At 45.3% G+C, this 57671-nt stretch carries 51 protein-coding genes and 10 tRNA genes (2 of these 61 running past the window's edge); 6 read left to right on the forward strand and 55 right to left on the reverse strand.

The genetic code is table 11. The features are described from left to right. From trmD to ffh, 4 genes are all read right to left on the reverse strand, one after another. Nucleotides 1-628 carry the 5' portion of a tRNA (guanosine(37)-N1)-methyltransferase TrmD gene (trmD, locus tag L1D55_RS02225; RefSeq protein ID WP_061032468.1) on the reverse strand. 113 nt of this gene lie to the left of the window's left edge, so the window shows 628 of its 741 coding nt (coding positions 1-628); its start codon is at nt 626-628; its stop codon lies off the left edge, out of view. 27 nt (nt 629-655) lie between these two features. Then, nucleotides 656-1210 (reverse strand): ribosome maturation factor RimM, encoded by a 555-nt coding sequence (gene rimM, locus L1D55_RS02230; protein ID WP_032554095.1) that lies wholly within the window; start codon nt 1208-1210, stop codon nt 656-658. A gap of 24 nt (nt 1211-1234) precedes the next feature. Next, a complete protein-coding gene (rpsP, locus tag L1D55_RS02235; RefSeq protein ID WP_004410028.1) occupies nt 1235-1483 on the reverse strand; it encodes a 30S ribosomal protein S16 in 249 nt (82 codons plus the stop codon). A gap of 219 nt (nt 1484-1702) precedes the next feature. Beyond that, nucleotides 1703-3088: a signal recognition particle protein gene (gene ffh / locus L1D55_RS02240; protein WP_239916386.1), complete on the reverse strand. Its 1386-nt coding sequence runs from the start codon at nt 3086-3088 to the stop codon at nt 1703-1705. Between the two features lie 200 nt (nt 3089-3288). Here ffh and L1D55_RS02245 point away from each other — a divergent pair, with 200 nt between their 5' ends. Together L1D55_RS02245 and L1D55_RS02250 are read left to right on the forward strand one after the other, a co-directional pair. Next, a complete protein-coding gene (locus tag L1D55_RS02245; RefSeq protein WP_128162581.1) occupies nt 3289-4083 on the forward strand; it encodes an inner membrane protein YpjD in 795 nt (264 codons plus the stop codon). 127 nt (nt 4084-4210) lie between these two features. After that, complete coding sequence (locus L1D55_RS02250; RefSeq protein WP_239916387.1) at nt 4211-5482, forward strand: CNNM domain-containing protein; 1272 nt, start codon at nt 4211-4213, stop codon at nt 5480-5482. A gap of 109 nt (nt 5483-5591) precedes the next feature. Here L1D55_RS02250 and luxS read toward each other — a convergent pair whose 3' ends face one another. From luxS to L1D55_RS02375, 25 genes are all read right to left on the reverse strand, one after another. Beyond that, nucleotides 5592-6110 (reverse strand): S-ribosylhomocysteine lyase, encoded by a 519-nt coding sequence (luxS, locus tag L1D55_RS02255; protein WP_008221069.1) that lies wholly within the window; start codon nt 6108-6110, stop codon nt 5592-5594. A gap of 24 nt (nt 6111-6134) precedes the next feature. Then, nucleotides 6135-6785 (reverse strand): hypothetical protein, encoded by a 651-nt coding sequence (locus tag L1D55_RS02260; RefSeq protein ID WP_239916388.1) that lies wholly within the window; start codon nt 6783-6785, stop codon nt 6135-6137. A gap of 10 nt (nt 6786-6795) precedes the next feature. Next, nucleotides 6796-8364, reverse strand: a complete 1569-nt coding sequence (gene gshA / locus L1D55_RS02265; protein ID WP_239916389.1) for a glutamate--cysteine ligase — start codon at nt 8362-8364, stop codon at nt 6796-6798. 99 nt (nt 8365-8463) lie between these two features. Then, a complete protein-coding gene (locus L1D55_RS02270) occupies nt 8464-11322 on the reverse strand; it encodes a pitrilysin family protein (RefSeq protein ID WP_239916390.1) in 2859 nt (952 codons plus the stop codon). Between the two features lie 9 nt (nt 11323-11331). After that, nucleotides 11332-11793, reverse strand: a complete 462-nt coding sequence (locus L1D55_RS02275) for a YqaA family protein (protein WP_004741880.1) — start codon at nt 11791-11793, stop codon at nt 11332-11334. Nucleotides 11794-11799: 6 nt separating this feature from the next. Next, entirely contained in the window at nt 11800-12753 is a 954-nt protein-coding gene (locus L1D55_RS02280; protein ID WP_239916391.1) for an NADP-dependent oxidoreductase, read from the reverse strand. Between the two features lie 153 nt (nt 12754-12906). Continuing rightward, nucleotides 12907-14037 carry a sodium ion-translocating decarboxylase subunit beta gene (locus L1D55_RS02285; RefSeq protein WP_004741882.1) on the reverse strand — a complete coding sequence of 377 codons (1131 nt, stop codon included), beginning with the start codon at nt 14035-14037 and terminating at the stop codon, nt 12907-12909. Nucleotides 14038-14046: 9 nt separating this feature from the next. Further along, a complete protein-coding gene (gene oadA / locus L1D55_RS02290) occupies nt 14047-15834 on the reverse strand; it encodes a sodium-extruding oxaloacetate decarboxylase subunit alpha (protein WP_239916392.1) in 1788 nt (595 codons plus the stop codon). 31 nt (nt 15835-15865) lie between these two features. Then, nucleotides 15866-16123: an oxaloacetate decarboxylase subunit gamma gene (locus L1D55_RS02295; protein WP_004741884.1), complete on the reverse strand. Its 258-nt coding sequence runs from the start codon at nt 16121-16123 to the stop codon at nt 15866-15868. Nucleotides 16124-16497: 374 nt separating this feature from the next. Then, a tRNA-Arg gene (locus L1D55_RS02300) sits at nt 16498-16574 on the reverse strand. Nucleotides 16575-16631: 57 nt separating this feature from the next. Continuing rightward, nucleotides 16632-16708 (reverse strand) — tRNA-Arg (locus L1D55_RS02305). Between the two features lie 57 nt (nt 16709-16765). Then, nucleotides 16766-16842: transfer RNA gene (locus L1D55_RS02310), tRNA-Arg, on the reverse strand. 58 nt (nt 16843-16900) lie between these two features. Next, nucleotides 16901-16977: transfer RNA gene (locus L1D55_RS02315), tRNA-Arg, on the reverse strand. A gap of 53 nt (nt 16978-17030) precedes the next feature. Next, nucleotides 17031-17107: transfer RNA gene (locus tag L1D55_RS02320), tRNA-Arg, on the reverse strand. Nucleotides 17108-17186: 79 nt separating this feature from the next. Beyond that, nucleotides 17187-17263: transfer RNA gene (locus L1D55_RS02325), tRNA-Arg, on the reverse strand. 53 nt (nt 17264-17316) lie between these two features. Next, nucleotides 17317-17393, reverse strand: a tRNA-Arg gene (locus L1D55_RS02330). An 89-nt stretch (nt 17394-17482) separates the two neighbouring features. After that, nucleotides 17483-17575, reverse strand: a tRNA-Ser gene (locus L1D55_RS02335). Between the two features lie 44 nt (nt 17576-17619). Next, nucleotides 17620-17696, reverse strand: a tRNA-Arg gene (locus L1D55_RS02340). Nucleotides 17697-17739: 43 nt separating this feature from the next. Beyond that, nucleotides 17740-17832: transfer RNA gene (locus L1D55_RS02345), tRNA-Ser, on the reverse strand. A gap of 475 nt (nt 17833-18307) precedes the next feature. Next, a complete protein-coding gene (gene csrA, locus L1D55_RS02350; RefSeq protein WP_004415691.1) occupies nt 18308-18505 on the reverse strand; it encodes a carbon storage regulator CsrA in 198 nt (65 codons plus the stop codon). 92 nt (nt 18506-18597) lie between these two features. Next, complete coding sequence (locus L1D55_RS02355) at nt 18598-19779, reverse strand: aspartate kinase (protein ID WP_239916440.1); 1182 nt, start codon at nt 19777-19779, stop codon at nt 18598-18600. Nucleotides 19780-19999: 220 nt separating this feature from the next. Beyond that, nucleotides 20000-22582 (reverse strand): alanine--tRNA ligase, encoded by a 2583-nt coding sequence (gene alaS / locus L1D55_RS02360; RefSeq protein WP_128159430.1) that lies wholly within the window; start codon nt 22580-22582, stop codon nt 20000-20002. 194 nt (nt 22583-22776) lie between these two features. Next, nucleotides 22777-23265 carry a hypothetical protein gene (locus L1D55_RS02365; RefSeq protein ID WP_239916393.1) on the reverse strand — a complete coding sequence of 163 codons (489 nt, stop codon included), beginning with the start codon at nt 23263-23265 and terminating at the stop codon, nt 22777-22779. Between the two features lie 183 nt (nt 23266-23448). Then, nucleotides 23449-23955 (reverse strand): thiol peroxidase, encoded by a 507-nt coding sequence (tpx, locus tag L1D55_RS02370; RefSeq protein ID WP_102423635.1) that lies wholly within the window; start codon nt 23953-23955, stop codon nt 23449-23451. Nucleotides 23956-24119: 164 nt separating this feature from the next. After that, the gene (locus tag L1D55_RS02375) at nt 24120-24398 is read right to left on the reverse strand and encodes a hypothetical protein (protein WP_239916394.1); all 279 of its coding nucleotides are present in this window, start codon (nt 24396-24398) and stop codon (nt 24120-24122) included. A gap of 239 nt (nt 24399-24637) precedes the next feature. Between L1D55_RS02375 and L1D55_RS02380 the strand changes: the two genes are divergently transcribed. Next, nucleotides 24638-25516, forward strand: a complete 879-nt coding sequence (locus tag L1D55_RS02380; protein WP_239916395.1) for a winged helix-turn-helix domain-containing protein — start codon at nt 24638-24640, stop codon at nt 25514-25516. Between the two features lie 166 nt (nt 25517-25682). Here the strand turns inward: L1D55_RS02380 and recA are convergent, their stop codons facing one another. Together recA and pncC are read right to left on the reverse strand one after the other, a co-directional pair. Beyond that, on the reverse strand, nt 25683-26723 hold the full coding sequence (recA, locus tag L1D55_RS02385) for a recombinase RecA (RefSeq protein WP_004739060.1): 1041 nt from the start codon (nt 26721-26723) through the stop codon (nt 25683-25685). Between the two features lie 141 nt (nt 26724-26864). After that, complete coding sequence (pncC, locus tag L1D55_RS02390; protein ID WP_239916396.1) at nt 26865-27359, reverse strand: nicotinamide-nucleotide amidase; 495 nt, start codon at nt 27357-27359, stop codon at nt 26865-26867. Nucleotides 27360-27483: 124 nt separating this feature from the next. Between pncC and mutS the strand changes: the two genes are divergently transcribed. After that, entirely contained in the window at nt 27484-30045 is a 2562-nt protein-coding gene (mutS, locus tag L1D55_RS02395; protein ID WP_239916397.1) for a DNA mismatch repair protein MutS, read from the forward strand. An 87-nt stretch (nt 30046-30132) separates the two neighbouring features. Here the strand turns inward: mutS and rpoS are convergent, their stop codons facing one another. The 13 genes from rpoS to rlmD form a co-directional block, all read right to left on the reverse strand. Further along, on the reverse strand, nt 30133-31113 hold the full coding sequence (gene rpoS, locus L1D55_RS02400; protein ID WP_128159418.1) for an RNA polymerase sigma factor RpoS: 981 nt from the start codon (nt 31111-31113) through the stop codon (nt 30133-30135). Between the two features lie 99 nt (nt 31114-31212). Further along, nucleotides 31213-32115, reverse strand: coding sequence for a murein hydrolase activator NlpD (gene nlpD, locus L1D55_RS02405; RefSeq protein ID WP_239916398.1), 903 nt, complete (start codon nt 32113-32115; stop codon nt 31213-31215). A 34-nt stretch (nt 32116-32149) separates the two neighbouring features. Then, on the reverse strand, nt 32150-32776 hold the full coding sequence (locus L1D55_RS02410) for a protein-L-isoaspartate(D-aspartate) O-methyltransferase (RefSeq protein ID WP_105025545.1): 627 nt from the start codon (nt 32774-32776) through the stop codon (nt 32150-32152). After that, entirely contained in the window at nt 32777-33520 is a 744-nt protein-coding gene (gene surE, locus L1D55_RS02415; RefSeq protein ID WP_239916399.1) for a 5'/3'-nucleotidase SurE, read from the reverse strand. A 77-nt stretch (nt 33521-33597) separates the two neighbouring features. Continuing rightward, nucleotides 33598-34644 carry a tRNA pseudouridine(13) synthase TruD gene (gene truD / locus L1D55_RS02420; RefSeq protein ID WP_239916400.1) on the reverse strand — a complete coding sequence of 349 codons (1047 nt, stop codon included), beginning with the start codon at nt 34642-34644 and terminating at the stop codon, nt 33598-33600. Nucleotides 34645-34666: 22 nt separating this feature from the next. After that, nucleotides 34667-35146, reverse strand: coding sequence for a 2-C-methyl-D-erythritol 2,4-cyclodiphosphate synthase (gene ispF, locus L1D55_RS02425; RefSeq protein ID WP_239916441.1), 480 nt, complete (start codon nt 35144-35146; stop codon nt 34667-34669). 2 nt (nt 35147-35148) lie between these two features. Next, on the reverse strand, nt 35149-35850 hold the full coding sequence (ispD, locus tag L1D55_RS02430; RefSeq protein ID WP_239916401.1) for a 2-C-methyl-D-erythritol 4-phosphate cytidylyltransferase: 702 nt from the start codon (nt 35848-35850) through the stop codon (nt 35149-35151). Then, a complete protein-coding gene (ftsB, locus tag L1D55_RS02435) occupies nt 35850-36131 on the reverse strand; it encodes a cell division protein FtsB (protein WP_004739050.1) in 282 nt (93 codons plus the stop codon). Before ftsB ends, ispD begins: the two co-directional genes overlap by 1 nt. A gap of 717 nt (nt 36132-36848) precedes the next feature. Beyond that, nucleotides 36849-38147, reverse strand: a complete 1299-nt coding sequence (gene eno / locus L1D55_RS02440; RefSeq protein ID WP_137408051.1) for a phosphopyruvate hydratase — start codon at nt 38145-38147, stop codon at nt 36849-36851. 80 nt (nt 38148-38227) lie between these two features. Beyond that, nucleotides 38228-39868, reverse strand: coding sequence for a CTP synthase (locus L1D55_RS02445; protein ID WP_063524391.1), 1641 nt, complete (start codon nt 39866-39868; stop codon nt 38228-38230). A gap of 150 nt (nt 39869-40018) precedes the next feature. Further along, nucleotides 40019-40816 (reverse strand): nucleoside triphosphate pyrophosphohydrolase, encoded by a 798-nt coding sequence (gene mazG / locus L1D55_RS02450; RefSeq protein ID WP_239916402.1) that lies wholly within the window; start codon nt 40814-40816, stop codon nt 40019-40021. A gap of 209 nt (nt 40817-41025) precedes the next feature. Further along, nucleotides 41026-43248 carry a GTP diphosphokinase gene (gene relA, locus L1D55_RS02455; protein WP_004739044.1) on the reverse strand — a complete coding sequence of 741 codons (2223 nt, stop codon included), beginning with the start codon at nt 43246-43248 and terminating at the stop codon, nt 41026-41028. 135 nt (nt 43249-43383) lie between these two features. Beyond that, entirely contained in the window at nt 43384-44703 is a 1320-nt protein-coding gene (gene rlmD / locus L1D55_RS02460) for a 23S rRNA (uracil(1939)-C(5))-methyltransferase RlmD (RefSeq protein WP_239916403.1), read from the reverse strand. Nucleotides 44704-44868: 165 nt separating this feature from the next. Here rlmD and barA point away from each other — a divergent pair, with 165 nt between their 5' ends. Continuing rightward, nucleotides 44869-47682, forward strand: a complete 2814-nt coding sequence (barA, locus tag L1D55_RS02465) for a two-component sensor histidine kinase BarA (protein WP_239916404.1) — start codon at nt 44869-44871, stop codon at nt 47680-47682. A 109-nt stretch (nt 47683-47791) separates the two neighbouring features. Here barA and acpS read toward each other — a convergent pair whose 3' ends face one another. The 11 genes from acpS to rpoE form a co-directional block, all read right to left on the reverse strand. Next, nucleotides 47792-48172, reverse strand: coding sequence for a holo-ACP synthase (gene acpS / locus L1D55_RS02470; RefSeq protein WP_128159407.1), 381 nt, complete (start codon nt 48170-48172; stop codon nt 47792-47794). A gap of 57 nt (nt 48173-48229) precedes the next feature. Continuing rightward, nucleotides 48230-48967: a pyridoxine 5'-phosphate synthase gene (gene pdxJ, locus L1D55_RS02475; protein WP_004739038.1), complete on the reverse strand. Its 738-nt coding sequence runs from the start codon at nt 48965-48967 to the stop codon at nt 48230-48232. Continuing rightward, entirely contained in the window at nt 48964-49692 is a 729-nt protein-coding gene (gene recO / locus L1D55_RS02480) for a DNA repair protein RecO (RefSeq protein WP_032498827.1), read from the reverse strand. Before recO ends, pdxJ begins: the two co-directional genes overlap by 4 nt. A 104-nt stretch (nt 49693-49796) precedes the next feature. Further along, nucleotides 49797-50768: a GTPase Era gene (gene era / locus L1D55_RS02485; RefSeq protein WP_239916405.1), complete on the reverse strand. Its 972-nt coding sequence runs from the start codon at nt 50766-50768 to the stop codon at nt 49797-49799. Then, the gene (gene rnc, locus L1D55_RS02490; RefSeq protein ID WP_004739034.1) at nt 50761-51438 is read right to left on the reverse strand and encodes a ribonuclease III; all 678 of its coding nucleotides are present in this window, start codon (nt 51436-51438) and stop codon (nt 50761-50763) included. The genes era and rnc overlap by 8 nt, the downstream gene beginning before the upstream one ends. A gap of 26 nt (nt 51439-51464) precedes the next feature. Then, on the reverse strand, nt 51465-52361 hold the full coding sequence (lepB, locus tag L1D55_RS02495; protein ID WP_239916406.1) for a signal peptidase I: 897 nt from the start codon (nt 52359-52361) through the stop codon (nt 51465-51467). 97 nt (nt 52362-52458) lie between these two features. After that, complete coding sequence (gene lepA, locus L1D55_RS02500) at nt 52459-54252, reverse strand: translation elongation factor 4 (protein ID WP_063524078.1); 1794 nt, start codon at nt 54250-54252, stop codon at nt 52459-52461. 132 nt (nt 54253-54384) lie between these two features. Further along, nucleotides 54385-54855: a SoxR reducing system RseC family protein gene (locus tag L1D55_RS02505; protein ID WP_004739029.1), complete on the reverse strand. Its 471-nt coding sequence runs from the start codon at nt 54853-54855 to the stop codon at nt 54385-54387. Further along, nucleotides 54852-55814 carry a sigma-E factor regulatory protein RseB gene (rseB, locus tag L1D55_RS02510; protein ID WP_061032435.1) on the reverse strand — a complete coding sequence of 321 codons (963 nt, stop codon included), beginning with the start codon at nt 55812-55814 and terminating at the stop codon, nt 54852-54854. The genes L1D55_RS02505 and rseB overlap by 4 nt, the downstream gene beginning before the upstream one ends. Next, nucleotides 55811-56434 (reverse strand): RseA family anti-sigma factor, encoded by a 624-nt coding sequence (locus L1D55_RS02515; RefSeq protein ID WP_239916407.1) that lies wholly within the window; start codon nt 56432-56434, stop codon nt 55811-55813. Before L1D55_RS02515 ends, rseB begins: the two co-directional genes overlap by 4 nt. A 26-nt stretch (nt 56435-56460) precedes the next feature. Continuing rightward, nucleotides 56461-57039, reverse strand: a complete 579-nt coding sequence (rpoE, locus tag L1D55_RS02520) for an RNA polymerase sigma factor RpoE (protein WP_239916408.1) — start codon at nt 57037-57039, stop codon at nt 56461-56463. 389 nt (nt 57040-57428) lie between these two features. Here rpoE and nadB point away from each other — a divergent pair, with 389 nt between their 5' ends. Further along, nucleotides 57429-57671 carry the 5' end (the start) of an L-aspartate oxidase gene (gene nadB / locus L1D55_RS02525; RefSeq protein ID WP_008223964.1) on the forward strand. 1374 nt of this gene lie beyond the right edge of the window, so only the first 243 of its 1617 coding nucleotides appear in the window; it begins with the start codon at nt 57429-57431; its stop codon lies beyond the right edge, outside the window.

A 57671-nucleotide genomic window follows, 5' to 3' on the forward strand; every position in this document is an offset into this window, starting at 1 on the left:
TTAATCGCCAGCGACGAATGTCCTTATGGTTTCCAGACTTGAGTACCGAAGGCACCTCTTTGTCGTCTAGCACCTCTGGGCGCGTATAGTGAGGGCAATCTAGCAAACCATTTGCAAAAGAATCTTCTTCTGCTGAAGCGAAATCTCCAAGTACACCCGGTACAAACCGAGAGACTGAATCAATCAGTGTCATGGCTGGCAGTTCACCACCCGTCATCACAAAATCTCCAATCGACCATTCTTCGTCGACTTCAGATTGAATGATGCGCTCATCTACCCCTTCGTAGCGACCACAAATAAGAAGTAAATTCTCATTTGTTGCCAGCTCTTCAACACCTTTCTGGTCGAGTTTACGACCTTGAGGTGAAAGGTAGATAACTTTCGTCTTTCCCGGTGATGCTTGTTTGGCAGTTTGGATAGCGTCGCGCAAAGGCTGAACCATCATTAACATGCCAGGACCACCACCGTAAGGTCTGTCATCAACAGTGCGATGTTTATCATGAGTGAAATCGCGAGGGTTCCATGTCTCAATAGATAAAAGACCTTTCTTTACCGCTTGACCCGTTACTCCAAAATCAGTAACTGAACGGAACATTTCAGGAAATAGGCTAATTACGCCAACCCACATGTGTTCTCTCGCTCTATGATTCTAAAGTTAGAATCCAGGATCCCAGTCAACTTCGATCCGTTGAGCTTCGCGATCAACTTTCTTGATCACTTGCTCTTCAAGGTACGGTACTAACCGTTCCTTTTGTCCGAAAGCATCCTTAAGATTTGCTTTGATTACTAGAACATCGTTTGAGCCAGTTTCTAGCATGTCGGTAACGACACCTAGATCGTAACCTTTAGTGGTTACAACTTGCATACCAAACAATTCACGCCAGTAGAATTCCTCTTCTGACAATTCAGGTAATGAAGCAGGGTCTATTGCGATTTCAAAGTTAGTCAGTAAATGAGCGTCCTCGCGAACCTCAAAACCTTCCAGCTTACACACCATACCTTTGTTATGGCGCTTCCAGCTTTCTACTTTGAATTCAACCCACTTCCCCTTTTGGTTAACGTACCAAGGAGAGTAATCAAATATGCTTTCAGCGTTGTCTGTGTAGGAAAAAACTTTAAGCCAGCCACGAATGCCATAGGTAGCACCAAACTTGCCCATAACAATTTTTTCGTCTTGCTTGCTCATCGTTTCTTTACCCTTCATCGACATAAGCTATTTCTCTTTAAAAAAGAATTAAGCCGCTTTTTGAGCGTCTTTAACTAGCTTAGCTACACGATCAGATAAAGATGCGCCTTGACCAACCCAGTGGTTAACGCGATCTAGGTCTAGACGTAGACCTTCTTCTTGACCTTGAGCAGTAGGGTTAAAGAAACCTACTTTCTCGATGAAACGGCCAGTTGCAGCGTTACGGCTATCCGCAACTACGATTTGATAGAATGGACGCTTCTTAGCGCCGTGACGTGCCAAACGAATGGTTACCATGTCGTCCTCTTTGCTTTCTTAATAAAATAATTAACCCCAATAACCATTTATCACTAAACAGCTTGGGGTCTCGTGCCAAATTAAAGCCCCGGAATTTTACTCTTATTCCGGGGCAATGCAAGGGGTTTAGCTATTTTTTCACCAACATAGTGCCTGTATTCTTTCTGTGACACAGATAACACTATGAAAAGTAAAGGTGCTGCAGGTTACATTAGGCGATTATCGGCCGAACGGGTTGAAGCCGCCGCCCATACCACCTATGCCACCCATCATACCTTGCATGTTACGCATCATGCCTTTCATCCCACCTTTCTGCATTTTCTTCATCATCTTCTGCATTTGGGTGAACTGCTTAAGCATGCGGTTTACATCTTGTACTTGTGTACCAGAACCTGCGGCAATACGTTTTTTACGCGAGCCTTTAATTAGCTCAGGACGTTGACGCTCTTTCATGGTCATAGAGTTGATGATCGCTTCCATCTGCTTAAACATCTTGTCATCAACTTTATCTTTCACGTTGTCTGGTAGCTGAGACATACCTGGAAGCTTATCCATCATGCCCATCATACCGCCCATGTTTTGCATCTGACCTAGCTGTTCACGGAAGTCTTCAAGATCAAAACCTTTCTTCTCTTTGAACTTCTTAGCCAGTTTCTCTGCTTTCTCGGTATCAACGTTTTTCTGTAGGTCTTCAATAAGCGACAGAACGTCACCCATACCTAAGATTCGAGAAGCAACACGATCAGGGTGGAATGGTTCTAGTGCGTCAGTTTTCTCACCAACACCTAAGAATTTGATTGGCTTACCTGTGATATGACGAACGGACAGCGCTGCACCACCACGCGCATCACCATCAACTTTCGTTAAGATAACACCGGTTAGTGGAAGAGCATCACCAAAGGCTTTTGCCGTATTCGCCGCATCTTGACCTGTCATAGCATCAACAACGAATAGAGTTTCTACTGGGTTGATTGCAGTATGAAGCTCTTGGATCTCGCCCATCATCTCTTCATCAATCGCTAAACGACCTGCGGTATCGACAAGCAACACGTCGTAGAATTTCTTCTTCGCGTGGTCGATTGCAGCGTTAGCAATATCAATCGGCTTCTGGTCAGCCGAAGATGGGAAGAAGTCAACGCCAACATCGCTAGCTAACGTTTCAAGTTGTTTGATCGCCGCAGGACGGTAAACGTCGGCAGACACAACCAATACTTTCTTCTTGTCACGCTCTGTCAGCAACTTAGATAGCTTACCTACCGATGTGGTTTTACCCGCACCTTGTAGACCAGCCATTAAGATAACCGCTGGCGGTTGCGCTGCTAGGTTAAGTGCTTCGTTAGACTCACCCATTACCGCTTCAAGTTCAGCTTGAACGATCTTAATGAATTCTTGGCCAGGCGTTAGAGATTTAGAAACCTCAACACCCACAGCGCCTTCTTTTACGCGCTTAACAAAATCGCGAACAACTGGCAGTGCCACGTCAGCTTCAAGAAGTGCCATACGCACTTCACGTAGCGTATCTTTAATATTGTCTTCGGTCAGACGACCTTTACCGCTGATATTCTTCAGCGTTTTGGATAGACGATCCGTTAAATTATCAAACATAGTTTTCTCTTCGCTCAATCCTGCGACTATTAAGTTGAGTATACATTAGCGTGGATTAGAGTCATACCCGTTGTAGAGCGTTAATCATCCACGCTTGTGACGTGAGACGGTGTTCACTTGGAATTGAGTGAGGTTCACCATAGCCCCAAAGAGCGATGCAAGGTATAATTCGCCAATTAGTAATCATTTTAATGGATACCATGGACAGTCTTATTGCGATCGCAGCAGCCTTTCTTTATACAATGGCGATTTCCACGATCATTCCAGGTCTCGTGCACCAAACAGGAATCCGTGTAAAAACGGTGTTTATCAGCGCATTACTTGCTCTAGCTTTCCATGCTTGGTTGCTTGGCGATTTAATCTTTAATGCCAGTGGTCAAAACCTCAGTATCTTAAACGTTGCTTCACTGATCAGTTTAATCATTTCCCTAGTGATGAGCGGTGCTATGCTCAAAACCCGACTGTGGTTCATTCTTCCTGTCGTTTATAGCTTTGCAGCACTGAATTTGATGGCGGCAACTTTTCTTCCAAGTACCTTCATCAAACATTTAGAGAATGATCCAAAACTGCTGATGCACATCTCTTTGGCACTGTTCTCTTACGCGACGCTCACTATTGGTGCTCTATACGCACTACAGCTTGCGTGGCTAGATCACAAACTTAAAAAGAAGAAAGCACTGGTTATCAACCCTAACCTACCTCCATTAATGATGGTCGAAAGACAACTTTTCAAGATCATCCTAATCGGTAATGGCTTATTAACGGGTACCTTGCTGACTGGCTTCATCTTCGTACAAGACATGTTTGCTCAAGGTAAAGCACACAAAGCCGTGTTGTCTTTTATTGCTTGGATTATCTACTCCATTCTTCTGTGGGGTCATTACCAAAAAGGTTGGCGTGGTCAGAAGGTGACTTGGTTCGCCCTTGCTGGTGCCAGCATGCTCACATTAGCCTACTTCGGTAGTCGCTTCGTTCAGGAAATCATCCTGAGATAACACCCAAATTAAAGGCAAGGTCAGGCATACCTTGCCTTTAAAATATTGAGTCAGATAGATTCAATTGACATCTCGACCATGTTCGGTCATAAATTAATCAAGATACACAAATAGGAAAAGAATAGTTTTGGACGACATATCAACGGGTATCTTATTTGCGCTACTCGCGTGTCTCATTGTAATTTCTGGTTATTTCTCTGGTTCCGAAACGGGCATGATGTCCTTGAACCGCTACCGTTTAAAGCACTTGGCCAACACGGGTCATAAAGGTGCAAAACGTGTAGAAAAACTTCTGAGCCGCCCCGACAGGTTGATAGGCCTCATTCTCATCGGTAACAACCTTGTCAACATTCTCGCTTCTGCGATCGCAACCATTCTTGGTATGCGTATCTACGGGGACATCGGTGTGGCTGTCGCAACCGGTACCCTGACACTCGTGATCCTCGTATTCGCCGAGGTAACACCAAAAACCATCGCCTCTCTGTTTCCTGAACGTGTCTCTTACGCCAGTAGCATCTTACTAATGATTTTGATGAAGGTACTGTCACCACTGGTGATATTAGTGAACTTCATTACCAACGGCTTTATTCGTATTCTGGGTGTCAAAGCCAGCCACGACGCGACCGATCATTTAAGTTCTGAAGAGCTGAGAACTGTAGTTAATGAAGCGGGTAATCTGATACCTCAACGTCACCAAGATATGTTGGTGTCTATTCTAGATTTAGAGCACGTTACCGTGAACGACATCATGGTGCCTCGTAACGAGATTACCGGTATCGACATTAATGATGATTGGAAATCCATCGTCCGCCAACTGACCCACTCCCCTCATGGTCGAGTTGTTCTTTATCGTGACCAAATTGATGAAGTGGTTGGCATGCTGAGGCTTCGCGAAGCGTATCGCTTGATGCTTGAAAAGAACGAGTTCAACAAAGAGACTCTGCTGCGTGCCGCAGACGAAATCTACTTCATCCCTGAAGCAACACCACTCAATATTCAACTACTAAAATTCCAACGCAACAAACAGCGCATCGGTCTAATCGTTGATGAGTACGGTGATATCAATGGCTTGGTTACATTAGAAGATATTCTAGAAGAGATTGTCGGTGAGTTTACTACTTCAATTGCACCAAGTTTATCTGACGAAATCACACCACAGAGCGATGGTAGCTTCCTCATTGAAGGCAGTGCAAACATCCGTGACATCAACAAAGGATTGCAGTGGGCACTCCCAACTGATGGCCCAAGAACGTTGAATGGTTTGATACTAGAACATCTGGAAGACATTCCAGAAAGCCATTTGAGTGTTCAGGTTGCCAACCACCCAATGGAAATAGTGGAACTTGAAGAGAACCGCATCAAGCTAGTACGTGTGTTTCCACAGATCGTAAATGGATAACAGGTTCAGATAGTACTCGCTGTTGACCTGCTTAGTGAGAAAACAGAAAGGCCCGATTCAATGAACCGGGCCTTTTTATATCTTACTCATCGAGAATCAACTCAAATGATTAATCGACTTTAAGCTCTTTAAGCATAGACTCTGGCAGTGCTAGCTCGTCGTTCTTGTTTACTGAGATACCAGCAGCGATGATGGCATTCGCGATCTCTTTCGCTTCGTCTAAAGAGTGCATTGCTGCTGTACCACACTGGTATTCGTTCAGCTCAGGGATCTTATTCTGGCTCTCAACTTTCAGCACGTCTTGCATTGCCGCCAACCAAGCATCAGCAACTTGCTGCTCTGAAGGTGTGCCAATCAGGCTCATGTAGAAACCTGTACGACAGCCCATAGGTGAAATATCGATGATCTCTACATCTGAACCGTTCAGTTGAGCACGCATGAAACCAGCGTATAGATGCTCTAGAGTGTGGATACCTTTCTCAGATAGGATATCTTTGTTTGGTGCCGTAAAACGCAGGTCAAATACCGTGATGGTATCTCCTTTTGGAGTTTGCATTGTTTTCGCAACACGAACTGCTGGTGCGTTCATACGAGTGTGATCTACAGTAAAACTATCTAATAAAGGCATTGCTATTCTCCGTGACGGTTGGCTTTAGAAAAACCAACTTCGATTGTCTTCTAGTTCTTTGCGGCACTGTTTCAGTTGCCAGCCATAATCTTTTGCTTGCTGTTCGACTTTACGAGCCACCTTAATTAAAGATGGTTTGCTGTTATACGATTTACGCTTATAACCACCACGACCTTCATGGTAAGCCAAGTACTGGTTATATGGGTCCCATAGCGAGATACCGAGTTGACGACGCGTTTCACTGGTGTACCAGCCTATAAACATCAGCGCATCATCAAAGTTGGTTCTCGAGCCACCATTGTTGGTCGATTTTTGGAAGTCTTCCCAAGCCGGGTCCTGAGCTTGAGCATAGCCATAAGCGCTGCTTACACGGCCCCAAGGAATAAACCCAAGGATGTAATCTTTTGGCGGGCGCGCATCATGACGGAAGCTACTCTCTTGCTTAACAAAAGCCATAGCTACGTTGATGGGAGTACCCCACTCTTCTTGCATATCTAAGGCATCTTCGTACCATGATGGATGCTCTCTGAAGATGCTACATAGGTTGTCTTGCTGTTTCGGCGGTGGTGTTGCACAACCAACCAAAAGGCTAGAGACAACACCGACAGTGACTACAGGTAACCATTTACTACTCGCACGAGTAGGCTTACCTAATAAGGCTTGCTTCCTTTCCACCAACGTCTCGCTATGCTTTTAAATACGAAAAATAATCCGCTAAGAAGCTGTCAAAATCTTGAGTGCTCGCTTCTTCACTTTGTTGCTGAGCAATCACAGAGCGTTGAACCTCTGCTTCCATCAGCTCAGCTGAATACACTTTATATTGGTGTGCTTTGTGCTGTTGTGCGTACGTTTTACCTAGCGCACAACCAACTTTACCTAAGCCACCTAACTTTTTAGTCTCTTCTAGCAATTGGCCAGAAATAGTTAGCTCTGGGTTATCAATCCAGGCTTCAAGCGTATCGCAGGTTTCTTGATAAGCTTGACTGCCTTGTTCAGCATCCATCATCTCAGCAATTGAGCGTAGATCTTTGAACACGCGCTTCGCCCAATCTTGCAGAGATAAGCGCTCACCGTGACAACCAATTTGCAGTTCTAGACCAACTTGACGACCTTCTAGGATCACCTTGTTCCAGTTATCGCGCCAGCATTCAAGCTCACAGTTATCCATCTCAGCAGAGTCAGTTAACACACTCCACGTTAGGAATAGATCTAAGAAGCGAACTTGTTGCTCAGTGATACCGATTGAGCTGAATGGGTTTACGTCTAGAGAGCGAACCTCGATGTACTCAACACCGCCACGAGCCAGCGCTTCAGATGGTTTCTCACCACTCTTAGCCACACGCTTAGGACGGATAGGTACGTAAAGCTCATTCTCAATTTGTAGTACGTTGCTATTAAGCTGACGATATTCGCCATCAACCTTAACGCCAATTTCAGCAAACTCTTCTGATGGAGTACGAATCGCTTGATTCAAGCCTTCAAGGTACTGCTCTAGGCTGTTAAAGCCAATCTTCAATACGCTTTGCGCACTGTTAGTGTAACCAAGATCACTCAGACGAAGCGCCGTTGCTTTTGGTAGATACAGTGTCTCGCCAACCTTTTCAAAAGGTAGGTTCGTTTCTCTTCCTTTGATGAAAGATGAACACAATGCTGGCGAAGCACCGAAGAAATATGGGATTAACCAACCAAAACGGTAGTAGTTACGGATCAAACCGAAGTAAGTATCTGATTTTGCGTCACTACGCTCTTGTTCTGTTTGTTCACCAAACAAGCTATCCCAGAAGCTTTCAGGGAAAGAAAAGTTAAAGTGAACACCAGAGATAATCTGCATCAAGCTACCGTAACGGCGTTTTAGGCCCTCACGATATAATGTTTTCATTTTACCGTTGTTAGATGTGCCGTATTGCGCAAGCTGAATGTAGTCTTCGCTACCAACATAACAAGGCATAGAGAGCGGCCACAGTTTTTCACCGTCTAACTTAGTTTGTGTGAAATGATGAATATCAGACAACTGATTCAAAAGAGTAGGAACGTCATTTGAAACAGGTGTGATAAATTCCAGTAACGACTCAGAGAAATCAGTTGTTACCCACTCGTTCATCAACGCAGAACCTAAAGCCTTAGGGTGCGGCCCAGTAGCAAGGTGCCCATCTTCCGTGTAGCGTAATGTTTCCCTTTCAACGCCACGACCAAATTGAGAGAAGGTCTTAGGGTTGGTTGCAACTTGCTTTAGTCGCGCAGCAAAATCAGTCAAAATTCAGTTCACTTATCTTATATCGTTCTGATTAGAACTATCATAAATTAGGTTGGAGGAGAAAAGTAGAGTCTCTTCCCTCCCCCTTTAATGTGTACTCTAACGAATGATTTCAAGCTCTTCTATTGGAATATCTAACTTTTCTAATTGCGGGCGAAGCGAAGCCGCATCACCAACCACAATTATTTGATAATCATTCGGGTCGAACCATTTTTTCGATAGTTCATTCAATGTCTCTTTTGAGACCGTCTCAACTATCTGATTACGCTGTTGTAGGTAATCTTCATCAAGGCTCAATGCAACAATATTACTCAACAACCCAGCTTTCTGACTTGGCGTTTCGTATTTGAGTGCATCTTGTTGACCGACGGCAAGGCGCATAAATTTCACCTCTTCGTCAGTTAATCCACTTTGGCTAAACTCATTCAGTTCATTAATAAACTCTTGAATCGATGGCACTGTCGCGTTAGCTCTTACCTGTGCGCTAAACACTACCGCGCCCGTTTCACGAGTGCTGGCAAAGTAACCGCTCGCACCATAAGTGTATGCTTTGTCTTCGCGTAGGTTCTGGTTAATGCGGCTATTAAAGTTACCCGCTAGGTTAAAGTTAGCTAATTGGCTCTTATACAACTCACCCGTAGCATCAAAAGGCAGACCTTTACGAACTAAGCGAACGATACTTTGTGGCGCACCTGGCTTATCAACTAAATATAAACGCTGCTCAGTCAGGTCTTTGACGATCTGCGGGCGTGTCAGCGGTGCCGCCTCGCCTTGCCACTCCTCAAAGAATTGTAGCTGCTTTCCAACCTCTTTCTTCGAGATGTCCCCTACAATAACAATATTAGCTCCCTCCGGAGTATAGTGTTGACTGTAAAACTGTTTTACATCGTCCAGAGTTAACGATTCTAGAGACTCTTTAGTACCATCACTAGCACGAGCAAAAATACTGTCGCCAAACAGCACTTCACGGGTTGCTTGAGAGGCCATCCAGCTTGGTTGTTGATGCTGGTATACCACCCCTTCTAGCATCTGTTTCTTAACGCGTTCGAAGTCTTGCTCATCGAACTTAGGCTCCAGCAAAACTTCTTGCACGATCGCCAAAGTTTGAGGCAGGTTTTTCTCTAGTGTAGAAATTGAAATATCTGTGGTGTAGCTACCAGCACTGATACCCACACTGCTACCCAACTTATCTAGAGTCGCCTGTAGCTCTTCAACCGTTCGCTTAGTGGAGCCTTCTTCCATCATAGCGGCAGTTAGATTTGCTAGGCCCTCTTGTCCTTTACGAACATAACGCTCACCTGCAGGTAGTTGAATTTGCATTTGTACCGTTGGCGTTTCGCTGGTTTCAGTACCAATCAAATCAGTACCATTTGCAAAGTGCATGCGATACAGCTCTGGCATTGTCGCTTCGACACCAAAGGTCACCTCAGGCATCACACTGCGATCAAAGGTGTCCGTTGCTCTTCTGAAGTTCAGTTGGTCTTCCGTTACTTTACTGTATTCAGGCAAAGTTCGTGGTGGCGTGGTAAATGTCGCTTCTCGAACCGCTAAATCAAGCTGCTTTTTCGGAACCACACTCAAAGTCACCTTATGTTTACCTTCGATGAAGTCTTGGTAGGCCTTGCTCACGCTTTCAGGTGTGACGGCACGGATTTGATCCAGCTGGGACTCAATGCGATCTGGCTGACCATAGAAAGTTTGGTTAGATGCCAATTGCGACACTTTACCTTTAACACTTTGCAGTGCAAAAACCGCATCCGCTTCGGCCATTCCGGTTATCTGGTCTAGACGTTCTTGTTGAACACCCTCTTTCGAGAACTTATCTAAAGTATCCATTAACTCTTTGTTGAGAGTCGTTAAGTCACCTTTTTTACCAGAGTTACCCATCGCATAGACGTACATAGTACATGCCAACTCAGCACAATCGTGGAATGAGCCAGCACTCACTGTTTTTTGTGTCTTCACTAAGTTTTGGTAAAGGTAACTGTTAGTACCGGAACCTAAAACGTTAGACAGTGCATTCAGTGACGCTTGGGTCTCTTCACCGCGATAAGTCGTCGGCCAACCAACCAATACCATTGACTGACGAATGTTATCTTCTAGGGTGATGTACTTATCTTCCGTTAGTACCGCAGGTTGTTTCTCAGCAGGCTTAACCTCTGGACCTTTCGGGATGGGACCAAAGTATTTATTAACCCACTCAAGCGTATCGTCAACATCGATATCACCACCGATTGTCAGTACCGCATTATTTGGGCCGTACCAACGCAGGAAGAATGCCTTGAGGTCATTCACATCGACGCGGTCAAGATCTTCGACATAGCCAATTGGTTGCCATGAGTAAGGGTGTCCTTCAGGGTAAAGCGCTTCACCCATTCGCTCCCACATCAGACCGTAAGGGCGGTTTTCATAGCTTTGAGCACGTTCGTTTTTCACCGTGCCTCTTTGTACTTCGAATTTCTTCTGAGAAACCGCATCCAATAAGAAGCCCATTCGGTCTGATTCTAACCACAACATTTTCTCAAGCTGGTTTGAGGGAACCGTCTCAAAGTAGTTCGTGCGATCGCGGTTAGTGGTACCGTTTAAAGAACCACCCGCTTCTGTAATGATCTTGAAGTGCTGTTGATCGCCAACATTCTCAGAGCCTTGGAACATCATATGCTCGAAGAAATGTGCAAAGCCTGACTTGCCTATCTCTTCACGTGCAGAACCGACATGGTAAGTCACATCCACATGCACAAGTGGATCAGAATCATCAGGAGAAAGAATAACGGTTAAGCCATTATCCAATTGATATTTAGTGTAAGGAATCACCACTTTATCTTTAGAGGGTTTAACCTCTTCTAAAAGAGTGACGCCTTCTGGTAATGAGGAAAAGAAGGATGTTGAGCTAGGTACATTGTAAGAACAGCCGGCAATGGCGATAAGAGAAAATGTACCAAGTAAAACCTTTTTCATAGGTTCTCCTTAGAAAAAACCGAAATAGATAGCAGCAAGTAAGCTATAGCGAGCAGCTTTGCCAATCGCAATCAAGATAACGCTAGGGATGAATTTCATTCTCAGCCAACCAGCAGCTAGACACAAAGGATCACCGATAACGGGCAACCAACTGAATAGTAAAGTCCAGTAACCATAACGGCTTAGCCAAGCCATAGCCTTATGACCATGCTTTTCTGATTGAGTTCGATTAGGTAACCACAAACCAATCCAATAGTTAGTAAGACCGCCTAAGGTGTTGCCGAGTGTCGCTATCAAAATGATCGACGATGTTGAGAATTGATCTAAGCTCAATGCCGCGACAAGGCTCGCTTCAGAGCCTCCGGGCAACAAAGTGGCACTCAAGAAGCCACTGATAAATAAGACCCATAGCGCTGAATCAGAGAACCACAGCGCTATATTTTCGAAAAGAGAATTAAAGAACTCTAGCACTGCATATTAACCTTCTTGCATCTTAAGCAGTACCTTGCCTCTGGTGTGTCCGGTTTCTACCTGCAGATGAGCCGACTGTGCCTCTTCCAGCGGGTAAATACCTTGAATTTCTGTTTTTAGTAACCCAACACTCACCATATAAAGCATAGTATCCATTTGCTCTGGGTTAGGTTCCACCAACATACCAGATGCTGTGAAACCTAAAAGTTTTGCCTTCTCGCAGATTAACTCTGCTGATAGGGTCGGAACGGTAACCACTCTTGCGCCATCTTTCAGGCACTTCAACGCATCAAGCGCCGTATCGCCACCTACCAAATCAATCAGCACGTCAACATCCGCCACACGTTCAGACGCCGGAGCAAATTTATAGTTGATAGCATGGGCACCTAGCGTTGCTAGGTAATCTAGGTTTGCTTCACTACAAGTGGTGTAAACCTCAGCTTTTGCTGCAACGGCAATTTGAACGGCAATGTGTCCAACGCCACCCGCACCCGCTAAGATGAGTACGCGATCGCCCTCTTTCACTTCCGCTTTATTGAGCGCTTGTGCCGCCGTTTGGCTAGCTAGAGGGAGAGCCGCTGCCGCTTCTAACGTTACAGAGTTAGGAATAATGCTCAGCGCAGTTTCAGGTACACACACATATTGGCTGTAGCCACCGCCTTGCAATGGGAAGCCGATAAAGCCCGCTACATTATCACCAACAGTAAAACGTTCAGCCTGTTCGCCTAACGTAACCACTTGTCCCGCAATATCGTAGCCTGGTACCCAAGGTAGGTTATCTTTGTTTTGTGCAGCCGCCCAACCTAGTCCTGCACGAGTTTTAACATCTATCGGATTGACGCCGGAAAAAGAGACCTTAACCACTACTTCGCCCGCTTTAGGCTCTGGTATTGCACTGGTTTGAAGTACAAGGTTTTCCACCCCACCAAACTCGGTAATCGCTATCTGTCTATTTTCCATTTAAACACGTCCCTAATTAGTTAAAACCTAACGAATAAAAGAAAGGGATGCACAAGCATCCCTTCGACTATAAACCATTTAATAAGGCTAAGTTAACCGCTCATTCGTAAATTGACGACCAATTAACGTAACGATACATGACCTAGCTATCCATTAGCCGACTAGCGCTAATAGAATACCGGCCGCAACCGCACTACCTAGTACACCTGCTACGTTCGGCCCCATTGCGTGCATCAACAAGAAATTCTGAGGGTTCGCCTCAAGACCAACCTTGTTCACAACACGAGCCGCCATTGGAACCGCTGATACACCAGCAGCGCCAATCAGTGGGTTGATGTCCTCTTTCGAGAAACGGTTTAATAGCTTCGCCATCAACACACCACCTGCAGTACCGATACTGAACGCCACCGCACCTAAACCTAGAATACCTAGCGTTTCTAAGTTCAAGAAGGTATCTGCTTGAAGCTTAGAACCTACGCCCAAGCCAAGGAAGATGGTCACAACGTTGATCAGTTCGTTTTGTGCAGTCTTAGATAGACGGTCAACTACGCCTGCTTCACGCATTAAGTTACCTAAACAGAACATACCAACCAGTGGAGTTGCTGAAGGTAGGAACAAAATCGTCATCAATAATACTGCAAGTGGGAAAAGGATCTTCTCACCTTTGCTTACGTGACGAAGCTGAGCCATCTTAATTTTGCGCTCTTCTGGAGACGTTAACGCCTTCATGATTGGCGGCTGAATAATAGGAACTAAAGCCATGTAGCTGTATGCAGCTACGGCAATCGCACCTAACAGATCAGGAGAGAGCTTACTCGCTAAGAAGATAGCCGTTGGACCATCTGCACCACCAATGATTGCAATTGAAGAAGCATCTGCCATGGTAAATTCCATGCCAGGAATGTAGTTCAGCAAGATCGCACCAAATAGTGTTGCGAAAATACCAAACTGAGCAGCTGCACCTAACCACAAGGTTTTAGGGTTAGCGATCAATGCACCAAAGTCCGTCATCGCGCCCACGCCCATAAAGATCAGCAGTGGGAAAATGCCAGTTTCGATACCAATGTAGTAGACGTAGTACAACAAACCGCCCGGATCAGTAAATCCAGCATTTGGGATATTGGCCAATACAGCACCAAAACCAATAGGCAGCAGCAGTAAAGGTTCAAATCCTTTGCGGATTGCCAAAAACAACAGCAAGCAACCGACCAGCATCATACAGATCTGGCCAAACTCGAAGTTAGCAATCCCTGTTTCAGACCATAAGGTCATCAATCCTTCCATGGTACTCCCTTACGCTAGGCTTAGTAGTGGAGCGCCTACAGTAACTGCATCGCCTTCTTTAACATTCAGTTCTTGAACGATACCACCACGAGCAGCACGAACTTCCGTTTCCATCTTCATCGCTTCAAGAATAAGCAGGACGTCGCCTTCAGCCACTTCAGCGCCAGCCTGAACGTTCACTTTAAAGATGTTACCCGCAAGAGGAGCAGGAACCGCTTCAGCATCAGATGCCGCTACAGGCGCAGCTTGTGCCGCTTGAGCTGGTTTTGCTGATGGTGCTACTGATGTCAGTTCACCTTGTGGGCCAACTTCTACATCATAAACTTGACCATCCACCTTCACGCTGTAGCTCTCGATACCACCAGATACAGGAGCGGGTGCCGCTGCTGCCACAGGAGCCGCAGCTTCTGCCGTTGGTGCTGGTTCAAATGCTTCAGGATTACGACGGTTCTTAAGGAACTTAAGACCCACTTGTGGGAACAGTGCGTAAGTCAGTACATCATCTACCGTGTCTTCCGCTAGAGAGATACCTTCTGCTTTTGCTTTTTCTAGCAAATCAGTCGTTAGCTCATCCATTTCAGACTTCAGCAGATCTGCAGGGCGACAAGTGATCGCTTCCGCACCATCCAATACTTTAGCTTGCAGTTCTGCATCCACTTCAGCTGGAGCTTGACCGTATTCGCCTTTCAATAGACCCGCTGTTTCTTTAGTGATGCTCTTGTAGCGCTCACCCGTTAGTACGTTAATAACCGCTTGAGTACCAACAATTTGAGAAGTTGGCGTTACCAAAGGAATGTAGCCAAGCTCTTTACGTACGCGTGGGATCTCTTCAAGCACCTCATCCATACGATCTGCAGCACCTTGCTCTTTTAACTGGCCTTCCATGTTAGTCAACATGCCGCCAGGAACTTGAGCAATCAAGATACGAGAATCAACACCTTTTAGTTGGCCTTCCCATTTCGCGTACTTTTTACGAACATCACGGAAGTAAGAAGCGATTGGCTCAATCTGATCCAGCTTAAGGTTAGTATCACGATCCGTACCTTCTAGCATCGCCACAACCGTTTCTGTTGGTGTGTGACCGTAAGTACAGCTCATTGAAGAGATAGCGGTATCTAGAATATCGATACCCGCTTCAACGGCTTTAACTGCTGTTGCTGTAGAGAGACCCGTTGTCGCGTGACTATGCAGTGCTAGAGGAACATCACACGACGCTTTGATACGTGTAATTAATTCTTCAGCTTCGTAAGGCTTTAATAAACCTGACATATCTTTGATACATAGTGAATGACAACCTAGGTCTTCTAGACGCTTAGCCAGATCAACCCAAGTATCTGAGTTGTGGACAGGGCTGGTTGTGTAAGACAAAGTACCTTGAGCGTGACCGCCAACATCAATTGTTGCTTTCACCGCTTTCTCAAAGTTACGTACGTCATTCATCGCATCAAAAATACGGAATACGTCCATGCCGTTCTTATGGGCACGTTCAACAAATTTTTGGACTACGTCATCCGCGTAGTGGCGGTAACCCAACAGGTTTTGACCACGCAGTAGCATCTGCATTGGTGTGTTTGGCATCGCTTTCTTTAGTTCACGTAGACGCTCCCATGGATCCTCTCCAAGAAAACGAATACACGAATCAAACGTCGCGCCGCCCCAAGTCTCAAGTGACCAGTAACCGACCTTATCTAGTTCTGCCGCTATTGGCAGCATATCTTCGATACGCATACGAGTAGCAAATAGTGACTGATGGGCGTCACGAAGTACCACGTCTGTGATAGCTAGTGGTTTAGACATGCTCATAAACTCCTTTTTAATCCTTTAAATGCTACTTAGCAGTCGACGCACGGTATTGATGAACCGCGGCCGAAATTGCTGCCACTACCTGTGGACTAACAGCTGAAGGGTTTGATTGTGATTTTTGAATTTTTTTAGGTGCTGCGATCGGCTCTGGTACTTCTTCTGGTACCAGTTTTGACATCAACCGAACGAGGTAAACTAGAATAGTTAGGAAAATAAAGACAACGGACATCCCCGTTATCATCAGAGTCGCCGCATCTCCTAGCAGGCTTCCAATATTAGTCATGTTGCTTCCTTTCTTCGTCATCCTGACATATGTACAGGATTTCAGCGAATAGTGATCCCGACCCTTGGATTATCTCGATTGGTAAAACTTTGTCAATTTTGTTTAAGGTTCTGTTACGGATAACGCACACATTAGGTTAATTATTCGCCTGTCAGATCACATAAATCTGTCAAATATGTAATTTTCAGAGAATTAAACTGTGACTTAAATGGAGCTTTTTTAAGAAATGATATGAGAAAGGTGGAATAACAAGGAAGCATTCGATAACCACTTAAAATACAACAAGTTAAATGTTAAGTAATTTTAACATTTAATCAACATTTATGCATCAGGCATAAAAAAAGCCTCGTAAAAACGAGGCTTTTTTTATAATGTGGCGCGCTCTGGAGGATTCGAACCTCCGACCGCCTGGTTCGTAGCCAGGTACTCTATCCAGCTGAGCTAAGAGCGCACGCTTTTCGATATCAGTATTCCCAATATCAGGAGTTCACAAGGAAACCCTAAAAAGTGGCGCGTCCTGGAGGATTCGAACCTCCGACCGCCTGGTTCGTAGCCAGGTACTCTATCCAGCTGAGCTAAGGACGCACGGTTTTCGATATCAGTATTCCCAATATCAGGAGTTCACAAGGAAACCCTAAAGAGTGGCGCGTCCTGGAGGATTCGAACCTCCGACCGCCTGGTTCGTAGCCAGGTACTCTATCCAGCTGAGCTAAGGACGCGCAGTTTTCGATATTGGTATTCGCAATATCAGGAGTTCACAACGGAAACCCTAAATAGTGGCGCGCTCTGGAGGATTCGAACCTCCGACCGCCTGGTTCGTAGCCAGGTACTCTATCCAGCTGAGCTAAGAGCGCACGGGTTTTAGTATCAACTGAGTCAATACAAGGATCAGTAGACCCTTAAATAGTGGCGCGTCCTGGAGGATTCGAACCTCCGACCGCCTGGTTCGTAGCCAGGTACTCTATCCAGCTGAGCTAAGGACGCACGGTTTTGATATTAATTCTCGACGAACGATTTATCAATATCGGGATTCACATTCTTATTAGAAGCAAACCCTAAATAGTGGCGCGCTCTGGAGGATTCGAACCTCCGACCGCCTGGTTCGTAGCCAGGTACTCTATCCAGCTGAGCTAAGAGCGCACAGGTTTTAGTATCAACTTAGTCAATACGAGGATCAACAGACCCTTAAATAGTGGCGCGTCCTGGAGGATTCGAACCTCCGACCGCCTGGTTCGTAGCCAGGTACTCTATCCAGCTGAGCTAAGGACGCACGGTGTTCATTCATTAAGAATGAAGTTGTGAAATATATCACATTCTTCTTGCTACGAAGAAAAAAAAAGGCCATCGGCCTGTAATGAATGGCGGTGAGGGAGGGATTCGAACCCTCGATGCAGCTACAAACCACATACTCCCTTAGCAGGGGAGCGCCTTCGGCCACTCGGCCACCTCACCTAATTCATTATTCTCACATCACTTACAAGTAAGAGAAGAGAGAATGGCGCGTCCTGGAGGATTCGAACCTCCGACCGCCTGGTTCGTAGCCAGGTACTCTATCCAGCTGAGCTAAGGACGCACATTTACATTGTCTAATTCGCTAACTTTAGACTCGCAAGAGATGGCGGTGAGGGAGGGATTCGAACCCTCGATGCAGCTACAAACCACATACTCCCTTAGCAGGGGAGCGCCTTCGGCCTCTCGGCCACCTCACCGTCTTGCGGAGGCACATATTACGTTTTACCGAAAATATGTCAAACACTTTATTGAAAAAAATTGGACAAAAACACTCAACCGTTTGCTATTTAATCAAAGCGCTTGCAATTTGAACTTATAACATCAAAAGCGCGCTTTTTCCCTTAAAAATTAAGGCGAAAGATTGGCAATAATAAACCGCCAAAAACAATTATCTAATTTCTTCAGCAGCAAGTGCTACCGCTGGATGAACAATACTACGGGATGCGTATTTGCGCTATAGGGGAAGCCAATAAATCTTGAAGTGTGGCAGATAAATATCGCTGCGAGCTTCATCATGCAAGAACTCAGATGACACTCCGCTTACTGGAGTATTCACACAATGGAATCAAAATAAACGCACTATCCGGTGAATCAATACCCTGACATCGATTTCTCATACTCCAAGATCAAAAAAGGCTAGCAGTAATGCTAGCCTCTTCTCTACGCAAAGTATTAGTAGTTGCCAGATGCAACGTTACCATTACCTTTTTCAGCTTGAATGCGCATGTAGATCTCTTCACGGTGAACAGATACTTCTTTAGGTGCGTTAACACCAATACGTACTTGGTTACCTTTAACGCCTAGTACAGTAACTGTTACTTCATCACCAATCATCAGTGTTTCGCCAACGCGGCGAGTCAAAATTAGCATTCTTTGCTCCTTGAGTAATCTCTAAATTTATCTAGCTACGAGAGCATTATCCAACAAAAGTTATATTTTCGTAAACTATCGATTGAGTTTATTTAACCAAAATGCACTTCTTTTTTAGGATAACCCTGTGCTTCACGCGCTACGATGTATGCATTGTGTAATATGTTAGCAGCCATATCGACTTGCGTTGGTGATACCACCAAGGTTAAAGACTGCTGCTGCAATAAGTGATGCTGTACATCAATTTCGCCTTCAGACAACAATCCATGTGAACTGACCACAATTTCTTGTGTTCGGCTTCCTACCACAGTTAACAAACTAACCCGTTCACTATTACGGATTTTCTCATCAAAAACTAGTTTTAATTTGGCACTTATGTCTTGTTTGATAATGAGTGCTGCCCGATCTGTTTCCTCGATCACACTACAGACTTCAATTCCTAACAGTTGGCAATGCGATAAGAAAGAATCTAGGTCCTCATTCAAACACTCAATACGCACCATATCTCTTTGTATAGCCAGGCCTGAAATATCATTCAAACACTGGTCGCCCGCAATCAGTGTGCCCTCGCCTTGTTCAAAGCTTGAAAGCACACGCAATGGCACATTGTGTTGCCAAGCATACTGAACGCAAGGAAAGTGCAGCACCTTAGCACCACGTCGAGCCATCTCTTCCATCGATGGAAAATCTAAGGTATCGAGTTTCTTGGAGTGTTTAACAACTCGAGGGTCACACGAGTAAACGCCATCAACATCAGTATAGATCTGGCACTCTTTCGCTTGCAGGGCTCCTGCTAACGCAACCGCTGTAGTATCAGAGCCACCACGACCTAGTGTCGTGATATCACCTTTAGCATTGATGCCTTGAAAGCCTGCCACAATCACTATTTGGCCGTCGTCCAAAAGAGCTTGAATAGGAGCAGTATCAATACGCTCAATCGTCGCATTGTTATGATTCGAATCGGTGTGAATTCTCGCTTGGTAGCCTGTCATCGATGTCGCTTCATAACCTAACTTGTGCAGCGTCATCGCCAACAGCGCCATGGAAACTTGCTCTCCGGCCGTTAACAACACATCCAATTCTCTAGCATTTGGTACACTATCGATTTGAGTGGCTAAGTTAACTAACCGATTTGTTTCACCTGACATAGCAGAAACCACAACCACGATTTGATTGCCTTCATTTTTCGCTTCAATGATTTTCTCTGCTACATGTTGGATTCGTTCTATTGAACCCACTGACGTTCCGCCAAACTTCTGCACGATAAGAGGCATTTTCACCCGTCCTCACCTTCCCAAGACCAATGTCTATATATGACAAAAAAACACACGCTCCGCGTCATGGCGAAGCAATAAAAAATTAACCAAGAAGTCTAACGTTGACATTAGACTTCTTGGTTAATCTCAATCAAACCTGGTTTAGACACTCTTCCAATAGGCAAAATAAAAGATGCCCAATCAACTGATTGGGCATCTTTGTATCAATTACTTAAGCTTAAAGACGCTCTTCTAGCCAAGTACGTACAGATTTAAGCGCTTCAGGTAGTGCTTCAACGTCAGTACCGCCCGCTTGAGCCATATCTGGGCGACCGCCGCCTTTACCGCCAACTTGCTCAGCAACCATCTTAACTAGGTCGCCCGCTTTTACTTTGCCGATAAGGTCTTTAGTTACACCAGCAATCAAGCCAACTTTACCGTCTGCTACGTTAGCGATCAGGATGATGCCGCTACCCACTTGGTTTTTAGCGTTATCAACCATAGTACGTAGGTTCTTGTTGTCTGCACCTTCGATAGCAGCAACCAGTACCTTAGTACCAGAGATCTCTTCTACTTTGCCCATGATGTTTGCACTTTCAGCTGCAGCCATCTTTTCTTTAAGTAGTTGGATTTCTTTCTCTAGAGACTTCGCTTTTTTAGCTGACTCAGCCAGTTTCTCTTCATAAGCGTTAGCTTGAGCTTCTACTGCATCTAGTGCAGCTTCACCCGTTACCGCTTCGATACGACGAATACCCGCTGCGATACCACCTTCAGAAGTGATCTTGAACAGGCCAATGTCACCAGTGTTGCTTGCGTGGATACCACCACAAAGCTCAGTAGAGAAATCGCCCATAGACAGAACGCGAACTTCATCATCGTACTTCTCGCCAAACAGTGCCATCGCACCTTTTTCTTTCGCTGACTCGATGTCCATGATGTTAGTTTCAATTGCATGGTTCTTACGAACTTGCGCGTTAACCAAACGCTCTACTTCTTTAAGTTGTTCTGGCGTTACCGCTTCAAGGTTAGAGAAGTCAAAACGTAGGTTGTCAGGCTTAACCAAAGAACCTTTTTGAGCCACGTGCTCACCAAGAACTTCGCGCAGTGCAGCGTGAAGTAAGTGAGTTGCAGAGTGGTTAAGTGAGATAGCTGCACGACGCTCAGCGTCTACTGTTGCTTCTACTTTATCGCCTTTCGCGAACACACCTTCAACTAGCTCACCGTGGTGTGCAAATGCGTTACCTAGCTTTTGAGTGTCTTCAACTTTGAAAAGACCAGACGCAGTTTTTAGCGTACCGGTATCACCACATTGACCGCCTGATTCCGCGTAGAATGGGGTTTCCTCAAGGATGATGATTGCTTTATCGCCCGCAGACAGAGAAGCAACCTCTTCGCCTTCAACGAACAGTGCAGAGATCTCACCAGCACCTTCTGTACCTGTGTAACCACAGAATTCAGTGTTGGTTTCCACTTTGATCGTCGCGTTGTAGTCAGTGCCGAATTGGCCCGCTTCACGTGCACGCTGACGCTGAACTTCCATCGCCTTCTCGAAGCCTTCTTCATCAATTGTGAAGTCACGCTCACGAGCTACGTCGTTAGTTAAATCAGCTGGGAAGCCGTAGGTATCGTAAAGTTTGAATACTGTTTCACCGTCTAGCTCTTTGCCTTCAAGTGCGTCTAGTGCTTCGTTCAGGATAACCATGCCGCGCTCTAGTGTGCGACCAAAGTTTTCTTCTTCGATACGAAGTACTTTTTCAACAAGCTCTTGTTGCTTCTTCAGCTCGTCTGCTGCAGAACCCATCACTTCAGCTAGTACACCCACAAGTTTGTGGAAGAATACGCCTTGTGCACCTAACTTGTTACCGTGACGAACTGCACGACGAATAATACGACGTAGAACGTAACCACGACCTTCGTTTGAAGGCATAACGCCATCAGCGATCAGGAATGAACAAGAACGGATGTGGTCAGCGATAACGCGTAGCGACTGGTTTGATAGGTCTTCGTAACCGATCGTTTCAGCCGTTGCTTTGATTAGCTTTTGGAATACATCGATTTCGTAGTTTGAGTGTACGCCTTGCATGATTGCAGAGATACGCTCAATACCCATACCTGTATCAACAGCAGGCTTAGGTAGCGGTTCCATTGTGCCGTCTGCGTGACGGTTGAACTGCATGAATACGTTGTTCCAGATCTCGATGAAACGGTCACCATCTTCTTCAGGAGTGCCTGGACGGCCGCCCCAAATGTGTTCACCGTGATCGTAGAAAATCTCAGTACATGGACCACAAGGACCTGTGTCACCCATTGTCCAGAAGTTGTCAGACTCGAACTGTTTACCGCCTTCTTTGTCGCCGATGCGAACGATACGGTCAGCAGGTACACCTACTTTCTTGTTCCAGATATCGAATGCTTCGTCATCTGTCTCGTATACCGTTACCAATAGACGATCTTTTGGAAGTTGTAGAGTTTCTGTTAGGAATTCCCAAGCAAACGCAATCGCGTCTTCTTTGAAGTAATCGCCAAAGCTGAAGTTACCAAGCATTTCAAAGAATGTGTGGTGACGAGCCGTGAAACCTACGTTTTCAAGGTCATTGTGTTTACCGCCAGCACGTACACAACGTTGAGCCGTAGTCGCTCGAGTGTAGGCACGCTTCTCGGCGCCTAAGAAACAATCTTTGAATTGGTTCATACCTGCGTTAGTGAATAGCAGGGTTGGATCGTTATGTGGAACTAACGATGAACTGTCTACGATTTGGTGTCCTTTGCTCTCAAAGAACTTAAGGAACGCGTTGCGAACCTCATCAGTGCTCATGTACATGCAGCTCTTCCTGAAAATAGTCGAGTTAGAATTTTGTCGTATTGTAGATCATGGTTAAGGCTTCGACTAGTTTTCTTGTAGAAAAGACGCCCTTGGATAGGATTTTAGTTGGAATTAGCGAAAATGAAGAATATTCCACTAGGTTGTAACTAGTGGATATCAAGAAAAACGGTAGAGTAGATGACTTGGGAAGACTAGCGCTTAGTACAGATATGATTGAACTCTTCGCTGTTATTAGCTGAGAACAGGTAAAGAAAATCACCATCCAATTCAATATCGTATTGAATCGTAAAACCCTTATACAGTGCCTGATTACGATTGATCATGTCATTCGGATGTTTATGTCTGAAGTTCACTTCATTAAACACCATCTCTAAATGGTTGTCTTGCAATGTGTATTTCCCGACAAACACAACCTCAGCCGTTTCGACTGCCCCGTGCTGATTCAGAGTTTGAATCCTATCGCTGACAAAAAAATCTTCGTCAGAACTAAACGAGTACAGCATAAATTCATTCAACTCAGAGTACCGCGCATACGATGGCGTAACAAAGCCCACATGGTTGAGGTTACACGCCCACTGGCTCCCTCTTAAAAAGATAGGTTGAATGAGTAATACAATTGTCAGAATCAATGCACCTAACGCTGAAATCATGACAAAAATTGCAGGCTTAGATTTTATCAATGCGTGACACCTTGTATCTTATTTAATTCTCTACTTACTTGCCTATCATCCACAGCAAGCATCGGAATTATAAGCGTAGACTGAAACCTGCTAAGGTTCAGCAAAATATTGTAATCCATAAAGTTTCGCGTAATTAACGGTGAAGCCTTGGTGCCCAAAATTCACCAAGGCCTCTAGCTATGATTAAGCTTTTAGAGCTTCAACAATAGCGTTGTAGTTTGGCTCTTCAGTCACTTCCGAAACCAGTTCGCTGTGCAACACTACATTGTTCGCATCTAGTAGAATAACGGCACGAGCTGACAAGCCAGATAGTGCATGCTCTTCAAACTGTGTACCGAATGCTTTTAATAGCTCTGGATTTTTGAATACCGATAGCTGCTCCACACCTTCCACACCTTCGCTCTCTTGGTAACGAGCAAGCGCAAATGGTAGATCGGTTGAAACCGTGTATACATCTACTGACTCTGATTTTAGCTCTGCTAGTTCAGAGATCACCTTAGTGCTGCTTGAACATACTGGTGTATCAACGCTTGGGAACAAGTAGATCAGTTTAAAATCAGCTTGTTTTTCTGAAATCGTTAGTGGTGCTAGCGATACCGATGTCATTGCTGGTGTAGTAAGTACTTCACCTTTTTGTGGGAAGTCACCTGCTAGTGCGATTTTATCGCCCATAAATGTCACTGTGTTCATGTTTATTCCTTTCAATGTAATTCTTAAAATGGCTGTTCTAGCTGACTGTGTTGCTATTATCTAAAGACATTCAAATCGAACATCTCTTATCTATATTTCATTCGTAATTTGCACCTGCGAAGTCAGTAAAAACGTTTATTAACCCTCAGGCGCAAATTCAACGCTTAGGCAGCTTCGATTACTTTTCGTATTTGATTGAGGATAGGAACCGCATCGTCGAAACCAACAGAAAGAGAGAAATCAATTTCTTGATCAATATGCTGCTGAGCAACCTTTAGTAAGGTCACCTTGTCAAAGCGTTCAAGGCTCTTCTCTTTATCGGCAAAAATCTTAGTAAGAGACTGAACAACATCCAGTTGAAAGGACTCTATGGAAGTGACGTCCTTATACTCTTGCAACAGCTGATTCACCGATTGAGAGTTTTTCTGTTTAATTTCTGGCATCCTAATTACCTTTAAAACAACGATTAGAAGTCAAGCTATCACCCAAGCTCGAGGCGGCATTACGTTAGCAACCAGCCATCGCTTCCACCACAAACCATTGCCAAACAAAAACATAACCACATAGCTAAATGTAATCTTTATATAACCAATGAGATTTTACAGTTACAGACAGCCCTCCTATGCTTAAAGTACCGCCCGCCAAAATGAACTTCATTTAAATTACTAAGCCCATGAATCAAATGCGTAATATCACCGATTCCGTCACTATTGATATTGAGATAAGGACACTGACTCACCATCCAGCGGATATCACGGTCAGCATGCGCCCTCTACCGTTCAAGGTTCTGTTGTACTTGTTAAAGCACCAAGATAGATGCGTTTCGCGAGAGGAGTTGTTTGAAGAGTGTTGGCAAGGTGTGTTGGTTACCGATCAGTCCCTAACCAACACCATTAGCTATATTCGAAAAGTATTCAAAAAATTAGACACTAACGAGCTAGAGCTCAAAACAATCAGTAAGCAAGGTTACTTATTGGTGATCTCACCAAAGCAACAAGATTTGCAGGTTGAAGAAGTTAAATCTATCGTTGAGGCGGAAGTGCAACTTGAATTGGCGGATGCAGACACGAGCATTGATGACAATAAGATAAGCCCAGATTTACAGCAACCAGTCAGTAATCAAAAAACGAAAACCAAGTTTCCTCGTCAATTTACGTTAAATTTATGTGCCCTGTGGTTTGGCATCATATTGGTCGCCTACTACTCCATTCATTACAACAAAGAGCAAGCGCCATTTTTAGATAAAGACAACTACCAGTCCTACCCGTTTGGTAGCGCCACGCTTTATGTTCATAACCAATCAAATACAATCACTGAGCCCGAAATGACCTCATACATCAACAACCTCGAGCTATCACAATGCAATGTAAAATGTATCTACATTCGCATCACTAATTCAGCTTTCCGAGACAACATCATTTCAATGTATGCTTTTGTTTTTACCAACAATCGAAAGAGTCAAAATATCTTCAAACAGAAGCTAGACGGCCTCAATATTTACCCATCCATTATTATTCCTTTACTGGAGTCCTTTTACTGCAAAGGCAAACCACAGCAATAAATGATCTTGTCGCTCAAGACATCAGTGGCTTAGCTTTGAGGAAGGTTGTAGATAGCGAACGCCGCAATGAGAAACAGAGAAAGTGCGATGAATGTGTCAGCCAATAAAAAAAAGCCTCGCATACAATGCGAGGCTTCAAGTTCTTAGCTAAGAGTAATGATTTAGATTAAAACTCTTCGTTCTCTTCTTCTTTTTCTACTTCTTTCTCATCAAGAACAGCAGGAGTCAGTAGTAGTTCACGAAGTTTAGTATCTAGCTCTAGAGCGATCTCTGGATTTTCACGTAGGAACTTACAAGAGTTCGATTTACCTTGACCGATCTTATCGCCTTTGTAGCTGTACCAAGCGCCGGCTTTATCAACTAGCTTGTTCTTAACACCTAGGTCAATCAGCTCACCTTCACGGTTAAAGCCTTGGCCGTATAAGATTTGAGTTTCAGCTTGTTTAAACGGTGCAGCAATCTTGTTCTTAACAACCTTGATGCGTGTTTCGTTACCAACGATCTCGTCACCTTCTTTGATAGAACCAGTACGACGAATATCAAGACGAACCGATGCGTAGAACTTAAGTGCGTTACCACCCGTTGTTGTTTCTGGGTTACCAAACATTACACCAATCTTCATACGGATTTGGTTAATGAAGATACACATACAGTTAGACTGCTTAAGGTTACCAGTCAGCTTACGCATTGCTTGAGAAAGCATACGAGCTTGAAGACCCATGTGGCTGTCGCCCATTTCGCCTTCGATTTCAGCTTTTGGTGTTAGTGCTGCTACTGAATCGACAACCAATACGTCAATAGCACCAGAACGCGCTAGAGCATCACAGATTTCTAGAGCTTGTTCACCAGTATCAGGTTGAGAAACAAGAAGTGCATCGATATCAACACCAAGCTTTTGAGCGTAAATAGGGTCTAGTGCGTGCTCAGCATCAACGAAAGCACAGGTTTTACCTACTTTTTGTGCTGCAGCGATCAGCTCAAGTGTTAGCGTTGTTTTACCTGAAGATTCTGGACCGTAGATTTCAACGATACGACCCATCGGTAGACCACCAGCACCTAGTGCGATATCTAGAGATAGAGAACCAGTAGAAATCGTTTCTACATCCATTGTACGGTTGTCACCAAGACGCATGATAGAGCCTTTACCAAATTGTTTTTCAATCTGACCAAGGGCTGCGGCTAACGCTTTTTGTTTATTCTCGTCCATTACTATCTCCAGGTAATCGGTTGTCGTGAAACAAGCGATTTAGAATCTATTTCTAACCCACATAGGGGTGACTAATTGGCTTTTATTATACTGTTGATTCATACAGTGTCTATACCTGTATGAAAATAATTTGTACAAATGTTACTTGTCTTCCATTGATAGGTAATCATAAATAACTTGCAGGGCATGGTGGGTGGCTTGTTGGCGTACTTGTGATCTGTCACCATCAAATACATGCGTTTCCACTTTATTCCAACCACTTAGCGCTTTCCAAGCAAAGCATACCGTACCAACGGGTTTCTCTTCAGAACCGCCGCCAGGGCCTGCAATACCACTAATTGACACAGCGACGGTTCCCTTCGAATGCTCTAGCGCACCTTCAGCCATTTCTATAACGACAGGTTCACTGACCGCACCAAATTCCACTAAGGTTTCTAGCTGCACGCCAATCATCTCTTGCTTTGCTTCATTGCTATAAGTGACAAAAGCGCGGTCAAACCAAGCAGAGCTGCCTGCTATATCCGTTACCGCACTTGCTACACCGCCACCAGTACAAGATTCGGCGGTTACCAACACCTGATTGTGCTCTGCAAGCAACAGTCCGAGTTTTTCACTAAGATCTTGAGTCATCTGCATTGTCAGCTTCCCTTTATTTACCATTAGAACATTTGGATGCGCATCTTTTCGCTTCAGCCGCTTTTCGCACGAAACGCTTTCACGTATCCTAAGCCGCAATAGAAATAAACGAAAGAAGTTAACTGTGAAAGCCGATCAAAAACATACTCCCATGATGCAGCAGTACCTAAAACTGAAGGCAGAAAACCCAGAAATTCTGCTGTTCTACCGCATGGGCGATTTCTACGAGCTTTTCTACGATGACGCAAAAAAAGCGTCTCAACTCCTCGATATTTCACTGACTAAACGCGGCTCTTCAAATGGTGAGCCAATCCCAATGGCCGGCGTCCCATACCATGCCGTTGAGGGGTACCTAGCTAAGTTAGTGCAACTCGGTGAATCCGTAGCAATTTGTGAACAGATTGGTAATCCAGCACTTTCAAAAGGCCCTGTCGAGCGAGCGGTAGTACGTATCGTGACACCAGGTACCGTAACCGATGAAGCACTGCTTTCTGAACGTGTCGACAACTTAATCGCCGCTATTTACCACCACAGCGGCAAGTTTGGTTACGCGACGTTAGACATTACCTCTGGCCGATTCCAACTGTGTGAACCTGAAACCGAAGAAGCAATGGCAGCAGAACTGCAGAGAACCTCTCCGCGTGAGTTGTTGTTCCCTGAAGATTTCGAACCCGTTGAATTAATGGCAAGCCGCACAGGTAATCGTCGTCGTCCAGTATGGGAATTTGAATTAGATACCGCTAAGCAGCAGTTGAACCAACAATTTGGCACTCGTGACCTTGTTGGTTTTGGTGTTGAAGGCGCGAAACTTGGCTTGTGCGCAGCCGGCTGCCTTATTCAATATGTAAAAGATACTCAACGTACTGCGCTTCCGCATATTCGTTCACTGACAATGGACAAGCAAGATCACTCGGTGATCCTCGATGCTGCGACTCGCCGTAACCTAGAGATCACGCAAAACCTTGGCGGTGGCACCGACAACACTCTTGCTGAAGTGCTAGATCACACTGCAACCGCAATGGGTAGTCGTATGCTTAAGCGTTGGTTACATCAACCAATGCGTAATATCTCGGCACTTAACCAACGCCTAGATGCGATTGGTGAGATGAAAGATTTGGCTCTATTCACTGAGCTGCAGCCAACACTGAAACAGATTGGTGATATTGAGCGTATTTTGGCTCGATTGGCACTTCGCTCGGCTCGCCCACGTGATATGGCGCGACTTCGTCAAGCGATGGAATACCTACCAGAACTTGCAGAAACGCTAACCCAGCTTAAGCACCCATACCTGACTCAACTTGCTCAGTATGCTTCTCCTTTAGATGAAGTATCAGAGCTACTAGAGCGCGCCATAAAAGAGAACCCACCTGTGGTTATCCGCGACGGTGGTGTGATCGCTGAAGGCTACAATACCGAACTAGACGAATGGCGTAACCTAGCTGCTGGTGCAACTGAATTCCTTGATCAATTGGAGCAAGAAGAGCGTGAGCGCCATGGCATCGACACACTTAAGGTTGGCTACAACAACGTACACGGTTTCTTCATTCAAGTAAGCCGCGGCCAAAGCCACCTTGTGCCGCCACACTATGTACGTCGTCAAACACTAAAGAACGCTGAGCGTTACATTATTCCTGAGCTAAAAGAGCACGAAGACAAAGTTCTAAACTCTAAGTCGAAAGCTCTGGCTATCGAGAAGCAGTTATGGGAAGAGCTGTTTGATTTGCTACTGCCACATTTAGAGCGACTACAAAACATCGCCTCTTCTGTGTCTCAGCTTGATGTCTTACAAAACTTAGCCGAGCGTGCAGACACGCTAGATTATTGTCGTCCAACCATGACTGAATCTGCTGGCGTCCAAATCCAAGCAGGCCGTCACCCTGTGGTTGAACAAGTGATGGATGAACCATTCATTGCTAACCCAATTGACCTTAACGACAAGCGTAAGATGCTGATCATCACAGGTCCAAACATGGGTGGTAAATCGACTTACATGCGTCAAACAGCACTTATCGCGCTAATGGCACATATTGGTTGTTATGTTCCAGCAGAGAGCGCAACCATTGGCTCTATCGACCGCATCTTTACTCGAATTGGTGCATCGGATGATCTAGCGTCTGGTCGTTCAACCTTCATGGTTGAGATGACAGAAACGGCTAACATTCTGCATAACGCGACGCCAAACAGCCTGGTACTGATGGATGAAATCGGTCGAGGTACCAGTACTTACGATGGTCTATCTCTAGCTTGGGCAAGTGCAGAGTGGTTAGCGAATCAAATCAATGCGATGACACTGTTTGCGACGCACTACTTTGAGCTAACCGAATTACCAAACCAGATTCCAACACTGGCCAACGTTCACTTAGACGCAGTAGAGCATGGTGACAGCATCGCCTTCATGCACGCAGTTCAAGAGGGTGCAGCAAGTAAGTCTTACGGCCTAGCAGTTGCAGGGTTAGCTGGTGTACCAAAAGCCGTGATCAAGAACGCTCGTGCGAAGCTGACACAACTTGAAGCGTTGAGCATTGAGTCTCCTACATCGAAGCCAAGCGGCGTTGATATTGCGAACCAACTGAGCCTTATCCCTGAGCCAAGTGAAGTAGAACAAGCATTAGCGAACGTTGATCCTGATGATCTGACGCCACGCCAAGCACTGGAAGAGTTGTACCGCTTGAAGAAACTGCTCTAATCAAAGGCAAGTATCTTTAACCCCGATAAAAACAAAAACGCTGACATTAAGTCAGCGTTTTTTTGATTCGATATCAGTGGATATCGTTTAGTCGTTTTCAACGTTGAACAGGTTTTCCATGTTCAAACCTTGCTTGATAAGGATCTCACGTAGACGACGAAGGCCTTCAACTTGGATTTGACGAACGCGTTCACGAGTCAGGCTGATTTCACGACCGACTTCTTCTAGCGTTGACGGTTCATAGCCTAGTAGGCCAAATCGACGTGCAAGCACCTCTTTCTGCTTAGGATTCAGCTCATCAAGCCAGAAGATCAGTGAGTTTTTGATATCGCTATCTTGAGTCGAAACCTCAGGATCTGAGTTGTTCACATCTGGAATAATGTCCAGTAGTGCTTTCTCACCATCACCACCAATTGGCGTATCTACCGAGCTCACTCTTTCGTTTAGACGAAGCATCTTACTTACGTCACCAACAGGTTTATCAAGCTTAGAAGCAATCTCTTCAGCTGTTGGTTCATGGTCAAGTTTCTGTGATAGTTCTCTTGCAGTACGCAGGTAGATGTTCAGCTCTTTCACAACATGAATTGGTAAACGGATAGTGCGAGTCTGATTCATCAAAGCACGCTCAATGGTCTGACGAATCCACCATGTCGCGTAGGTAGAAAAACGGAAGCCACGCTCTGGGTCAAACTTCTCTACGGCGCGAATCAAACCTAGGTTACCTTCTTCGATTAGATCAAGAAGTGCTAGACCACGGTTGCTATAACGACGAGAAATTTTAACGACCAAACGCAGGTTACTTTCGATCATGCGTTTGCGTGCTGCTTCATCACCGCGTAGAGCTCGACGTGCATATAGCACCTCTTCTTCTGCGGTTAGTAGTGGTGAGAAACCGATTTCGCCTAGATACAGTTGCGTCGCATCTAAACTCTTGGAAGTAACTTCTGTTTCTTCTTTAACTTCGGCTTTCTTAGTAGCAGTTCGCTTCTCTTGTTCAAGTGTTTCCGATTCCGTGGTTACTTGGTCAAGATCGAACTCTTCTTTGATTACTGCATTGCTTATACTCATAACGCCTCCCCCTGGCGAAATTAGCATGACATTACAACTTCATAATGTCGCTAAATGACTGTGTCACTTAATACAATACGTGATTAGTTCATATTGTATTTAAGGTAAATATCGTTTTGGATTGACGGATTTACCTTGGTAACGAATCTCAAAGTGCAGCCTAACACTGCTGGCTCCGGAGCTTCCCATTGTTGCAATCTTCTGCCCTGGTTTCACACTTTGCCCTTCAGATACTAATAGTCGGTCGTTATGCGCGTATGCACTTAAGTAATTATCATTATGCTTCACAATCACTAGATTGCCGTAGCCTCGTAATGCATTACCCGAATAAACAACCGTTCCCCCTGCAGTAGATACTATTGGCTGACCTCGCTGTCCTGCTATGTCTATGCCTTTATTTCCTTGTTCGCCTACAGAGAAATTCTTAATTACTCTCCCTTTAGTTGGCCATAACCATTTGGATACTTTATCACTTGTTGGTTTGGTGGACGGTGTGACATTCTGTTTACCTTTAGACCCAACATACTCCTTTGATTTGGATTGTTCAACCTTCTTTGGTGGATCTTTTTTCGCCACTTTGGCTGTAGTTTGAGCTGGCGCAGGTTTAGAGTTTTTGCTCTGTTGCGAGGTAGCTTTAGGTTTACTTGCAGTCGAGGCAGCGACAGGGGCGGCAACTGCTGCAGCTGCAACCGTTGTCTTACCATACGCTGGTGCATTATAGCTAGGACGCCACAACTTAAGCTTCTGCCCTGGGTGGATGGTATAAGGGGCTGCAAGTTTGTTATAGCTAATCAGATCTTGTACATCTTTATTGGTGACATACGCGATGAAATAAAGCGTATCGCCTTTTTTCACTTCGTAGTAACTGCCGCGATAGCTACCGCGATCAATCGATGAGTAGTTTTTACTTAGGCTTGAAACTGGCGCAGGCGAATTCGCTGCACACCCAACAAGTGCACAACTAAGCAGTAAGGAGCTTCCTTTTAACAACTTCGAACGCATCGACTCTCTATCCACCTACACCATAAGTCTTTTATTAAGCTAGCTCACCAGGAACCAGAGGTACAAATCGCACCATCTCGATGACACTCGATAAAAACTCATCACCATGACGCACGATCTTCAATAACTGTTGTTCGTCATCACCAACCGGAATCAATAGACGACCGCCATCTTTCAGCTGTTGCAAAAGAGCTTGAGGAATAGACTCTGCAGCAGCGGTTACGATGATCGCATCAAAAGGCCCTTTAGAGGACCAACCTTGCCAGCCATCACCATGTTTGGTTGAAATATTATAAAAATCGAGCTGCTTTAGCCGACGCTTAGCGTCCCATTGTAGCGACTTTATCCTTTCAACCGAATAAACATGATCGACAAGTTGAGCTAAAACAGCAGTTTGGTAGCCAGAACCAGTTCCGATTTCCAAAACTCGGCTATCTTGTTGCAGCTCAAGTAATTCTGTCATTTTAGCAACAATATACGGCTGTGAGATGGTCTGCCCTTGCCCGATAGGCAGTGCATTATTGTCGTAAGCCTGATGATACATAGCCTGAGACAAAAAACTCTCTCTTGGAAGTTGGTAAATCGCATCCAGTACCTTTTGGTCTCGGATGCCATTTTCAATCAGAAAAGTAATTAAGCGTTCTGCTTGTGGGTTACTCACTTACTTCTCTCCTAACCATGTTGTCATTGCGCCTAAAGACTCATGTGCTGTCAGATCGACCTGCAGTGGCGTTACCGACACAAAGCCATGCTCAATCGCATAGAAATCGGTACCTTCGCCCGCATCTTGCTCTTTACCTGGAGGACCAAGCCAATAAATATCATGACCACGCGGGTCTTTTTGCTTAATCATATCTTCAGCATGGTGACGTGCGCCAAGGCGAGTAACCTGAGTTCCCGATAGTTCTTCTAAAGAGAGATCCGGCACATTAACGTTTAACAGGCGGTTGGTTGGGATTGGTTTTGCTAAATGTTGTTCAACAATACGACGAGCAATCGCTGCCGCTGTCTTAAAATGTTTTTTACCAACCAGAGAAAATGCCACCGATTGAACACCTAGAAAGTGTCCTTCCATTGCTGCTGCGACTGTACCTGAGTACAACACGTCATCACCCAGGTTTGCACCATGGTTAATGCCCGTTAATACTAGGTCAGGCATATCATCCTTTAGCAGTTCATTTAATGCGAAATGCACACAATCGGTCGGTGTTCCCTGTACCGAATAGGTCTTTTCAGCAATCTCTTGAACACGTAAAGGCTGCTCTAAAGTTAATGAATTTGAAGCGCCTGAACGATTACGGTCAGGTGCCACAATGATAACTTCAGCAAGATCACGTAGTTCATCTGCTAGCTCATGAATACCTTGAGCATGCACACCATCATCGTTGCTGAGTAAAATCTTCATTCTGTATCCTTTCTTCATATTCCAATGCTAAGTGACTTAAATACCGATACTAAGTCACTTAGTGCCAAGCAGAATCATTACTGCTCGTAGCTTCTCTCTACGTGTACTTCTTCAACTAATTCACGAACGATAGCTGTCGCAAAGCAGCCAGCATCAAGAGAGAACTTCAGAGTGACATTATCTTCACTCACTTCCCACGTTAGATCAGTCGGTTTCAGAGACGCTTCACGGCGGTCATGGCGCATACGGTTACCACGAATCAGAGCCATCAGATCCGGTTCAGCATCAAGGTGTTTCTGCTCTAAAGCTTGAGACTCATCAGTCGTTGGTAAAGCGTTATCACCGGCCAAAGCAACCGTCACCAATGCAGTACCATTCGCAACATCTTGGCTTACAGCTTCAAGGTTGTCAGTCGTCACCGTCAGTTGAGCGCCATCTTTAACGACGATATCGCCAACCAATACCGATGCAAACACATCTTGTTCAATACGGTCAGACAGGATTAGGTTGTAAATCCATGAACGAGCAGCCGAAAGGTACAAGCTACGTTTGTTCTGATTACGAGTACGCACATTATCACGGCCCCAACGACGAGCTTCAGACAAGTTATTACCTTCGTTACCAAAACGCTGAGCACCAAAGTAGTTTGGTACCCCCACTTGAGCAACTTTTTCTAAACGCTTTACGACATCGTCGCAGTCTGTTACTTCAGACAAGGTCAACTCGAATTGGTTGCCAACTAAATCACCAGGACGCAATTTTTTGTTGTGTCGCGCTGTCGCAAGAATTTCGATGCTTGGGTACTGTGCTAAGAACGCTGAAAAGTCAGGCTCACCTTTAGGTAGGTGTACACTCAACCACTGCTCGGTCACTGCGTGACGGTCTTTCAAGCCAGCCCAGCTTACGTCTTTCGACTTAACGCCACAGGCTTTAGCCAACTCATTGGCTACGAAACTCGTGTTTTCACCTGTTTTACGAATGCGCACCATTAAGTGTTCGCCTTCACCCGTAAACTCAAAACCCAAGTCTTCGATAACGACAAAGTGTTCAGCTTTCGCTTTTAGTTTTGCTTTCGCAGTTGGTTTACCGTTTAGATAAGCCAATGAAGATAAAATATCTGACATGCTGTTCTTTTCGTGTTGGTGCTTATGCACTTTTGGTAATTAGGACCACCGCTTCACATGCGATGCCCTCTTTGCGACCCGTAAAGCCTAAACGCTCGGTTGTCGTTGCTTTTACGTTCACATTGCTGATGCTGGTTTCTAAATCTTGTGCAATGGCTTGGCACATAGAGTCTATATGAGGCGCCATTTTAGGCGCTTGCGCCATGATAGTAATATCGGCATTGCCAATCACATAGCCTTGCTCTTTTACTCGGCGGTACACGTCTTTCAATAGCGCACGGCTATCCGCGCCTTTCCACTCATCGTCAGTATCAGGGAAATGACGACCGATATCTCCCGCAGCGATCGCACCTAACAGCGCGTCACACAAGGCATGAAGGGCAACATCACCGTCTGAGTGTGCGATAAGACTTTGTTCATAGGGGATGCTCACACCACCAATAATTACCGGGCCTTCACCACCAAACTTATGTACATCAAAGCCATGGCCAATACGAATCATCATTATTCCTTATTCTGACTTAAATAGAACTCAGCGAGCGCTAAATCTTCAGGCTGAGTAATCTTAAAATTATCTGAACGCCCAGCGACTAAAGCGGGCGAGAAGCCTTTCCATTCAAAAGCAGAGGCTTCGTCGGTAATCGAAACGCCTTGTTGCAGCGCTTCACTCAATACATTCCACAGAGGTTCAGCTCTGAACATTTGTGGTGTGAGGGCGTGCCACAAATCGGCTCGCTCGACAGTATGAACAATTTGCCCTTGAGCGCCTCGCTTCATCGTATCTCGCACTGGGGCAGCTAAGATTGCCCCGACATTATGGCTCATCGCCGTCGAGATTAGCTTGTCGATATCACTTAGCTGAACGCAAGGCCTTGCTGCGTCATGTACCATCACCCAATCACCGAGCTGTTGCTTCTCGATATAATCTAAAGCAGAAAGAACGGAATCCGCTCTTTCACTTCCACCAGCAACTCGAGTCACTTGCGGATTCTGAGTAAGGGGTAGCTCTGGGTAGTATGGGTCATCATCACTGATTGCGACGACAATTTGAGAGACTTGTGGGTGAGCCAGTAGCTTCTCAACGGTATGCTCTAAAATCGTTTTACCATTGATCTTAAGATATTGCTTCGGACGGTCGGCCTTCATTCGGCTACCAACGCCCGCCGCAGGAACAACGGCAATCACGCTTTGAGGTTGAGTCAACATTAATGGGATTCCTCACCAATGATGCGATAAAACGTTTCGCCTTCTTTAACCATGCCAAGCTCATGACGTGCGCGTTCTTCTATCGCATCTAAGCCTTGGCGTAGGTCGTCGATTTCCGCAAACATTTCAGCGTTTCTAACTTTTAATTTTTCGTTAACTTGCTGCTGAACTTGGATTTCATTGTTCACACCGTAGTAATCAGAGATACCATTTTTACCGAGCCACAGTGTGTGTTGTAGCCAGCCAAACACTATGAGCAGTACTAAAGCAAAAATTCGCATAACACCTTTCGCCGGTTGAAAAAGAAGGAACTAGAATAAGGCACATATATACCATAATGAGCTTATTGGTGCGAGATATGTGGTGTCAGGGAATCAATAAGTCGAGGAATTATTGTCGTTAGGAACCAGTGATGAGATTCCCGACTCTCTCCTCCGTCGGTCTCGGGAATGACGGATAGTACGAAAAGCTTAAGAAGAAGACGTTTACGTTCCCAATGCCATAGTCTTTCGGCACTCCCAAAAGAAGAACCAATTAATACAAAACACTGCAACGAAAGAGCCATAGACAGAACATCTTTCCTCAGTCACGTCCCTCGTCATTCCCAAGAGGGAGGAACGACTGAGTTGGGAATCAATTGATGCAAATGCAAAATAAGAGATTCCCTACTTCTTCCTTCGTCAGTCTAGGGAGTGACGAATGATACAAACTACTGCAACCGAAAGAACCAAAGGCGAACGCCTTTCCTAAGTCACATGCCCCGTCATTCCCAAGAAGGAGGAACGACTGAGTTGGGAATCTATCGCGACAAACGCAAATAAGAGATTCCCTACTCCTTCCTTCGTCAGTCTAGGGAATGACGAACTGGATATGTAACAGGAAGAGCTTTAGAACCTAGAGCTTCTTCCCGCCACTTTCTACAGACAAAAAAATGCCCCGCATTAGCGAGGCATTCAAAGCTTAGATTAACAATTCCTTTGGTTTAAAAACCAGAGAGATTATTGACCTTTAACTTCTTTAAGACCGTTGAAAGGAGCTTTAGAACCTAGAGCTTCTTCGATACGGATTAGTTGGTTGTACTTAGCAACACGGTCAGAACGGCTCATAGAACCAGTCTTGATTTGACCTGCAGCAGTACCTACCGCTAGGTCAGCAATAGTTGCGTCTTCAGTTTCGCCAGAACGGTGAGAGATTACAGCTGTGTAACCTGCGTCTTTAGCCATCTTGATTGCAGCTAGAGTCTCAGTTAGAGAACCGATTTGGTTGAACTTGATAAGGATAGAGTTAGCTACGCCTTTCTCGATACCTTCAGCAAGAATCTTAGTGTTAGTAACGAATAGATCGTCACCTACTAGTTGAAGCTTGTCACCTAGTAGTTCAGTTTGGTGCTTGAAGCCAGCCCAATCAGACTCGTCTAGACCATCTTCGATAGAAACGATTGGGAATTGGTTAGCTAGCTCAGCTAGGTAGTGGTTGAACTCTTCAGAAGAGAAAGTCTTACCTTCGCCTTTCATGTTGTAGATGCCAGCTTCTTTGTCGAAGAACTCAGATGCAGCACAGTCCATAGCTAGAGTAACGTCTTTACCTAGTTCGTAACCAGCAGCTGCAACAGCTTCTGCGATAACTTCTAGAGCTTCAGCGTTAGACTTAAGGTTTGGAGCGAAACCACCTTCGTCACCAACTGCAGTGCTGTAGCCTTTAGACTTAAGAACTTTAGCTAGGTTGTGGAATACTTCAGCACCGATACGTAGACCTTCTTTAAGAGTCTTAGCACCAACTGGTTGGATCATGAACTCTTGGATGTCAACGTTGTTATCAGCGTGCTCACCACCGTTGATGATGTTCATCATTGGTAGAGGCATAGAGAACTGACCAGCAGTACCGTTTAGCTCAGCGATGTGCTCGTATAGAGGCATGCCTTTAGCTGCAGCAGCAGCTTTAGCGTTCGCTAGAGAAACAGCTAGGATAGCGTTCGCGCCGAACTGAGATTTGTTCTCAGTACCGTCAAGGTCGATCATGATTTGGTCAACGTCAGCTTGAGCTTTAGCGTCTTTACCAACTAGAGCTTCAGCGATTGGGCCGTTTACAGCTTCAATTGCTTTAAGAACACCTTTACCTAGGAAACGTGATTTGTCGCCGTCACGTAGCTCAAGAGCTTCGCGAGAACCAGTAGATGCGCCAGATGGAGCAGCAGCCATACCTACGAAACCGCCTTCTAGGTGTACTTCAGCTTCTACAGTTGGGTTACCACGTGAATCGATGATTTCACGACCTAGAACTTTAACGATCTTAGACATTGAATGTTTCCTTCTCGTTGAATATATAAATGTCAAATTTAAAGGTAGCAGCACAACTTACGCTGCTACCTGTATTCCTTTTACTTCTCTAACTCGCCGCGCTGGAACTCACCAGCCGCTTTAACGAAACCTGCAAACAATGGGTGACCATCGCGAGGTGTTGAAGTGAACTCTGGGTGGAATTGAGCTGCAACGAACCATGGGTGGTTCGGGTTCTCAATAACTTCAACCAGTTTCTTGTCCGCAGATAGACCCGATACTTTTAGGCCCGCTTTTTCGATTTGTGGACGAAGATTGTTGTTCACTTCGTAACGGTGACGGTGACGTTCATGGATCGTCGCGCTACCGTATAGTTCGTAAGCTTTCGTACCTTTCGCTAGGTGACAAAGCTGTGAACCTAGACGCATTGTGCCGCCTAGATCAGATGTCTCTGTACGCTCTTCAACTTTACCTTCGCCGTCTACCCACTCAGTGATTAGGCCAACAACTGGGTATTTAGTTTCAGAACAGAACTCAGAAGAGTGTGCGCCTTCCATTTTCGCAACATTACGAGCGTACTCGATAAGTGCTACTTGCATGCCTAGACAGATACCTAGGTACGGTACTTTGTTTTCACGTGCGTATTGAGCAGCAAGAATCTTACCTTCAACACCACGGTCACCGAAGCCACCAGGTACTAGAATTGCGTCTAGGCCTTCTAGAATTTCTACGCCACGAGACTCAACGTCTTGTGAATCTACGTATTTAATATTAACGCTTAGGCGGTTTTTCAAGCCTGCGTGTTTTAGCGCTTCATTTACTGATTTGTATGCGTCTGGTAGTTCAATGTACTTACCAACCATACCAATCGTCACTTCACCCGTTGGGTTAGCTTCTTCGTAAATTACTTGTTCCCATTCAGACAGATCTGCTTCTGGAGCTGTAATGCCGAAACGCTTACATACAAGATCATCAGTACCTTGAGCTTTAATAAGCTGAGGGATCTTGTAGATAGAGTCAACATCGCGCATAGAAATAACTGCATTTTCTTGCACATTACAGAACAGAGCAATTTTCTTACGCTCATTCGAAGGAATGTTGCGGTCAGAACGACAAACTAGGATGTCAGGCTGAATACCAATAGACAGTAGCTCTTTTACAGAGTGCTGAGTCGGCTTAGTTTTCACTTCGCCCGCAGCTGCTAGGTAAGGTACTAGCGTTAGGTGCATGAACATTGCGCGTTCACGACCTAGTTCTACTGCTAGCTGACGAATCGCTTCCATGAATGGTAGAGATTCGATATCACCAACCGTACCACCAACTTCAACGATCGCGATATCGTGGCCTTCAGCGCCAGAAATAACACGCTCTTTGATAGAGTTAGTGATGTGTGGGATAACCTGAATAGTTGCACCTAGGTAATCACCGCGACGCTCTTTTGCTAGTACGTCTGAGTAAACACGACCTGCAGTGAAGTTGTTACGCTTAGTCATCTTGGTGCGAATGAATCGCTCGTAGTGACCAAGGTCAAGGTCTGTTTCAGCGCCATCTTCCGTAACGAACACTTCACCGTGCTGAGTCGGGCTCATAGTGCCTGGATCAACGTTGATGTAAGGGTCAAGCTTCATCATAGTCACTTTAAGACCACGAGCTTCTAAAATAGCCGCAAGAGATGCTGCAGCAATACCTTTACCTAGAGAGGATACAACCCCGCCAGTAACAAAAATGTAATTTGTCGTCATGTTTAACCTGAAATTGGTTGAATGAGGGAAATGGACTACTTCTGGACGGGATGAAAATATACCAGAAGCCCCTTATCGCCACAACGTGAAATCTATCACACTGCTATTTTTTATTTTTTGCTTCAAATCAATTCATGATAAAAGCTTTGGTTATCTTTTCTCCGCTACTTTTACCTCATCCCACATGGAATCAAGCTGTTGTAGTGAAAAATCGGTCAAACTTTTATCTTGTTGACGCACTTTTTCTTCCACCCCTTTAAAGCGACGTGAAAACTTCAAGTTGGCCTTATTGAGCGCAGATTCAGGGTTTTTACCTAAATGTCGCACCAAATTCACCGTTGCAAACAGCAAATCACCCAACTCTTCTTCAACCAAATCTTCGTTTGGTGTCACTTGAAGCGCCTCTTCAAGCACTTCATCCACTTCCTCTCTTACCTTGTTGGCAACTGGGCCAATTGAGTCCCAATCGAAGCCATATTTCGCTACCTGCTTTTGAATCTTTGTAGCACGTGAAAGCGCAGGTAGAGAGTTTGGTATTGAGTCTAGAATACTTTCTTGAGTTTTGCCTGCTTGTGCCTTTTCTTTGGCTTTTTCAGCTTCCCAATTCGCATTGATTTCTTCGTCGCTAGCAAACTCGGCATCCGAGAACACATGAGGGTGACGGCGTGTTAGCTTCTCATTGATGCCATCAACCACATCAGAAAACTCAAACAGCCCCTGCTCTTTCGCCAACTGGCTGTAAAAAATCACCTGAAACAGTAGATCGCCAAGCTCTTCTTGCAGATTCGACCAGTCTTTGTTGTGGATCGCATCCACGACCTCATAGGTCTCTTCGATAGTATGCGGGACAATTGTTTCAAAATTTTGTTTTAAATCCCAAGGACAGCCACCTTCTGGATCGCGCAGCTTAGTCATGATCTGTTCAAGTTGTTCAATCGGGTGATTCATCGTTTTCTTCCTATTACTGTCTTTGAATTTTTAAATTTATAACGTCTTCTAAAACTAAAAAAGGTGAGCAGCCAAAACCACTCACCTTTATCTTTATTCGTCATCCCCAAGAGTGAAGAATGAGCGAGTTGGGGATCTCAAACCGCTTGGCGAGATTCCCTATCACGTTCGTCCATCACTGCAGGGAATGACGAGGGTGATACCAAATATCATCCTAATCTCTTGACGCTCATGACATCTTTGATCTGCTCGACTCGGCTTGTCACCCGACTCAGAATCTCAATATTCGTCACTTCCAAATCGAAATCCATTACCGATAGCTGACGCTTGTAATCGATGCGACTCTTCATTGTCGTCACGCTAATCTTCTCGTTCGAGAATAGTGAGGTGATGTCTTTTAACAAGCCATTGCGCTCTAGCGCTTCCACACGCAGCGTTAGGATGTAAGAACCGACAAAGCCATTGCCCCAAACGGTATCGATGATACGTTCTGGTGCGTGCAGGCTCAGTTCACTCAACTGTTCACAGTCGGCACGGTGAACCGAGATACCACGACCTTGAGTGATATAACCTTTAATCACATCACCAGGAATCGGCTGACAACAGCGTGCAAGATGCGTCATGAGGTTATCAACGCCTTCTACTACCACCGCGTCTTTCTTAGGACGACTCTGCTGTGCTGGCTTGCTTTCCGACTCAAGCAGCTTCTCTAGCGCTTTCTTGTCTTCTTCTTCCGCCGTTGGCTTATTCACTAACGCATTGATGTGATTAACCACTTGGTTAATACGCAAGTCGCCACTACCAATACCTGCATAGAGTTCGTCTGGCGTATTCACGTTAAAGCGTCTTAGTGCGTATTGGTCGGCATCTTTTAGGGTTGCGCCTACTTTCGCTAGCTCAACTTCCAGGATGTCACGACCCGCTTCTAGGTTTTTCTCACGGCTTTGTGCGCGGAACCAAGCGTTAATCTTAGCTCGAGCACGACCAGAGTGAACGAAACCTGTAGTTGGGTTTAGCCAGTCACGAGATGGGTTCGGCTCTTTCTGCGTGATGATCTCAACTTGGTCACCCATCGATAGTTTATGAGTGAACGGTACGATACGGCCTGCTACTTTGGCACCGATACAGCGGTGTCCGACCATCGAGTGGATGTGGTAAGCGAAGTCCAACGGGGTTGCACCCATTGGTAAGTCGACCACGTCACCACGTGGAGTAAATGCGTATACACGGTCATCGAAGACTTGACTACGTACTTCATCCAGCATTTCACCAGAGTCCGACATCTCTTCTTGCCAGTCGATAAGTTTACGCAACCAAGTGATTTTTTCATCGTAGCCGCTACGACCACCAGAAGAGCCTTCTTTGTACTTCCAGTGTGCCGCCACACCAAGCTCAGAATCTTCGTGCATCTGCTTCGTACGGATCTGAATCTCAATAGTCTTGCCTTCAGGACCAAGTACTACGGTATGAATCGACTGGTAACCATTTGGCTTAGGGTTCGCCACGTAGTCATCAAATTCGCTCGGTAGGTGTTTGTATTTGGTGTGTACCACCCCAAGGCCGGCGTAGCAGTCTTGCAGTTGATCAGCGATGATACGTACCGCTCGCACGTCAAAAAGCTCATCAAAGGCCAAGCCTTTCTTCTGCATTTTGCGCCAGATACTGTAGATGTGTTTTGGTCGACCGCTCACTTCAGCGTTGATGTTTGAACGCTGCATTTCTGCGGTTAAGTCATCAACGAAATCTGTGATGTATTGTTCACGAACGATACGGCGCTCAGACAGCTGTTTGGCAATTTGCTTATAAGTGTCTGGCTGCTGGTAGCGAAAGGCGTAATCTTCGATTTCCCACTTAAGTTGACCGATACCTAAACGGTTAGCCAGTGGTGCGTAAATGTTAGAACACTCTTTTGCTGCCGCTCGGCGCACAGCATCAGGAGCCTTTTTCACCTCGATGAGGTTACAGATTCGCTCCGCAAGTTTGATCACTACGCAGCGGAAATCGTCAACCATGGCCAATAGCATGCGTCGAACGTTATCAACCTGCCCCGAGGCAGCACTGCCTTCAAGGGTTACGTTTAGCTGGCCCAAGGCCGCCATTTCTTCAACGCCGTCAATCAGCTTAACAATTTCTTTGCCGTAGCTTTCTTCGAAGGCTTCGCGCTCAAAAACGCCACTTGATACCACTGGGAAGAGTTGTGCAGCGACTAATGTTGCACGATCCATCGACAGCGTAACCAAGATTTCAATCATCTCGCGCCCACGCCATAGCAAGAGTGATGCTTGCTCGTGATCTTTTAATAGCTCTTCACAGTGACGATAAACTTTATTCAGTTTATTCGAGGTTTTTGCGTCTTGCTTTAATGACGCAATCCAACTTTCTAGCTCAAACTGTTCGCTTGGGTTTAAATGTGCGCTTCGTACCGCAACCATCGTGCCTTCCTAGTTATTCTGTTTTATACCCAATTCAATATGACTAACTGGTTCCAAGTTAGTTCGACCATATTGATATCAGCGCAAGTGTCCCTGCGCCTTTGTCATTCATTTTTAAGCCTTATTTACGGGCCTTTAAGCCTTGATAAAGAGAGCCATCGATTCTAGATGGCTGGTGTGTGGGAACATATCCAACATACCAAGTTTGGCTAATTGGTAGCCTTGCTTTTCTAAGCTCTCTGAATCTCTAGCTAGAGTAGCAGGATTACACGAAACATAAACCACACGCTTCGCTCCTAATGCTGAAATTTGATCAACAACACCACTCGCTCCAGCACGAGCTGGGTCCAGTAAGATTTTATCAAATTTCTCTTTTGCCCAAGCTTGTGCCGATAGGTCTTCTTCAAGGTTCGCTTGGTAAAATTCGGTGTTGCTCAACTGGTTCAATTTAGCATTCGATGTGGCTTGCTGAACCATCTCATCGACACCTTCAACCCCAACCACAAATGCCGACTGTTGAGCGATAGGCAGACTGAAGTTACCTAAGCCACAAAACAGATCCAGTACTCGCTCGTCCGCTTTAGGTTCTAACCATTCAATCGCTTGGGCCACCATCTGATGATTGACCTTCTGGTTCACCTGAATGAAGTGGTTTGGCTCAAAAGGTAAGGTAACGCCTGTTTCGCTGTAACTAGGCGCATCACCAACCAGACGGACCAACTTGTCGGTCTCTGGCATTGAGTACAGTATCGCACCTTCTTCTTTCGCCAACGCAATCAATGATTGCTCATCTTTTTCAATCAAAGGCTTGAGGTGGCGTAGCACCATTACCGGGCCAGTATCACCCAATACCAATTCAACGTGTCCTAAAGACGTAAGGTTGCTGAAAGTGTTGAGTAAATTTTTCAGCTTTGGCAGCAATACATTTAGGCGAGGATCAAGCACGGCACAGTCTGTGATGTTTTCTATCTGCTTGCTCTGCTTCTTACGAAAACCGAACTGAAGCTTGTGCGTTTTCTTATCAACAAACAAGCTGATACGCGCACGACGACGGTAACCAGTTTCATCACCAACAATCGGTTGAGCCATCTCTGTCTCATCCGTCTTATATTGGTTCATCAAGTGCGTAAGAGATTGTGCCTTGTGTTCTACCTGAGATTGGTAACCAAGGTGCTGAAGATGACAACCGCCACACTGATTAAAGTGTTTACAAAAAGGCTTTAGACGTTGCTCGCTTGGCTTCAGCAATTTGATGAGTTTCGCGCGTGCAAACTTACTTTTACTCTCAGTAAGCTGAATAACCACCTGTTCACCAGGCAATGCGCCGTCAATGAAAACTGGTTTGTTTTTCTGATAAGCGATGCCAGCGCCATTGTGATCCATTCGTTCAACCAAAACCGATTGATGCTTGGTCTCGAGTTGAGTTTTCTTTTTTGGTTGGAAAAAACGTGCCATTGCTTGTGCCTAATGTATCTTTTAATAAGTAATTGGTATCCAGGACTCACTATTCTGTCTTGGAATCATTGTCGAACGTCACGGCTTTGATTAAGCTTACCGTTCACTTAACCGCCATTGTGTGCGTTATTTTCCCATATCCAGACCTCGATGTAATTAAAGAACATGACCAGATATGGCTTAAGAGCCCGTGTAATTACCTTAACTCTAGCTCCAACCCTGATTATTGGGCTGCTATTGAGTGCATTTTTCTCATTTAACCGCTATCAAGACCTTGAAGGTCAGGTGGTCAACACAGGTACTAGCATCATTGAACCACTAGCAATTGCGAGTGAATCTGGCATGCAGCTCGAAAGTCGAGAGTCTGTTCGTCAGCTAATCAGCTATGCACATCGAAAGAACTCTAAGCTGGTACGCAGTATCGCGGTGTTCGATGAACGCCATGAGTTGTTTGTAACCTCAAACTTCCACCCTGATTTCGAAAGCCTGACTTATCCAAAAGATAAACCAATTCCGCATTTAAGCTCTTCTGACTTACTCGATAACACACTGATTCTTCGAACCCCGATTATTGCAGAAGGCCAGTACATCAACTCGGCTAACGGCCAGTCTCAAGCCAACCAAGCGATTGGTTATATTGCGATTGAGTTGGACCTTTCTTCACTTCGTTTGCAGCAATATCAAGAAGTCTTCTCAGCCTTCTTAGTGTTGATTCTTGGACTGGGTCTTTCTGGTGTATTCGCTTTCCGTTTGATGCACGATGTAACTCAACCGATCACGCACATGAAGAACATGGTGGACCGAATTCGTCGCGGTCACTTGGATGTCCGTATCGAAGGCAAAATGCACGGTGAGTTAGACTCGCTGAAAAACGGTATCAACGCGATGGCGGTATCGCTGTCGGAATATCACGTCGAGATGCAGCACAGTATCGACCAAGCCACTTCGGACCTGCGTGAAACTCTTGAGCAACTAGAGATTCAAAACGTTGAGTTAGACATCGCGAAAAAACGAGCACAAGAAGCGGCACGTGTTAAGTCTGAGTTCTTGGCAAATATGTCTCACGAACTAAGAACACCACTTAACGGTGTGATTGGCTTTACTCGCCAGATGCTTAAAACTCACCTGTCGAACAGTCAGACGGACTACCTACAGACTATTGAACGCTCTGCGAATAACCTGCTCAGTATCATCAACGATATCTTGGACTTCTCGAAACTTGAAGCCGGTAAACTGGCGCTAGAAAACATTCCATTTGAGTTCCAAGCAAGCCTAGAAGAAGTAGTGAACCTTCAAGCGACCAACGCTCATGAGAAAGGTCTAGAACTTACACTTAAGATTGATCCTAAAGTGCCTGCAGGCGTTGTTGGCGATCCACTGCGTATCCAACAAATCCTGACCAACCTAGTCGGTAACTCAATCAAGTTTACCGAGCGTGGTAACATCGATATTAGCGTTGAGTTGCGCTCACAAAGCGAAGACAACATCGAACTACAGTTCATGGTTCGTGATACGGGTATTGGTATCTCTGAGCGTCAGCAAGCGCAGCTATTCCAAGCCTTCAGCCAAGCTGATGCAAGTATATCTCGTCGCTATGGTGGTACAGGATTAGGTCTGGTTATCACCCAAAAACTTGTGAGCCAAATGGGCGGTGAGATCAGCCTAACCAGTCGCCTACACCAAGGTTCCACTTTCTGGTTTACGCTAAGGCTATCAACCACTGATATGCCGATGACAGAGCTAATTGAGACTCAATGTCTGCAAGACAAGCAACTACTGCTTATCGAGCCAAACATGCAAGCGGCTTCGATTACTCAACAAATCCTGACCCAGGAAGGCTTAGTCGTAACCTACCGTTCGGTGATGCCTGACGAATCAACCTCGTACGACTACGTACTGCTGAACCTCGCAGCTAACCAAGATTATCAATTTGATACGGTCAGTGGCTGGGCAATTGGCGCGAAGAAGATTGCTCAGAACGTGATCATTGGTACACCGAGTACCGAGCTCGCACTTGGCGAACAATTGATGAAAGAAGTCGATGTTCAATGCATCACCAAACCTCTTTCACGTAAGAAGCTGCTGCAAACTCTGGTGTCGAACCAAGCGCCAACCTTGATTGCACCAGCAATTGAAACCCATTCGGAAGAGAAGCTGCCACTGACTGTTATGGCTGTGGATGACAACCCAGCGAACCTGAAGCTTATCACCGCGTTACTCAAAGAACGTGTGGAAACCGTCATCAGTTGCACCAGTGGTCAGCAGGCTATCGACAAAGCCACTGAGACTCAGTTTGATATTATCTTCATGGATATTCAGATGCCGCAGATGGATGGTGTCACCGCTTGTCAAAACATCAAAAAGCTCGCCAACAACGCCAGCACMCCTGTGATTGCTGTTACTGCACACGCCATGACGGGCGAGCGCGATAGGCTGCTAGAAGCTGGCATGGATGACTACCTGACCAAGCCAATTGAAGAGCATGTGTTACAACAAGTATTAATTCACTGGAGCCCAACCTCTGAGGTTGAGCACATCGAAAAGATAAATCCAGATCACCCTGCAGTGTCAGCCGAGATAGACAACAGTCAGGTGTCTGAAAGTAATGTTAGCGTGCACAAGAACATCATCATTGATTGGCAAGCTGCGATGAAGCAGGCCGCCAATAAAGAAGACCTCGCACGCGATATGCTGCAGATGCTGGTCGACTTTATCCCTGAGGTGTATGACGCGGCGGAGAAAGCGATCGAAGACACGGATTACCCTGTGGATCAGCTAATACACATCATCCACAAGATGCATGGCAGCAGCTCCTACAGCGGCGTACCAAGGCTTAAATCGGTCTGTGCCACGATAGAGAAAGAGCTGCGCTCAGGTACTTCAATTGAAGATATCGAGCCAGAACTCTTTGAACTTCAAGACGAGCTCGATAAGGTGCAAGCGACCGCTATTCACTACTTAAAACCAGCCAGTGATTAAACCGGCTTAGCCTCGAATTCAAGGCAATAAAAAAGCAGAGCGTATAAGCTCTGCTTTTTTGTTTATGCTATTTACTCAGTAACGAGCGAACACCAGGATGAGTTAGAGATTACGACTCTAAGAGTACTGTCGCTACCGCATAATGACGCTCATCTGAAATAGTCAGGTGAATCGAAGTTGTGCCACTCGCTTGCGCAATCTCTAAAGCTTTATTGTGCAAGCTCAGCACTGGCTTGCCATGCTCGTCGTTCGAGATTTCGAAATCATGAAAAGTAACACCCAGTGCGATGCCTGTACCCAGCGCTTTTGATGCTGCTTCTTTAGCTGCAAAGCGCTTAGCAAGATAGCGACCTTTTTGCTTGAGCTGCTGAAACACTTCAAATTCAGAGTCCGTCAGAATACGCTGAGCAAATGCCTCACCACTGCGTGACAATGCTTTTTCAACACGTTCAATTTCCGCGATATCTGTCCCAAGCCCTACAACAGCCATGATTACCCTTTAACTACTTTTTGATGATGCCACTTAACAAACTAGATATTTAACAAACTAAATGTTGTTGCGCGCGTTTTCCATTACAGCTTTCATGTCAGCTACGGCTTTGTTCAAGCCATCAAAGACAGCACGTCCCATGATTGAGTGACCGATGTTTAGCTCGTAGATTTCTGGTAGTGCCGCAATTGGCGCCACGTTGTGGTACGTCAGGCCGTGACCGGCATTCACCGTAATACCTAGATCGTCTGCGTAGCTTGCGCCAGCCGCAATCTTTTTCAGCTCGTCTTGTTGGTCTTCTTCTGTTTTCGCATCAGCGTAGTGACCAGTGTGAAGCTCAATGAACGGTGCGCCACATGCTTTTGCTGCATCAATCTGTTCGCGGTCAGCATCGATAAACAGCGACACTTTAATACCAGCTGCAGATAGCTTTTGCGTAGCCGCTTTTACTTTCTCAAGTTGACCAACCACGTCCAAGCCACCTTCAGTAGTTAGCTCTTCACGCTTTTCAGGAACAAGACAAACAAACTCAGGCTTAGTATCTAGTGCAATCTGAACCATCTCATCCGTCACTGCCATTTCTAAGTTCATGCGAGTTTGGATAGTTTCAGCCAGAATACGTACATCGCGATCAACGATGTGACGACGGTCTTCACGCAGGTGAATGGTGATACCGTCAGCACCAGCGCGCTCAGCAATTTCAGCTGCGTGTACTGGATCTGGGTATTTAGTACCACGTGCATTACGTAGTGTTGCAATATGGTCGATATTAACGCCTAAAAGGATTGAGCTCATTTTCCAATACTCCGTGCTCTAGAAAGACCTGCTCTTGGCAAAAACAGTTCTCTACTTTTTAATGGTTTGCCGCCAAGATACGGCTTTAAGGCTATGCGTGTAAAGCGTTTTGCCGCTTTTAACTGCTCTTTAGTGATAAACCTACGTTCGCTGATCGCAATAAGTTCATCGCCCATAAAAGTCAGGTTGTCTCTTCGTACTGAAGCAATGAAACCTTTCTGCTCTCGATAGCGATAAGTCATTGTTGGATCAATCGGTTCGCCGGTACCTGCACAGTGTAAAAAGTCAACGCCATAACCCATAGCAGATAGCAGTGCCAACTCAAAACGACGCAGTGCTGGCTCTGGATTTTCATTATGCGCCAGCTCTGTTAAAGCATGAAGATAATCGTGAAAAAGAGCCGGCATTGGCACTTCAGCCATCAGAACTCGACCAATCAGCTCATTCACATACATTGCGGAATAGAGGTTAATGCCAGTGAGAGGCAAACCTAAACTGATAGGCTCAGCTTGGCGCAGTGTTTTCATTGAGCTGTTCCCCGACCACTTGAGTAGTAGAGGCGTAAAAGGCTGCAACGCTCCTTTTAAGTTGGAACGCTTGCTACGAGCACCTTTCGACATCAACGTTACACGGCCAAACTCTTCACTGAAAATATCCAGTATCAAGCTCGACTCGCTATATGGCCTACGGTGCAATACAAAGCATCGCTGTAACCCTTCGCTCAATGATTCATCCTTCTTGCAGATACAAAAAGAGAGAGTTCGCACTCTCTCTTCAACTCACTATTTTGATTTCACGTCCAGTTAAGGAAAGTGAAGTCCAATCTAGATTATAGATCGTCGATGTAGCCTAGTGAACGAAGTGCACGTTCATCATCAGCCCAGCCAGATTTAACCTTAACCCATGTCTCTAGGTACACCTTACGACCGAATAGCTCTTCCATATCGATACGTGCTTCGCGACCAATCGTTTTGATCTTCTCGCCCGCTTTACCAATCACCATTTTCTTCTGACCAGTACGTTCAACAAGAATTAGCGCGTTGATGTGGAAACCATCGTTGTCTGGGTTGTAGTCAAAACGTTCGATCTCAACCGTTACCGAGTAAGGTAGTTCATCACCCGTAAAACGCATCAGCTTTTCACGGATAATTTCAGACGCCATAAAACGCTGCGAGCGATCCGTCACATACTCTTCTGGGAAGTGGTGTGTCGCTTTAGGTAAGTGTTCACGTACGTGCTTACGCAGTACATCAATGTTTTTACCTTGCTTCGCCGAGATTGGCACAACATCAATGAAGTCCATCTTCTTAGAGACTTCCATCATGTGCTGCATCACGTCAGTACGGTCTTGAACGTTATCTACTTTGTTGATGCAAAGTACAACTGGGAAGTCAGTCTTCTTCAGCTTGTTCAGAACCATTTCATCGTCTTCAGTCCAGTGAGTACCGTCAACAAGGAAGAATACTAGGTTCACATCACTCAGTGAGCTGTTCGCCGCACGGTTCATCAAGCGGTTGATAGCACGCTTTTCTTCAATATGAAGTCCAGGAGTATCTACGAAGATCGCTTGGTAATCGCCTTCAGTTTCCACGCCCATAATACGGTGACGTGTCGTCTGTGGTTTACGTGATGTAATAGAAATCTTCTGTCCCAGGATATGGTTCAGAAGCGTCGACTTACCTACGTTTGGGCGACCTACAATAGCGATGAAGCCACAGTGTTGGTTTTCCGGTAGGCTAGGTTGTTTGCTATCAGATGAAAAGAATGCATCGATATCGAATTCTTGGTTGTTATCAGACATTGCTTAGTTGCTCTAATGCTGTTTCAGCAGCCGCTTGTTCTGCCTTGCGGCGGCTAGTGCCTTTACCGATAACAGGTTTATCCACACCTGCCACTTCACACTCAACCGTAAACTCTTGGTTGTGTGCTTCACCTTTAATATTAGTCACTGTGTAGACAGGTAGAGGATTTCTTCGACCTTGTAAGAACTCTTGAAGACGAGTTTTCGGGTCTTTTTGAGATACTCCAGGCTGAATAGCTTCTAGGCGAGATTGGTACCAGCTCAAAATAATGCCGCGAACCGTCTCGGTATCACTATCTAGATAGATAGCGCCGATGATCGCTTCAACAGCATCCGCTAGAATAGAATCACGACGGAAACCGCCACTCTTCAACTCACCTGGACCTAATTTTAAGTAATCTCCTAGTTCGAATTCACGACCTAGTTCTGCCAATGTATGACCACGTACTAATGTTGCACGCATGCGGCTCATATCACCTTCGTTTACCTTAGGAAAACGGTGGTATAGATCATCAGCGATAACAAAACTTAAAATTGAATCGCCCAGAAACTCAAGACGTTCGTTATGTTTACCAGCGGCGCTGCGGTGAGTCAGCGCCAAGTGGATAAGATCGGCATCATTAAACTGATAGCCAATCTTTCTCTCTAGTTTATCAATTGGAGAATTCATGCTCTCTCGATGTGTTAATTGATCGATTAATGAATCCCACCGATGCGATTAAAACGCACACCAGTAGGAATCCATGTTGGAAGTACACTGTCTGAACCACGTTCGAATTCGAAACTGATCCAAATAGCAACAGCCTTACCAACAAGGTTTGCTTCAGGGACAAAGCCCCAGTAACGGCTATCAGCACTGTTGTCACGGTTATCACCCATCACAAAGTATTGGCCTTCTGGAACGACCCATTCGTTAACACCGTTACGAGGTTGATACGCTTGCACACGATCACGACGCAGTGGGTTAACTAATATTTGGTGCTCTACGTCTCCAAGCTGTTCATTCAGCTGAATCAGAGGCACACCATCTTGAATAAATTGGCTTTCTTCTACGTTACTTAGTTTCACTGGTTTACAGCTACTTGTACCTTTCGCCTGGATACAGATTTCTTTACGACTGCTGTAACGAATAGTATCACCTGGCAAACCGACAACACGCTTGATGTAGTCAATGTTTGGCTGAGGCGGGTACTTAAATACGATTGAATCACCACGGTCTGGCTTGCCTGTTTCTACCAATTGAGTGCGCCATACTGGGTCTTTAAGACCGTACGCGTACTTCTCTACCAAGATGAAATCACCAACTAAAAGCGTTGGCATCATCGAGCCAGATGGGATTTGAAACGGTTCATAAATAAATGAACGCAAGATCAAAACAAATGCAATTACTGGGAAAATGGACACACTGTTCTCAACCCACCAAGGCTGAGCCGTAACTTTTGCGCTGGTTTCAGCGTCTAGGCCATTCGTTTGTGCTTCCACATCAGCAAGCTTCTGCTGGCGTTTCTTCGCCCACACAAACTTTTCCAATGCCCATACAATGCCGGTCACTAGAGTTACGATCACTAAGATAAGCGAAAATGTATTAGCCATTGATATCCCTTAAATTTCATTTCTTTAAAAATAACGAAAGTGAAAGAATAGCGAGCTACCCTTTCACTTTCAATTATTCGTTTAACGCTGGATAAAGTTAATCTTTGCCAACGTGAAGAATTGCTAAGAATGCTTCTTGAGGCAGTTCTACGTTACCGATCTGCTTCATACGCTTCTTACCTTCTTTCTGTTTCTTCAGAAGCTTCTTCTTACGACTCACGTCACCACCGTAACATTTCGCGATTACGTTCTTACGCAGTTGTTTAACTGTAGAACGAGCGATGATGTGGTTACCGATAGCCGCTTGAATCGCGATATCAAACATTTGACGAGGGATGAATTCTTTCATCTTCTCTACAAGCTGACGACCACGAGTTTGCGATTGATCTTTGTGTGTAATCATCGCAAGTGCATCAACCGTGTCACCGTTTAGAAGTACGTCTACACGAACCATGCTTGATGCTTCAAAACGTTGGAAGTTGTAATCCAGTGATGCGTAACCACGAGACGTTGATTTCAGACGGTCGAAGAAGTCCAGTACTACTTCAGCCATTGGAATATCGTATACAACCGCTACTTGGTTGCCGTGATAAATCATATCAACCTGAACACCACGCTTCTCAACACACAGTGTGATTACGTTACCTAGGTAGTCAGAAGGTACTAAGATATTACAACGTGCAATCGGCTCACGAATCTCATTGATATCATTGATAGCAGGCAGCTTAGCTGGGCTATCAACGTACAGTTGAGTGCCGTCTGTTTTTTCAACTTCGTATACTACGGTTGGTGCAGTTGTGATTAGGTCTAGGTCGTATTCACGCTCTAGACGTTCTTGGATGATCTCCATGTGAAGCATACCCAAGAAACCACAACGGAAACCGAAACCAAGTGCTGCAGAGTTCTCTGGTTCGTAGAATAGAGAAGCATCGTTCAGGCTTAGTTTACCTAGTGCATCACGGAAGTTTTCATAATCATCAGATGATACAGGGAACAGACCCGCGTATACCTGTGGTTTTACTTTTTTAAAGCCAGGTAGCGCTTTTTCACAGCCGTTTTTAGCCAGTGTCAGCGTATCACCAACCGGTGCACCTAGGATGTCTTTGATACCACAAACAACCCAACCTACTTCACCAGTGTTTAGCTCTGTAGTATCGATTTGCTTAGGCGTGAAGATACCTAGACGGTCTACACCCCAAACTTGGCCGGTGCTCATTACTTTGATCTTGTCGTTCTTCTTCAGAGAACCGTTCTTGATACGAACAAGAGAAACAACACCAAGGTAGTTATCGAACCAAGAGTCGATGATTAGCGCTTGTAGTGGCGCTTCAGGATCGCCTTCTGGAGCCGGAATTGCTGAAACAATGTTTTCTAGAACATCGTCTACACCGATACCTGTTTTTGCAGAACAGCGCGTTGCTTCCATCGCGTCGATACCTACGATCTCTTCGATCTCTTCAGATACCCGTTCTGGATCAGCTGCTGGAAGGTCAATCTTGTTTAGGATTGGCACAACTTCCAGATCCATTTCGATCGCTGTGTAACAGTTTGCTAGAGTCTGAGCTTCTACACCTTGACCAGCATCGACAACCAATAGTGCGCCTTCACAAGCCGCAAGAGAACGTGATACTTCGTATGCGAAGTCAACGTGTCCCGGAGTATCGATGAAGTTAAGTTGGTAAGTTTCACCATCTTTTGCGGTGTAGTTTAGTGTCACACTCTGAGATTTGATGGTGATGCCACGTTCACGCTCAAGATCCATCGAATCAAGGACTTGTGCAGCCATTTCACGATCGCTTAATCCTCCACAAACTTGGATTAGACGGTCAGATAGGGTCGACTTACCATGGTCGATGTGGGCGATAATCGAAAAGTTACGAATGTGCTTCATAATTTGGTGTGACAAACTCTTTAAATTAGGACGGTAAGAAAGCCGCAAAACTATTTAAAAATAGCTAACGGTGGCGGCATTTCAATCAAGTTGGCAGATTCTACCCAATTTAACAGCAAGACGCATCATAAATTAGACGAGTGGCTCACCGAGGATTCGAATCAATACGACTTCTTGCTTGGATTTGTCTTCCATCGGTTTAGCGAGTCGCTTCGCTAAAGCAATACCACCAGCTGTAAATAGGGCTGCGCTCAGTATAACAATCCCCTCGCCCCCTTGAAGTAAGGGTTGTAACAAGAGTTGTCCAATGCCAGCACCAATCATCAACATGAAAAGTGGGATGAGGTAAACAATAGCCGCAGACTGAAGTAGACTTTTTTCAGGAAAGCCGATTTCTACAATCTGACCCGCTTTCACAAGGCTTTTGGTTTTTAATTGCCAAAACAAGGATTTGTTGCCAACCGCTTTGGTGACAATGCCAGTGCCACAGCTTTTTTGTGAAGAGCAGCTGCTGCAACTGGTTTGTTGTTCGCAACTCAGTTGAACAAAGTACTGCTTACCTTTTTGTTCAACTGAGCTAACGGTAGCCAGCGCGGTCATCATTGCGCTGACACCTGATTATTGAAAGTAACAGATTGAGCGATACGCTTGGCCGTGGCTGGCGGGATATCCCCTACGACAGACACTTCTCTGTCACCAATCACTAAGCTGTGCAAGGTTCTTCGCCCTTGACGCACCAACTGACCTTTCAATGAGTGTTCGTCTTTATCGGCGATATATACCGAAAAGCTAAATAGTCCATCGCTAAAAAGCTGACTCTCGACCATTTTATCAGTCGCAGCCATTTGGTAACGGCTTAGTTCTTTTGACTTAAACCCTTCAGGCACCCATGAAGCTTGCCAGTCGGTCTCACTCACCAAACCTTCTGGTAATGATAAAACCTTCGGCAGTTGCGCTTGGTTTAAGCCGCCCATAGCCTCAGCAATTTTATCGTTCACCACATAAGAGATTGTTCGATACTGTTCCAGTATTTCGCCATCACGATCTAATAGGTCGGCACGTAGAGGAAGACTGGTTTTCTCGTCTACCCAAACCACGTATGAGTAGCGAAGGCCATCTTTTGGCACTACGCGTAATACTTGAGTCGTGCTGCCCGCTTCACGAGAACGCCCAACTTTTACAAAGTCGTAGTACTGGTTCAGTGATTCAATATCTCGATTGATCATCGGAATGACAGGCGCAACCATGCTGCCTGACTGGATCGTAAACGGCTCTGTACCCGGTTCGATGTAGCTCACTTCATTACCGCGACGAATCACTTCACGAACAGGGCCACTCAGGTAAACAAGGTGTGCGAGTTGTTGGTCGTCGTTAACCGCATGGCGATAAACAAGAGGTTCAATACTGCTCTTCTTGATCAGTATGTAAGAGAGTTCGTAATTTAGATGCTGACTGGCCTCGTTCATTTGATGCAACAAGGCCTTTGCAGTTGTTTCCTCTGCAAAGGCTGTTGGAGACATCAAGCTGAACAGTGTCAGTGCACTGACCAGGATTTTCTTCATTCAATGTCCGATTCTAGATGTGCATCTTCCATAGGCGACGCATCACTGTTTAATCTTAGTTGTAGCTCATAATCTTCTAGCATTGCATGAACGCGTTTGCGCTGTTCTTGCAAGTTTGCTTCAGAGGCAGGTCTCTCTACCGACTCGCGGGTTAAGCTTACTGGCTCAGCGGATCCCGCAAATGGAATCGTCTGTAGTACAGGTAGCTGTTCTGGTGCCGCTGGATCGCTGCCACCATATTGTTGAACACCTAATACAACCGCTAAAGACACACACGCTGCCACAGCAACTTGTCCAAACTGTTGTAACCACGCTGGAAGCTGACGCTTCGCTTGCTGAGGTTTAGGTTGCTCTTCAATTGGAGCAACAGTAGGTTCAACATTCACTTGGTGCAGGTTTGGCATTGCACTGTGTGCAGGCTCATTTTCAAGCGCTGCTGCCACACTATCCGCAATGTTCCAATTTTTAGTTTCTGGCGCATCCCCACGCATAACGTCACCAATTAAGTGGTAACTCTGCCAGGTATTCATGCTTTCTTGATCAGATTCTAGATCTACAATGAGAGCTTTATCGATCGTTTCACCATCCATGAGTGCCGAAAGCTTTTCTTTATCAGCCATTATTTTCACCATAATAATTACAAGTTCTAGCGCTGCAAAAGAGGTTTAATTTTCTTTTCCACCGCTTCACGAGCTCGGAAGATACGCGAACGTACGGTTCCTACAGGGCAATCCATTACTTCTGCAATCTCTTCGTAGCTCAAACCTTCAAGCTCACGCAGCGTCATTGCAGTTTTTAAGTCTTCTGGCAGCGCTTCAATCGCTCCAAAAACGACTTGTTTCAATTCTTTTGACAGCGTTAAGTTCTCAGGGTTCGATATTTCTTTTAACGCGCTGCCTGTTTCGTAACATTCAGCATCTTCTGCATCTACATCCGTTGCGGGCGGCCTGCGCCCCTGGGCAACGATATGATTCTTTGCGGTGTTCACGGCAATTCGGTACAACCATGTATAGAAGGCACTCTCGCCACGAAAATTAGGTATCGCGCGGTAAGCTTTAATAAAAGCTTCTTGTGCTACATCAGGTACATCACCGGAATTATTCACGTATCGAGAGATAAGGTTACAAACTTTGTTTTGATACTTAACCACTAGTAAGTTAAATGCTTGCTTATCTCCACTCTGAACTCGCTCAATCAACACTTGATCGGTTAGCTGCTCGTTCATTCGAGCGGGTACTCCTATTGTTATAACCCTCACCTTCACAGATATGGGTACTAATTATGCGAAATGTAGTATTGACACCACCGTCTACAAGAGCACTATTGTGACTAAGCCAAATACCGAAAGTTCCAACTTTCTTAAAATTATTTGCCATTATTGTTTCACAATGTGATGTAATAAAAATAGCTATCCCTATCAATTTGGGGAAACTAGAGCAAAAGCAATGGTATTGAGCAATTAAATATTTCTAGATAGCTGTCTATATCTTGATTTTGCATGGCGTTTTAGGACGACTCTGAGGAGATTATAACAGTCTTACCGCAACTCCTAAAACAAGACAAAGTCAATTGAGAGTAGACAACTCGACTATAGCCCGGGATTTAATAAGTTTTATGAACGCAAACCGTGAACATCAATGTGATGTATTAGTGGTAGGAAGTGGTGCGGCAGGCTTGTCATTAGCCTTACGCGTAGCAGAACATGCAAAAGTAATTGTATTAAGCAAAGGACCACGCAGCGAAGGATCGACGTATTACGCACAAGGCGGTATCGCTGCGGTGTTCGATGAGTCGGACAGTATTGAGTCTCACGTTGAAGATACTCAAATTGCCGGGGCTGGGTTATGTGAAGAAGAT

This window comes from Vibrio sp. Isolate22 (assembly GCF_022398115.1).
Classification (GTDB): Bacteria; Pseudomonadota; Gammaproteobacteria; order Enterobacterales; family Vibrionaceae; genus Vibrio.

What these genes read in the sequence shown, in the direction of transcription:
- ispF (WP_239916441.1), bottom strand. Translation starts at nt 35,146, where the DNA reads ATGATTCGTATTGGCCATGGCTTTGATGTACATAAGTTTGGTGGTGAA.
- L1D55_RS02445 (WP_063524391.1), bottom strand. Translation starts at nt 39,868, where the DNA reads ATGACGACAAATTACATTTTTGTTACTGGCGGGGTTGTATCCTCTCTA.
- era (WP_239916405.1), bottom strand. Translation starts at nt 50,768, where the DNA reads ATGTCTGATAACAACCAAGAATTCGATATCGATGCATTCTTTTCATCT.
- nlpD (WP_239916398.1), bottom strand. Translation starts at nt 32,115, where the DNA reads ATGCGTTCGAAGTTGTTAAAAGGAAGCTCCTTACTGCTTAGTTGTGCA.
- L1D55_RS02380 (WP_239916395.1), top strand. Translation starts at nt 24,638, where the DNA reads ATGCGTAATATCACCGATTCCGTCACTATTGATATTGAGATAAGGACA.
- rpsP (WP_004410028.1), bottom strand. Translation starts at nt 1,483, where the DNA reads ATGGTAACCATTCGTTTGGCACGTCACGGCGCTAAGAAGCGTCCATTC.
- L1D55_RS02280 (WP_239916391.1), bottom strand. Translation starts at nt 12,753, where the DNA reads ATGGAAAATAGACAGATAGCGATTACCGAGTTTGGTGGGGTGGAAAAC.
- lepA (WP_063524078.1), bottom strand. Translation starts at nt 54,252, where the DNA reads ATGAAGCACATTCGTAACTTTTCGATTATCGCCCACATCGACCATGGT.
- L1D55_RS02355 (WP_239916440.1), bottom strand. Translation starts at nt 19,779, where the DNA reads ATGCCTCTTATCGTGCAGAAGTTTGGCGGAACGTCAGTGGGTTCAATA.
- rimM (WP_032554095.1), bottom strand. Translation starts at nt 1,210, where the DNA reads ATGTCGATGAAGGGTAAAGAAACGATGAGCAAGCAAGACGAAAAAATT.
- rlmD (WP_239916403.1), bottom strand. Translation starts at nt 44,703, where the DNA reads ATGGCACGTTTTTTCCAACCAAAAAAGAAAACTCAACTCGAGACCAAG.
- lepB (WP_239916406.1), bottom strand. Translation starts at nt 52,361, where the DNA reads ATGGCTAATACATTTTCGCTTATCTTAGTGATCGTAACTCTAGTGACC.
- acpS (WP_128159407.1), bottom strand. Translation starts at nt 48,172, where the DNA reads ATGGCTGTTGTAGGGCTTGGGACAGATATCGCGGAAATTGAACGTGTT.
- L1D55_RS02505 (WP_004739029.1), bottom strand. Translation starts at nt 54,855, where the DNA reads ATGATGACCGCGCTGGCTACCGTTAGCTCAGTTGAACAAAAAGGTAAG.
- L1D55_RS02285 (WP_004741882.1), bottom strand. Translation starts at nt 14,037, where the DNA reads ATGGAAGGATTGATGACCTTATGGTCTGAAACAGGGATTGCTAACTTC.
- tpx (WP_102423635.1), bottom strand. Translation starts at nt 23,955, where the DNA reads ATGAACACAGTGACATTTATGGGCGATAAAATCGCACTAGCAGGTGAC.
- ftsB (WP_004739050.1), bottom strand. Translation starts at nt 36,131, where the DNA reads ATGCGAATTTTTGCTTTAGTACTGCTCATAGTGTTTGGCTGGCTACAA.
- luxS (WP_008221069.1), bottom strand. Translation starts at nt 6,110, where the DNA reads ATGCCTTTATTAGATAGTTTTACTGTAGATCACACTCGTATGAACGCA.
- truD (WP_239916400.1), bottom strand. Translation starts at nt 34,644, where the DNA reads ATGTCAGATATTTTATCTTCATTGGCTTATCTAAACGGTAAACCAACT.
- mazG (WP_239916402.1), bottom strand. Translation starts at nt 40,816, where the DNA reads ATGAATCACCCGATTGAACAACTTGAACAGATCATGACTAAGCTGCGC.
- alaS (WP_128159430.1), bottom strand. Translation starts at nt 22,582, where the DNA reads ATGTACATGAGCACTGATGAGGTTCGCAACGCGTTCCTTAAGTTCTTT.
- L1D55_RS02375 (WP_239916394.1), bottom strand. Translation starts at nt 24,398, where the DNA reads ATGCCAGAAATTAAACAGAAAAACTCTCAATCGGTGAATCAGCTGTTG.
- L1D55_RS02245 (WP_128162581.1), top strand. Translation starts at nt 3,289, where the DNA reads ATGGACAGTCTTATTGCGATCGCAGCAGCCTTTCTTTATACAATGGCG.
- L1D55_RS02270 (WP_239916390.1), bottom strand. Translation starts at nt 11,322, where the DNA reads ATGAAAAAGGTTTTACTTGGTACATTTTCTCTTATCGCCATTGCCGGC.
- rpoE (WP_239916408.1), bottom strand. Translation starts at nt 57,039, where the DNA reads ATGAACGAGCAGCTAACCGATCAAGTGTTGATTGAGCGAGTTCAGAGT.
- rseB (WP_061032435.1), bottom strand. Translation starts at nt 55,814, where the DNA reads ATGAAGAAAATCCTGGTCAGTGCACTGACACTGTTCAGCTTGATGTCT.
- L1D55_RS02515 (WP_239916407.1), bottom strand. Translation starts at nt 56,434, where the DNA reads ATGGCTGATAAAGAAAAGCTTTCGGCACTCATGGATGGTGAAACGATC.
- oadA (WP_239916392.1), bottom strand. Translation starts at nt 15,834, where the DNA reads ATGTCTAAACCACTAGCTATCACAGACGTGGTACTTCGTGACGCCCAT.
- rnc (WP_004739034.1), bottom strand. Translation starts at nt 51,438, where the DNA reads ATGAATTCTCCAATTGATAAACTAGAGAGAAAGATTGGCTATCAGTTT.
- ffh (WP_239916386.1), bottom strand. Translation starts at nt 3,088, where the DNA reads ATGTTTGATAATTTAACGGATCGTCTATCCAAAACGCTGAAGAATATC.
- recA (WP_004739060.1), bottom strand. Translation starts at nt 26,723, where the DNA reads ATGGACGAGAATAAACAAAAAGCGTTAGCCGCAGCCCTTGGTCAGATT.
- csrA (WP_004415691.1), bottom strand. Translation starts at nt 18,505, where the DNA reads ATGCTAATTTTGACTCGCCGCGTTGGCGAAACACTGATGATTGGTGAT.
- pdxJ (WP_004739038.1), bottom strand. Translation starts at nt 48,967, where the DNA reads ATGAGCTCAATCCTTTTAGGCGTTAATATCGACCATATTGCAACACTA.
- rpoS (WP_128159418.1), bottom strand. Translation starts at nt 31,113, where the DNA reads ATGAGTATAAGCAATGCAGTAATCAAAGAAGAGTTCGATCTTGACCAA.
- L1D55_RS02295 (WP_004741884.1), bottom strand. Translation starts at nt 16,123, where the DNA reads ATGACTAATATTGGAAGCCTGCTAGGAGATGCGGCGACTCTGATGATA.
- pncC (WP_239916396.1), bottom strand. Translation starts at nt 27,359, where the DNA reads ATGCAGATGACTCAAGATCTTAGTGAAAAACTCGGACTGTTGCTTGCA.
- ispD (WP_239916401.1), bottom strand. Translation starts at nt 35,850, where the DNA reads ATGTTGACTCAACCTCAAAGCGTGATTGCCGTTGTTCCTGCGGCGGGC.
- eno (WP_137408051.1), bottom strand. Translation starts at nt 38,147, where the DNA reads ATGTCTAAGATCGTTAAAGTTCTAGGTCGTGAAATCATCGATTCACGT.
- surE (WP_239916399.1), bottom strand. Translation starts at nt 33,520, where the DNA reads ATGAAGATTTTACTCAGCAACGATGATGGTGTGCATGCTCAAGGTATT.
- relA (WP_004739044.1), bottom strand. Translation starts at nt 43,248, where the DNA reads ATGGTTGCGGTACGAAGCGCACATTTAAACCCAAGCGAACAGTTTGAG.